Source organism: Marivirga tractuosa DSM 4126, assembly GCF_000183425.1.
Lineage (GTDB): Bacteria > Bacteroidota > Bacteroidia > Cytophagales > Cyclobacteriaceae > Marivirga > Marivirga tractuosa.
In genome coordinates, this window is sequence record NC_014759.1 from 807398 (window position 1) to 865068 (window position 57671).

The 57671-nt window shown below is 34.8% G+C and carries 61 protein-coding genes and 1 tRNA gene (2 of these 62 running past the window's edge); 32 read left to right on the plus strand and 30 right to left on the minus strand.

The genetic code is table 11. From position 1 onward, the window contains the following. Positions 1 to 411: the 3' end of a TonB-dependent receptor domain-containing protein gene (locus FTRAC_RS03200; protein WP_013452790.1), read on the plus strand. It extends 2067 nt beyond the left edge of the window; 411 of the gene's 2478 nt are visible here — the last part of the coding sequence; its start codon lies beyond the left edge, outside the window; it ends in the stop codon at positions 409 to 411. A 349-nt stretch (positions 412 to 760) separates the two neighbouring features. Here the strand turns inward: FTRAC_RS03200 and FTRAC_RS03205 are convergent, their stop codons facing one another. The 7 genes from FTRAC_RS03205 to FTRAC_RS03235 all read right to left on the minus strand — a co-directional run bounded on the left by FTRAC_RS03205 (position 761) and on the right by FTRAC_RS03235 (position 8217). Beyond that, positions 761 to 1375 (minus strand): SanA/YdcF family protein, encoded by a 615-nt coding sequence (locus FTRAC_RS03205; protein WP_013452791.1) that lies wholly within the window; start codon positions 1373 to 1375, stop codon positions 761 to 763. Continuing rightward, positions 1372 to 2067 (minus strand): TrmH family RNA methyltransferase, encoded by a 696-nt coding sequence (locus FTRAC_RS03210; protein ID WP_013452792.1) that lies wholly within the window; start codon positions 2065 to 2067, stop codon positions 1372 to 1374. Before FTRAC_RS03210 ends, FTRAC_RS03205 begins: the two co-directional genes overlap by 4 nt. Positions 2068 to 2073: 6 nt before the next feature. Beyond that, a complete protein-coding gene (locus FTRAC_RS03215; protein WP_013452793.1) occupies positions 2074 to 4677 on the minus strand; it encodes a DNA gyrase/topoisomerase IV subunit A in 2604 nt (867 codons plus the stop codon). A gap of 1 nt (position 4678) precedes the next feature. Continuing rightward, a complete protein-coding gene (locus tag FTRAC_RS03220) occupies positions 4679 to 5008 on the minus strand; it encodes a hypothetical protein (RefSeq protein ID WP_013452794.1) in 330 nt (109 codons plus the stop codon). Beyond that, entirely contained in the window at positions 5005 to 5622 is a 618-nt protein-coding gene (locus tag FTRAC_RS03225) for a SatD family protein (protein ID WP_013452795.1), read from the minus strand. Before FTRAC_RS03225 ends, FTRAC_RS03220 begins: the two co-directional genes overlap by 4 nt. 50 nt (positions 5623 to 5672) lie before the next feature. Beyond that, a complete protein-coding gene (locus FTRAC_RS03230; RefSeq protein ID WP_013452796.1) occupies positions 5673 to 7532 on the minus strand; it encodes a DNA topoisomerase IV subunit B in 1860 nt (619 codons plus the stop codon). Positions 7533 to 7755: 223 nt separating this feature from the next. Continuing rightward, positions 7756 to 8217, minus strand: a complete 462-nt coding sequence (locus tag FTRAC_RS03235; protein ID WP_013452797.1) for a hypothetical protein — start codon at positions 8215 to 8217, stop codon at positions 7756 to 7758. A gap of 131 nt (positions 8218 to 8348) precedes the next feature. Here FTRAC_RS03235 and FTRAC_RS03240 point away from each other — a divergent pair, with 131 nt between their 5' ends. From FTRAC_RS03240 to FTRAC_RS03265, 6 genes are all read left to right on the plus strand, one after another. Further along, a complete protein-coding gene (locus tag FTRAC_RS03240; protein ID WP_013452798.1) occupies positions 8349 to 9593 on the plus strand; it encodes a sterol desaturase family protein in 1245 nt (414 codons plus the stop codon). Next, positions 9590 to 9967 carry a hypothetical protein gene (locus tag FTRAC_RS03245; RefSeq protein ID WP_013452799.1) on the plus strand — a complete coding sequence of 126 codons (378 nt, stop codon included), beginning with the start codon at positions 9590 to 9592 and terminating at the stop codon, positions 9965 to 9967. Before FTRAC_RS03240 ends, FTRAC_RS03245 begins: the two co-directional genes overlap by 4 nt. 37 nt (positions 9968 to 10004) lie before the next feature. Beyond that, positions 10005 to 12326 carry a PAS domain S-box protein gene (locus FTRAC_RS19120; RefSeq protein WP_013452800.1) on the plus strand — a complete coding sequence of 774 codons (2322 nt, stop codon included), beginning with the start codon at positions 10005 to 10007 and terminating at the stop codon, positions 12324 to 12326. 72 nt (positions 12327 to 12398) lie between these two features. After that, positions 12399 to 12614: a hypothetical protein gene (locus FTRAC_RS03255; RefSeq protein WP_013452801.1), complete on the plus strand. Its 216-nt coding sequence runs from the start codon at positions 12399 to 12401 to the stop codon at positions 12612 to 12614. Further along, positions 12611 to 12991, plus strand: a complete 381-nt coding sequence (locus tag FTRAC_RS03260) for a PIN domain-containing protein (protein ID WP_013452802.1) — start codon at positions 12611 to 12613, stop codon at positions 12989 to 12991. Before FTRAC_RS03255 ends, FTRAC_RS03260 begins: the two co-directional genes overlap by 4 nt. Further along, positions 12988 to 14358, plus strand: coding sequence for a transglutaminase-like domain-containing protein (locus tag FTRAC_RS03265; protein ID WP_013452803.1), 1371 nt, complete (start codon positions 12988 to 12990; stop codon positions 14356 to 14358). Before FTRAC_RS03260 ends, FTRAC_RS03265 begins: the two co-directional genes overlap by 4 nt. Before the next feature lie 62 nt (positions 14359 to 14420). Here the strand turns inward: FTRAC_RS03265 and FTRAC_RS03270 are convergent, their stop codons facing one another. The 5 genes from FTRAC_RS03270 to FTRAC_RS03290 form a co-directional block, all read right to left on the minus strand. Further along, the gene (locus tag FTRAC_RS03270) at positions 14421 to 14687 is read right to left on the minus strand and encodes a hypothetical protein (RefSeq protein WP_013452804.1); all 267 of its coding nucleotides are present in this window, start codon (positions 14685 to 14687) and stop codon (positions 14421 to 14423) included. 85 nt (positions 14688 to 14772) lie between these two features. Beyond that, on the minus strand, positions 14773 to 15537 hold the full coding sequence (locus FTRAC_RS03275; RefSeq protein WP_013452805.1) for a hypothetical protein: 765 nt from the start codon (positions 15535 to 15537) through the stop codon (positions 14773 to 14775). Between the two features lie 16 nt (positions 15538 to 15553). After that, complete coding sequence (alr, locus tag FTRAC_RS03280; protein ID WP_013452806.1) at positions 15554 to 16711, minus strand: alanine racemase; 1158 nt, start codon at positions 16709 to 16711, stop codon at positions 15554 to 15556. Continuing rightward, a complete protein-coding gene (locus tag FTRAC_RS03285) occupies positions 16705 to 18699 on the minus strand; it encodes a hypothetical protein (RefSeq protein WP_013452807.1) in 1995 nt (664 codons plus the stop codon). The genes alr and FTRAC_RS03285 overlap by 7 nt, the downstream gene beginning before the upstream one ends. A gap of 190 nt (positions 18700 to 18889) precedes the next feature. Then, the gene (locus FTRAC_RS03290) at positions 18890 to 20110 is read right to left on the minus strand and encodes an ATP-grasp domain-containing protein (protein ID WP_013452808.1); all 1221 of its coding nucleotides are present in this window, start codon (positions 20108 to 20110) and stop codon (positions 18890 to 18892) included. 344 nt (positions 20111 to 20454) lie between these two features. Here FTRAC_RS03290 and FTRAC_RS03295 point away from each other — a divergent pair, with 344 nt between their 5' ends. Further along, a complete protein-coding gene (locus FTRAC_RS03295; protein WP_013452809.1) occupies positions 20455 to 21933 on the plus strand; it encodes a S10 family peptidase in 1479 nt (492 codons plus the stop codon). 78 nt (positions 21934 to 22011) lie between these two features. Here the strand turns inward: FTRAC_RS03295 and FTRAC_RS03300 are convergent, their stop codons facing one another. The 3 genes from FTRAC_RS03300 to FTRAC_RS03310 all read right to left on the minus strand — a co-directional run bounded on the left by FTRAC_RS03300 (position 22012) and on the right by FTRAC_RS03310 (position 25792). Then, positions 22012 to 24258 (minus strand): Tex family protein, encoded by a 2247-nt coding sequence (locus FTRAC_RS03300; protein WP_013452810.1) that lies wholly within the window; start codon positions 24256 to 24258, stop codon positions 22012 to 22014. 177 nt (positions 24259 to 24435) lie between these two features. Beyond that, entirely contained in the window at positions 24436 to 25404 is a 969-nt protein-coding gene (trpS, locus tag FTRAC_RS03305) for a tryptophan--tRNA ligase (RefSeq protein ID WP_013452811.1), read from the minus strand. 1 nt (position 25405) lies between these two features. Beyond that, positions 25406 to 25792 (minus strand): DoxX family protein, encoded by a 387-nt coding sequence (locus FTRAC_RS03310; RefSeq protein WP_013452812.1) that lies wholly within the window; start codon positions 25790 to 25792, stop codon positions 25406 to 25408. A gap of 133 nt (positions 25793 to 25925) precedes the next feature. On the opposite strand from FTRAC_RS03310, the gene FTRAC_RS03315 reads away from it, so the two are divergent. Together FTRAC_RS03315 and FTRAC_RS03320 are read left to right on the plus strand one after the other, a co-directional pair. Then, complete coding sequence (locus FTRAC_RS03315; protein WP_013452813.1) at positions 25926 to 27026, plus strand: DUF1573 domain-containing protein; 1101 nt, start codon at positions 25926 to 25928, stop codon at positions 27024 to 27026. Between the two features lie 385 nt (positions 27027 to 27411). Continuing rightward, on the plus strand, positions 27412 to 29460 hold the full coding sequence (locus FTRAC_RS03320) for an amidohydrolase family protein (protein ID WP_013452814.1): 2049 nt from the start codon (positions 27412 to 27414) through the stop codon (positions 29458 to 29460). A gap of 119 nt (positions 29461 to 29579) precedes the next feature. Here FTRAC_RS03320 and FTRAC_RS03325 read toward each other — a convergent pair whose 3' ends face one another. Further along, positions 29580 to 30968, minus strand: a complete 1389-nt coding sequence (locus tag FTRAC_RS03325; RefSeq protein ID WP_013452815.1) for a sodium-dependent transporter — start codon at positions 30966 to 30968, stop codon at positions 29580 to 29582. Positions 30969 to 31062: 94 nt separating this feature from the next. After that, a complete protein-coding gene (locus tag FTRAC_RS03330; RefSeq protein ID WP_013452816.1) occupies positions 31063 to 31947 on the minus strand; it encodes a bile acid:sodium symporter family protein in 885 nt (294 codons plus the stop codon). 103 nt (positions 31948 to 32050) lie between these two features. On the opposite strand from FTRAC_RS03330, the gene FTRAC_RS19125 reads away from it, so the two are divergent. Beyond that, on the plus strand, positions 32051 to 32863 hold the full coding sequence (locus tag FTRAC_RS19125; protein ID WP_013452817.1) for a thioredoxin family protein: 813 nt from the start codon (positions 32051 to 32053) through the stop codon (positions 32861 to 32863). A gap of 99 nt (positions 32864 to 32962) precedes the next feature. Here the strand turns inward: FTRAC_RS19125 and FTRAC_RS19760 are convergent, their stop codons facing one another. Further along, positions 32963 to 33124, minus strand: coding sequence for a hypothetical protein (locus FTRAC_RS19760; protein WP_013452818.1), 162 nt, complete (start codon positions 33122 to 33124; stop codon positions 32963 to 32965). 390 nt (positions 33125 to 33514) lie between these two features. Between FTRAC_RS19760 and FTRAC_RS03340 the strand changes: the two genes are divergently transcribed. From FTRAC_RS03340 to FTRAC_RS03380, 9 genes are all read left to right on the plus strand, one after another. Further along, positions 33515 to 33853 carry a PadR family transcriptional regulator gene (locus FTRAC_RS03340; protein WP_041649473.1) on the plus strand — a complete coding sequence of 113 codons (339 nt, stop codon included), beginning with the start codon at positions 33515 to 33517 and terminating at the stop codon, positions 33851 to 33853. Further along, positions 33853 to 34521, plus strand: coding sequence for a hypothetical protein (locus FTRAC_RS03345; protein WP_013452820.1), 669 nt, complete (start codon positions 33853 to 33855; stop codon positions 34519 to 34521). The genes FTRAC_RS03340 and FTRAC_RS03345 overlap by 1 nt, the downstream gene beginning before the upstream one ends. Then, a complete protein-coding gene (locus FTRAC_RS19130; protein ID WP_013452821.1) occupies positions 34518 to 35174 on the plus strand; it encodes a hypothetical protein in 657 nt (218 codons plus the stop codon). Before FTRAC_RS03345 ends, FTRAC_RS19130 begins: the two co-directional genes overlap by 4 nt. A gap of 121 nt (positions 35175 to 35295) precedes the next feature. After that, complete coding sequence (locus FTRAC_RS03355; protein ID WP_013452822.1) at positions 35296 to 35706, plus strand: 6-pyruvoyl trahydropterin synthase family protein; 411 nt, start codon at positions 35296 to 35298, stop codon at positions 35704 to 35706. Then, the gene (gene folE, locus FTRAC_RS03360) at positions 35684 to 36385 is read left to right on the plus strand and encodes a GTP cyclohydrolase I FolE (protein WP_013452823.1); all 702 of its coding nucleotides are present in this window, start codon (positions 35684 to 35686) and stop codon (positions 36383 to 36385) included. Before FTRAC_RS03355 ends, folE begins: the two co-directional genes overlap by 23 nt. Positions 36386 to 36609: 224 nt before the next feature. Then, a complete protein-coding gene (locus tag FTRAC_RS03365) occupies positions 36610 to 37320 on the plus strand; it encodes an SDR family NAD(P)-dependent oxidoreductase (RefSeq protein ID WP_013452824.1) in 711 nt (236 codons plus the stop codon). Between the two features lie 94 nt (positions 37321 to 37414). Then, positions 37415 to 37855, plus strand: coding sequence for a hypothetical protein (locus tag FTRAC_RS03370; protein WP_013452825.1), 441 nt, complete (start codon positions 37415 to 37417; stop codon positions 37853 to 37855). Positions 37856 to 37859: 4 nt separating this feature from the next. Further along, the gene (locus FTRAC_RS03375) at positions 37860 to 38108 is read left to right on the plus strand and encodes a hypothetical protein (protein WP_013452826.1); all 249 of its coding nucleotides are present in this window, start codon (positions 37860 to 37862) and stop codon (positions 38106 to 38108) included. 73 nt (positions 38109 to 38181) lie between these two features. Then, the gene (locus FTRAC_RS03380) at positions 38182 to 38427 is read left to right on the plus strand and encodes a hypothetical protein (RefSeq protein WP_013452827.1); all 246 of its coding nucleotides are present in this window, start codon (positions 38182 to 38184) and stop codon (positions 38425 to 38427) included. 439 nt (positions 38428 to 38866) lie between these two features. Here the strand turns inward: FTRAC_RS03380 and hflC are convergent, their stop codons facing one another. The 3 genes from hflC to FTRAC_RS03395 all read right to left on the minus strand — a co-directional run bounded on the left by hflC (position 38867) and on the right by FTRAC_RS03395 (position 42396). Continuing rightward, positions 38867 to 39808: a protease modulator HflC gene (gene hflC, locus FTRAC_RS03385; protein WP_013452828.1), complete on the minus strand. Its 942-nt coding sequence runs from the start codon at positions 39806 to 39808 to the stop codon at positions 38867 to 38869. Between the two features lie 27 nt (positions 39809 to 39835). After that, positions 39836 to 40825: an FtsH protease activity modulator HflK gene (hflK, locus tag FTRAC_RS03390; protein WP_013452829.1), complete on the minus strand. Its 990-nt coding sequence runs from the start codon at positions 40823 to 40825 to the stop codon at positions 39836 to 39838. Between the two features lie 101 nt (positions 40826 to 40926). After that, entirely contained in the window at positions 40927 to 42396 is a 1470-nt protein-coding gene (locus tag FTRAC_RS03395) for a M20/M25/M40 family metallo-hydrolase (protein ID WP_013452830.1), read from the minus strand. Positions 42397 to 42593: 197 nt separating this feature from the next. Between FTRAC_RS03395 and FTRAC_RS03400 the strand changes: the two genes are divergently transcribed. Beyond that, complete coding sequence (locus FTRAC_RS03400) at positions 42594 to 43010, plus strand: nucleoside deaminase (RefSeq protein WP_013452831.1); 417 nt, start codon at positions 42594 to 42596, stop codon at positions 43008 to 43010. A gap of 33 nt (positions 43011 to 43043) precedes the next feature. Here FTRAC_RS03400 and FTRAC_RS03405 read toward each other — a convergent pair whose 3' ends face one another. From FTRAC_RS03405 to FTRAC_RS03425, 5 genes are all read right to left on the minus strand, one after another. Further along, positions 43044 to 43664, minus strand: coding sequence for a hypothetical protein (locus tag FTRAC_RS03405; RefSeq protein ID WP_013452832.1), 621 nt, complete (start codon positions 43662 to 43664; stop codon positions 43044 to 43046). Further along, a complete protein-coding gene (locus FTRAC_RS03410) occupies positions 43664 to 44635 on the minus strand; it encodes a YheT family hydrolase (RefSeq protein WP_013452833.1) in 972 nt (323 codons plus the stop codon). The genes FTRAC_RS03405 and FTRAC_RS03410 overlap by 1 nt, the downstream gene beginning before the upstream one ends. A 119-nt stretch (positions 44636 to 44754) precedes the next feature. Next, positions 44755 to 45147: a hypothetical protein gene (locus tag FTRAC_RS03415; RefSeq protein WP_013452834.1), complete on the minus strand. Its 393-nt coding sequence runs from the start codon at positions 45145 to 45147 to the stop codon at positions 44755 to 44757. Between the two features lie 224 nt (positions 45148 to 45371). Continuing rightward, entirely contained in the window at positions 45372 to 46049 is a 678-nt protein-coding gene (locus FTRAC_RS03420; protein ID WP_013452835.1) for an outer membrane protein assembly factor BamD, read from the minus strand. Between the two features lie 91 nt (positions 46050 to 46140). Then, on the minus strand, positions 46141 to 46530 hold the full coding sequence (locus FTRAC_RS03425) for an START-like domain-containing protein (protein WP_013452836.1): 390 nt from the start codon (positions 46528 to 46530) through the stop codon (positions 46141 to 46143). 287 nt (positions 46531 to 46817) lie between these two features. Between FTRAC_RS03425 and FTRAC_RS03430 the strand changes: the two genes are divergently transcribed. The 3 genes from FTRAC_RS03430 (at position 46818) to FTRAC_RS03440 (ending at position 47629) form a co-directional block, all read left to right on the plus strand. Next, positions 46818 to 46891, plus strand: a tRNA-Met gene (locus FTRAC_RS03430). Positions 46892 to 46943: 52 nt separating this feature from the next. After that, on the plus strand, positions 46944 to 47201 hold the full coding sequence (locus FTRAC_RS03435) for a GIY-YIG nuclease family protein (protein ID WP_013452837.1): 258 nt from the start codon (positions 46944 to 46946) through the stop codon (positions 47199 to 47201). Between the two features lie 170 nt (positions 47202 to 47371). Then, complete coding sequence (locus FTRAC_RS03440) at positions 47372 to 47629, plus strand: GIY-YIG nuclease family protein (RefSeq protein WP_013452838.1); 258 nt, start codon at positions 47372 to 47374, stop codon at positions 47627 to 47629. Positions 47630 to 47824: 195 nt separating this feature from the next. Here FTRAC_RS03440 and FTRAC_RS03445 read toward each other — a convergent pair whose 3' ends face one another. The 3 genes from FTRAC_RS03445 to FTRAC_RS03455 form a co-directional block, all read right to left on the minus strand. Continuing rightward, entirely contained in the window at positions 47825 to 48418 is a 594-nt protein-coding gene (locus FTRAC_RS03445; protein WP_013452839.1) for a tetratricopeptide repeat protein, read from the minus strand. A gap of 80 nt (positions 48419 to 48498) precedes the next feature. Next, entirely contained in the window at positions 48499 to 49353 is an 855-nt protein-coding gene (locus tag FTRAC_RS03450) for a DUF3108 domain-containing protein (RefSeq protein ID WP_013452840.1), read from the minus strand. A 45-nt stretch (positions 49354 to 49398) separates the two neighbouring features. Beyond that, positions 49399 to 50214: a 2,3,4,5-tetrahydropyridine-2,6-dicarboxylate N-succinyltransferase gene (locus FTRAC_RS03455; RefSeq protein WP_013452841.1), complete on the minus strand. Its 816-nt coding sequence runs from the start codon at positions 50212 to 50214 to the stop codon at positions 49399 to 49401. A 22-nt stretch (positions 50215 to 50236) separates the two neighbouring features. On the opposite strand from FTRAC_RS03455, the gene FTRAC_RS03460 reads away from it, so the two are divergent. The 8 genes from FTRAC_RS03460 to FTRAC_RS03495 all read left to right on the plus strand — a co-directional run bounded on the left by FTRAC_RS03460 (position 50237) and on the right by FTRAC_RS03495 (position 57230). Continuing rightward, positions 50237 to 51367 carry a glycosyltransferase gene (locus FTRAC_RS03460; protein ID WP_013452842.1) on the plus strand — a complete coding sequence of 377 codons (1131 nt, stop codon included), beginning with the start codon at positions 50237 to 50239 and terminating at the stop codon, positions 51365 to 51367. A gap of 128 nt (positions 51368 to 51495) precedes the next feature. Beyond that, complete coding sequence (locus FTRAC_RS03465; protein ID WP_013452843.1) at positions 51496 to 52158, plus strand: metal-dependent transcriptional regulator; 663 nt, start codon at positions 51496 to 51498, stop codon at positions 52156 to 52158. Further along, positions 52139 to 53083 (plus strand): metal ABC transporter solute-binding protein, Zn/Mn family, encoded by a 945-nt coding sequence (locus tag FTRAC_RS03470; RefSeq protein ID WP_013452844.1) that lies wholly within the window; start codon positions 52139 to 52141, stop codon positions 53081 to 53083. Before FTRAC_RS03465 ends, FTRAC_RS03470 begins: the two co-directional genes overlap by 20 nt. Next, positions 53080 to 53865 carry a metal ABC transporter ATP-binding protein gene (locus tag FTRAC_RS03475; protein ID WP_013452845.1) on the plus strand — a complete coding sequence of 262 codons (786 nt, stop codon included), beginning with the start codon at positions 53080 to 53082 and terminating at the stop codon, positions 53863 to 53865. The genes FTRAC_RS03470 and FTRAC_RS03475 overlap by 4 nt, the downstream gene beginning before the upstream one ends. Position 53866: 1 nt before the next feature. Then, entirely contained in the window at positions 53867 to 55159 is a 1293-nt protein-coding gene (locus FTRAC_RS03480; RefSeq protein WP_013452846.1) for a metal ABC transporter permease, read from the plus strand. Positions 55160 to 55236: 77 nt separating this feature from the next. Further along, positions 55237 to 55806: an azurin gene (gene azu / locus FTRAC_RS03485; RefSeq protein ID WP_013452847.1), complete on the plus strand. Its 570-nt coding sequence runs from the start codon at positions 55237 to 55239 to the stop codon at positions 55804 to 55806. Between the two features lie 50 nt (positions 55807 to 55856). Then, entirely contained in the window at positions 55857 to 56738 is an 882-nt protein-coding gene (locus FTRAC_RS03490) for a metal ABC transporter permease (protein ID WP_013452848.1), read from the plus strand. 30 nt (positions 56739 to 56768) lie between these two features. Next, the gene (locus FTRAC_RS03495) at positions 56769 to 57230 is read left to right on the plus strand and encodes a thioredoxin family protein (protein ID WP_013452849.1); all 462 of its coding nucleotides are present in this window, start codon (positions 56769 to 56771) and stop codon (positions 57228 to 57230) included. 212 nt (positions 57231 to 57442) lie between these two features. Here the strand turns inward: FTRAC_RS03495 and FTRAC_RS03500 are convergent, their stop codons facing one another. Then, positions 57443 to 57671 carry the 3' end of an NADPH-dependent 2,4-dienoyl-CoA reductase gene (locus tag FTRAC_RS03500; RefSeq protein WP_013452850.1) on the minus strand. Its footprint extends 1796 nt past the window's final position, so 229 of the gene's 2025 nt are visible here — the last part of the coding sequence; its start codon lies beyond the right edge, outside the window; its stop codon occupies positions 57443 to 57445.

The window sequence follows — 57671 nt, forward strand, 5'->3', positions numbered from 1 at the left end:
GAAAATAATGCGTGGTTATTCAGTGGAAATATCAATTCCAATATCAAATTACCAAATGATTGGATGATTGATGCCTTTGGCTTTGCCAGACCTAGAAGACAAACCTTACAAGGATATAATCCAGCGTTCTCCATTTTCGGTTTGGGTGTTAAAAAGCAAATTTGGGATAAAAGAGGAAGTATAGGTTTATCTATAATTGAGCCTTTTAAAGAAAGAAAACCATTTGAAAGCGAATTAGGTAGTGAAGACAGCGATTTCTATCAAAGAAACGTATTTGCTATTCCGTTCCGTTCTTTTGGAATTAATTTCAGTTATAAATTTGGTCAGCTAGATTATAAAGCCAGACAAAAAAGAAGTCGAATTTCCAATGATGACCAAAAATCAGGCGGGGATGATGGGCAGAGTTTTTAAATAGGGCTTGCTTAAAAACAGCTACCTTAAAAAATAAATTGAATATAGTATCCTCGAGAGGATTATTATGAAATAGTTTTTAAGCATGTGCAAGGCTTTTAAGGGAAAATAATCATCTCTTTTGCACTAGAAAATCAAAATTTTGATTTTCTAGTGCTTTAGCCTCAGGCACGTTATCTACTGCCCGGCCGAAGATTGAGGTATAATTATACATCTTCACTTCGCCCGATTGTATCTAACGCACCTGAGACTTTTTAAGCAGACCCTAAATAAATCTTCAAAAATATTTTTAAAGCTTTTTCAAAGATTACTACTTTGGAAAAGCTTTTTTACTGCTTATCATTTTGTTTTACTCTGCTGACCAAGAATTCAGCACATACAAATCCAATAAGGCTTTCGGACGAGCAAAAAATTCACGAATAGTTACTTTTGTGGAAGAATAAACGGGTACTTCTGCTGCCGGAAATGCAATGGCATCCATTTCGTAATACTGGCTAATATACAGAGCCCTAAAAGCATGGAATTCTTGCGTAATAATAGCTACATCTTGATGCTTGAAGATTTCTTTACAACGATAGACGCTTTCGATAGTGCTCAAGCCAGCCGTATCTATTGATATGACATTTTCTGGCACACCTTTCTTCATCAATGCCTTTTTCATGTCACTAGGCTCATTATAATAGCGCGTTCTATTATCGCCACTCAACAAGAGGCCTTTCACTTTGCCTTTATGGAAAAGTTCTGCCGCAGCATCCATTCTATTATCAAAAAAACTGTTGGCTTCCCCTTTCATATTGCGCTTGCTAGTACCTAAAACTAATGCAATCTCTTTTTCAGGAATATTATTTATATTCTCATAGATATAAGAACTAGTTTTAGTGATAATGAAAACATTGGAAAATATTGCAAATACTATGGCGGATATTAAAAGAAATAAGCCAAGACGAATGAAGAACTTAATCATTTTATTTTTTCTAATTCAAATGCCTTAACGAAAAACTTTTCGTAATCGTCAGGTCTAGCCATACATTTTTTATACCACTGCAAACGGTAATCTGCTTTAGTTTGCTCATCAAATTGCCAATTTTCTACGAATGACCGCATTTTGCTGACTAAACTATAAAATGTGATGCCCGATGCAACGGATACATTATAGCTTTCCGTAAACCCATGCATAGGAAGACGAACAAATTCATCCGCCATGGATTTTGCTTCTTCACTAATTCCATCTCTTTCATTTCCCATCACTATAGCAATTGGCTGATCCAAAGCTAACTCTTCTGGTGCACATGCTTCCTTATTTGGACTAGTCACTACAATCTTATAACCTTGTGATTTCAAATCATGTAAAGCATCAGCTGTAGGCGTTTTACTTTCTGGGTATTGATGAACATCCACCCATTTAATAGCACCTCTGCTTACACCTCTTCCTAGTTTAAATACATTTTCATTTTCAATGATATGATAGTGCTGAATTCCTAAACATTCCCCAGATCGTATAATCGCATTGGCATTATGAGGATCTCGGATATCTTCCAAGACCACTCTAATGAAATCAGTTCGGTTTTCTAAAACAGATTCAATAAACTGCTTTCGTTCATCTGATAGAAATTCACCAAATTTTTGGGTAAGAAAATGATTTAAATCAGCCCTCATTTCCTTCTAAAATAAACCTAATTGCTCTTTATCATCATCCACATCAAGCTCTACTGAATCACCAGTCTTGTATTCTTTTGCTTTCTCTTCCTTCTTGCTTTCCAATAATTTCACTTTAGTAACATCATACTGAGAAAGCTTATTTCCGATGGCTTTCCAGCCTTTTACATCAATCAGCATATCGAAATCATAGGTTGCTGACTCTTTTTCTCTGCCTTTTCCTTTACGGAATTCAATCTCCAATTGTGGGTCTTTATCGGTACTCACAACTGTTAAAGTTGATTTTTTATGTTCAGAAATAAACACGAATGGCTTGTTCATAGTGCGTGTTTCAATCTGAAAACGCTTCACAAAATAGTTTTTTGAAGCCCCATCAAAATAAACACACGAGATAATGCTATTTGGATCAAATTTCTCAATTAATTCTACTTTCTCCCCATCAAAGCGATTGGTTAATTCATAATTGCTGAGTTCATAAGAACCATCTTTATAAATCACCAAAATATTATCATCGCCATGGAAAGAACCAATCAACTGACCTCTTTCATCTGTATTCAACTTGCCTACAGATTGGTCATAAAAGATTTTCAATCCACCGAAACTGCTTTCTCCAAGCAATTTAAATTCAATTTTCTTAACAGGATATTTTGTTAAAATATTTCCTCCTGCACCTCTTCCTTTGATCTCCAACTCAGCAAAATCAAAATCAAAAACTTTTACCCTTGCTCGGCAGGAATTTGATAGTTTCACATTAATTACTTCCGACTCGCCATTAGGACGTGCTTCCAGATACGATACTTTTGAACCTTTTGCTCCTTTTGTCAAATCATATTCTCTATCTCGAGTTACAGACAACACCTGAAATCTTTTAACCATTGTTCGACCTGTCTTTCCATCCAAATAAGCCGCATTATATACCCTACGCTCATCATTCTTACGGAAAATATCGACATGAATAATATCTTTTCCTACGAAAACCTTTTCTTCAATTCGAACAACTTTATAAGTTCCATCACGCTTGAAGGCAATCACATCATCCAAATCCGAGCAGTCGGTAACAAACTCATCCTTCTTCATTCCATATCCAATAAAGCCCTCTTGTCTGTTAACAAAAAGCTTTTGATTATTGGCAGCAACGGTATGAGCTTGAATATTGTCAAAGCTCTTGATTTCAGTTTTACGCTCTTTTCCTTTACCGTATTTTTCTAATAAGCCTTTATAATAATCAATGGCATATTCGGTTAAGTTTTTCAAATGATGCTCTACCTGAGCTAGCTCATCTTCCAATTTGCGCATCAATTCATCTGCCTTGAATTTATCAAACTTGGAAATTCGCTTGATTTTGATTTCTGTCAAGCGGATGATGTCATCCTGTGTGATTTCTCTATAGAATTGTGGTTTGAAAGGCTCTAATCCTTTATCAATAGTTTCTAAAACAGCTTCCCAAGTTTCGCATTCTTCAATATTGCGGTAAATTCTATTTTCAATAAATATTTTTTCCAAAGAGGAGAATAAGATTTTCTCCATTAACTCTCCTCTTCTAATCTCCAATTCACGTTCTAATAAACCTAAGGTATCCTCTACATTTTTCTTTAAAATCTCATTTACTGGAAGGAAAATAGGTTTATCCTCTATAATCACACAAGCATTGGGTGAAATGGAAATCTCACAATCTGTAAAGGCATACAAAGCATCAATAGTGATATCAGGAGACTGCCCAGCTGCCAATTGAACTTCAATTTCAACATCTTTAGCCGTATTATCCACCACTTTCTTCACCTTGATTTTCCCCTTATCATTTGCTTTAATGATGGATTCAATCAAGCCTGTGGTGGTAGTTCCAAATGGAATATTCTTGATTAATAGCGTACGCTTCTCCCCTTCTTCAATCTTTGCTCTTACCCTGATTTTTCCGCCTCTTAAGCCTTGATTATATTCAGAAAAATCAGCCATACCACCTGTTGGAAAATCAGGATAGATTTCAATCTTTTTATTCTTTAATACATCAATACATGCTTTGATTAACTCGCAGAAGTTGTGCGGAAGAATCTTCGTGGAAAGTCCTACTGCGATCCCTTCTACACCCTGTGCTAATAGTAATGGGAATTTTACAGGTAAAGTAACTGGTTCCTTTTTACGGCCATCATAAGATAATTGCCATTCCGTTGTTTGTGGATTGAAGACCACGTCCAAAGCAAATTTCGAAAGTCTGGCTTCAATATACCTTGGTGCCGCTGAACTATCACCCGTTCTAATATCTCCCCAGTTTCCCTGCGTTTCAATCAGAATATCTTTTTGCCCCATGTTCACAATGGAATCTCCTATAGAAGCATCACCATGGGGGTGATATTGCATGGTTTGCCCGATAATGTTGGCCACCTTATTGAAACGCCCATCATCCATTTCCTTCATGGCGTGCATGATACGCCTCTGAACAGGCTTAAAACCGTCTTCATTGGCAGGTACTGCTCGCTCAAGGATTACGTAGGAAGCATAATCCAAAAACCAGTTTTCGTACATACCCGAAACCGCAATCACATTATGTAATTTGTCCTTATCCTCTCCGTTTTGGTTGTTATTCGGTTCTTTATTTTCGTTATTTTCTTCCATCTTATCCTGTTAAAAGAATATGTTGTTCAATCAGTAATGTATATAAAATTGCTAAGGAAACTGAAACCAAATTACCAATGAAATAATAATCATTAGAGATTTTGGATTCATCTTTTATCCTCGTTGCAATTTTTAAAGCTGCAAATAAAGTTAAAACATGAGGATAGCCCACCAAAAGTGAAAAACAAATAAAAGCCCTTTCGAGCAATCCTTTCATTATACTTGAAAGGCTTATTTTATCCTTATTGTATTTGGCTAGAAACCAAAAAAACAAAATGCTTCCCAATTCGGAAAGAATGATTAAACTGATGTAAATAAGGCTTAAGTTCACTTTAATAACAATTTAATCAGTTGCTTAGCTATCTTAAATTCCTTTAAATTCAAGCTTTTTTCCTTTCTCCACATAGTTGAATTATCTTTTTGGAAAATCTCAGCTACTTTTTTGTACTCCTTACCCAGAAGAAATTGATAGACTATTGACTTTTCCTTTTCCGACCAACTCATATAGAAAAAATCATAAAGCATAAATGCTTTATCTAGCTTTTCATTTAGTAAATCATCATAACCTGAAACTGAAAACCTTTTATTTTCTTCTTTCCCATATTGCAAATTTTCTCTTGCCATAGTCAGCCCATTTCCCAACATTCCGTAAGCAATGTTTTTATTTATGGGCGTTTCTATTTCACCTAATTGTAGAGCATATCGTAACTGAAATTCAGATTTCAATAATTCCTGGTCTAAATAAAAAACCAACTCTACAGCAGAATTTAAATCCTTAACTACACCTTGAAATTCATCTCCTAGCGTTATAGTCAAGGGTGAAATTATTTGCTTTTCAAATAACTTATTTGCTTTCTCTATTAATTTTTTAAAATCTTTCATCAATGCGCTACCCGAAAAAGTAGAACTATTGATAACATCTGCCATTATAATTTGATAATTCATATTGTAAAAATATTACAATAATTATTATTTTGCAATATTTTTACAATAAATCAGGCCTCCGCTAACTCTTCCTCTAAATCCTTCTCTACCCTCAATTTATCAATGATGAACTGTTGCCTTTCCATGGTATTGGTTCCCATATAAAAAGTCAAGAGATCCTTTATCTTGGTTTGGTTATTTAAAATAATAGGATCCAACTTTATATTTTCATTGATAAATTCACCAAATTCCTCTGGAGAAATCTCCCCTAATCCTTTAAATCGAGTTATTTCTGCCGCCTTTCCAATTTTCTCAATCGCTCTTCTTCTTTCTTCATCTGAATAGCAATAAATAGTTTCCTTTTTATTTCTCACCCTAAATAAAGGTGTATCAAGGATATACAAATGTCCATCACGAACTAAATCGGGGAAAAACTGAAGGAAAAAGGTCATTAAAAGCAATCGGATATGCATACCATCCACATCAGCATCTGTGGCAATAATAACTTTTCTGTAGCGCAAACCTTCTAAACCTTCTTCAATATTCAATGCATGTTGCAGAAGATTGAATTCTTCATTTTCGTAAACCAGCTTTTTAGTCTTACCATAGCAATTCAAAGGTTTACCTCTTAGACTAAATACAGCCTGTGTTTGCACATCACGTGATTTGGTAATAGAACCAGAGGCAGAATCTCCCTCCGTGATGAAAATCATGGTATCATCTTTTCTATCATGCTTATTATCATCATAATGAACACGACAATCCCTTAATTTCTTATTATGAAGATTAGCTTTTTTGGCTCTTTCGTTGGCTAATTTTTTGATTCCTGCCATGTCTTTGCGCTCCCGCTCCGACTGCATGATTCTCTTTTGTATCGCTTCAGCCGTTTTAGGGTTTCTATGCAAGAAATCATCTAATGCTTTCTTCACGAAATCATTGATGAAAGTACGCATTGTGGGGCCATCAGGTGCCACATTCTGTGACCCTAATTTAGTTTTTGTTTGAGATTCAAAAACAGGTTCTTGCACACGGACAGCCACTGCAGCAACAATTGCTTGTCTAATATCAGAAGGATCATAATTCTTGCCATAAAAATCACGAATGGTTTTTACTATGGCTTCCTTAAAAGCAGTCAAATGGGTTCCACCCTGCGTTGTGTTTTGACCGTTTACGAATGAATAATATTCTTCACCATATTGGTTGGCATGCGTCATCGCCATTTCAATATCCTCTCCTTTTAGGTGGATAATGGGATATCGATTTGTTTCTTCATCTGATTTTCTGTCCAATAAATCTGCTAAACCATTAGCAGAATGGAATTTATCACCATTAAAATTAATAGTTAAACCAGAATTCAAGAAAGCATAATTCCACATTTGCTCTTCCAAAAAACCTGGAATAAAATGATAATTCTTGAAAACAGTTTCATCAGGCTCAAAAGCTATTAATGTTCCGTTTCTGCCACTGGATGAAGTCACCTGAGCATCATTCGTTAATACCCCTCTTTGGAATTCAGCAACTTTAGTTTGTCCCTCTCGAAAAGCTTGAACTTTAAAATAGTTAGACAGCGCATTCACCGCTTTGGTACCAACTCCATTTAAACCTACTGATTTTTGGAAAGCGCCTGTATCATACTTACCACCAGTATTGATTTTGGAGACACAATCCACCACTTTTCCAAGCGGGATTCCTCTTCCATAATCTCTAACCTCTACCCTTTGGTCGGTAATTTTTATTTCTATTGTTTTACCAAACCCCATCATATGTTCATCAATGGAGTTATCAATCACTTCTTTTACCAATACGTATATTCCATCATCAGGAGAAGAACCGTCTCCCAATTTACCGATATACATACCAGGTCGCATACGAATATGCTCCCGCCAATCCAGTGATTTTATACTATCCTCGTCATATTGAAATTCTGCCATCGCATTTATTGGATTGAAAGTTTAAACCTACTCAAATTTTAAAATTACAAAGCTTTTTCTAATTGTAAAGCTTTTTGGAATTCACTCTTCTACAAATTAGGCATGGAAAGCCATCTAAACAGATAAAGTCCTACATCAAGCAAAGCCAAGAAAATATTTGAATATGAGACAATTAAAGCAAGCAAAACATCTTACTAATAGCTAAGAAAAATATTTTAAAAAATTATTTATTTCTTCTTAAAATGAATGGTAACCATAATACCCAGAATAATATAATCAACAGGCTTATGATAATTAAAGGAAGATAGCCACTTTGAGTAATGCCTTCTTCATTGTTTACAAAAAGAAAAACAGTCAAAAGACTAGCAAAGAACAAATTGAAGGTTCCAGCTAAACTTCTAGCCCAATTCGCAAGTGTGTTTCTTGCTTTCTCATTTTTAAAATAAAATTTAGAACCAATTGGTTGGCTTTTGATCACTACTGCAAGAGCAACACAGATAAGTACAATTATAATAGGAATTATTAAACCAGTATAGAATAATGTATTATTACTAAACTGAATAACGTTATCTAATACCTTGATTTTCACTACTGATAACTCCGCAAAATATGCATAGGTATAAAATAAAACAGCTAAATAAGCGATGCTCGTAGCAATCAAAAAAGCTCTTGAAATTCTCTCCATAATTTTTATTTGCTGGCAAAATTAATTTTATTCATGAGTATTTCAGCATTTTTTCAAGGAAGTTTTTATTCAAAATGTTATATTTCGAAACGAACATGAGTTTTGAAATGTTAAAAGCTTAAATTGTAGAAATGGATTTTAACCCAATTATATTATCAATTCCGATTTATTTCGCCCTTATCGGTATTGAATTACTCATTCAAGCTGTAAAAAGATATAGAATTTATAGATTGAATGACGCTATTACCAACATCAGTTGCGGAATTACGCAGCAAGTAACCGGTATATTTTTTAAAATTTTAAGTATAGCAGCTTATCAATGGGTATTTGAGAATTTCGCATTATTCTCAATTGCCCCTACCTGGTACAATCTCATTTTACTTTTTGTATTGGCTGATTTTTTCTATTACTGGGCACATAGGAAAAGTCACGAAATCAATTTATTCTGGGGAGGACATGTGGTTCATCACCAAAGCGAGGATTACAATTTTTCAGTAGCCTTACGCCAAGGTTCCTTTCAAATTATTTGGACCTTCTTCTTTTATTTCCCTTTGGCTATCATTGGCTTTGATACTGTAAGCTTTGTATTGATGTCTGGCTTAGTAACCGTCTATCAATTCTGGATTCATACTGAAACAATAGGAAAATTAGGACCAGTTGAATGGATTTTCAACACACCATCTCACCACAGAGTTCACCATGGACGAAATCCTAAATATATCGACAAAAATCATGCGGGTGTTTTTATCATTTGGGATAAAATGTTCGGCACCTTTCAGGAAGAAGAAGAAAGACCGACTTATGGGATTACCAAACAAACGGCAAGTTGGAATCCTGTTTGGGTAAACCTACAGCATTATGTAGAAATGGGTAGAGGAATTAAGCAATTAAACGGCTTTAAAAATAAACTCAAGTACATTTTCTACCCTCCTGGATGGCAGCCAAAAGAGCTAGGGGGACAACTTCCAATTCCGGAAGTTGATCCGGAAAATGATAGAAAGTATGACAAGCAAACTTCGGGGGCTTTTAGTTTGTACGTGTTAATTCAATACATCATCATTTTAGGGGGAACTGCACTCTTCCTTTTCAACGCTGACAACTTTAACATTTGGGAACAGATTTTAGCAGTATCACTTATCATTTTAGGTGTTACGGGTGCAGGTGTTATTTTAGAAGAAAAGAAATATTCATTTGCACTTGAAGTTTTTAGGGTACTCCTTACTCCTATTATTATTGCATTTGTATTAATCCCTAACGCTGGATCATTGATTATATATTCAATTTTAGCATATGGGGTTATTTCTTTTGCATCTTTAATTTTTATTAAAAAATCTTCTTCAACAATAAAACAACCTTCCACAAAATCAATTTCATGAAGATAAACGGAATCATTGCCTTTGCCATTTTTGCACTATGTATTGCCTGTGCAGAAATACCTGAAATAAAAAATATTGATTTGAAGAAATGGAAAGAGGATAAAGATGCTTGTAATGAGTACAGAATTGAAGTTGTAGAAAATCTCCTTTCTCAAAAAGAAAAATTGAAAGGCCTATCGCAAAATGAAATGATAAACATTTTAGGTACAGCAGATAAGCATCAGTTATATGAAAGAAGTCAGAAATTCTTCATTTATTACCTAGAACCAAATGAAAATTGCAGCCAATATACAGAAGGTTATATAAAAGCTTTATATATTCGTTTTAATTCATTAGATCAGGCAGTGGATTTTAATATTCAAAAAGTACAATAGGAATTACATTTTTATAACGCTATACCATCAATTTATTATGGCAAACTGGAGAAGAAGACTTTACGATTGGAAAATTAGAAATTTGGCTTATTCAATGGGCTTTGGAATCTTTCTACTTGCAATTGCTATTTATTTGGTCATTATGCATACGGGTATTAATGAACAAAGCGTACTCAGAACAAAAACCATAGGTAGTCTGGACAATATCAGTACACCCCTTTCACCAAAATATATAGACCTTCACAAAGAGAATATAGGCTCAAATGTTAGAGCCGTAGAAAAAATATTATTCACCTATACCAAAGGAGGAGAACTTGGCGAGGAAAAAATTGAAGTTAAAATTGATAAAAAACTAAAAGCTGAAGTTGAGGATCTAATAGTTTACTGGAATCCTCTAAAAGAAGTTCTCTATAGTATTCAAGATGGGGAAACTTCTATTAGTGATGCAAAGGAGAACCATCAAAAAAAATACAATGCTTTCATTAAACAACTGGGCAATGTTAAAGAATTGGTTAATGAGATAAATCAAGAAGAGGAAGAAGCAGAAACCTTGTACACCATTCTTCTATTTCTATACGTTTTTCTACTTAGTTCTTTCATATATTGGATTGTAAAGTACTTGATACTCAATCCAATTTACAAAATATCACTCTCTGCAAGGGAATTAGCCAAAGGAAACTTAACTGAAAAAATTAATTACAAGAGCAAGAATGAATTGGGTTATATCGCCCAAAACATCAACTCAATGGCAGAGATTCTAGAAAACGCAACTGATTTCACAACTAAAATAGGCGAAGGAAAACTAGATGCTGATTATAAGGGTTTAGATGAAGACCACGATAATTCTTTAGCTTCTTCTTTACTTCAGATGCGTGAAAAAATGCAAGCATCTGCAAAAGCCGATAAAGAGAGAAGCTGGGTCAATGAAGGCTTGGCTAAGTTTGCTGATATTCTAAGAAACAATAATGACAATATTGAAGAATTATCATACCAAATCATTTCTAATTTGGTGAAATTTATGGAGGCTAATCAAGGAGCTTTGTTTGTTTTGACAGAGCCAGATGATGAAAATGAAGAATCAAAAATTATTTTGGAAGCTGCCTATGCCTACGAGCGAAGAAAAAGAATTAAGAAAGAAATTGCAATAGGTGAAGGATTAGTGGGACAGTCTGTTCAAGAAGGTGATAGAATCTATCTGACGGAAGTACCAGAAGACTATATAGAAATAAAATCTGGTTTAGGTGAAACATTGCCAAGGTGCGTACTAATTGTGCCATTGAAAATTAATGAAGAAATAAAGGGAGTGGTAGAAATTGCTTCAATTCAAGATATCCCAGAATATAAAATTGATTTTGTTGAGAAATTAGGTGAAAATATAGCTTCCACTATTTCAAATGCTAAAACCAATGAACGCACCAAAAAACTCCTTATAGAATCTCAAGAAATGACGGAGCAAATGCGTTCCCAAGAAGAGGAAATGCGTCAGAACATGGAGGAAATGGAAGCCACACAGGAAGAAATGGGCAGAGCCCAAACTGAAATGGCTGAAAAGGAGGCAAATCTTAATGCTTTGATTAATAATACTACCGATTCCATTATATTAATCGACACTGACTACAAAATCATTTTGATGAATGATGTAATCAAAAACAGGTATAAAGGTACTCAGTATGAGAAAATGAAAGAAGGAAGTAATGCTCTTGAAATGCTCGGAGATGTTAGAGACGAATGGAAGAGTTACTATGACAGAGTCTTCAAAGGTGAGTTTCTTTCATTTACCATTAAAAGTAGTGTGAAAGGTGAAGATTCTTATCGTCATTATGACATACATCCGATTAAGCAAAAAGATGGTACAATTACTGGTGCTTCTGTATTCTCTCGAGATATTACCAAAGAGAAGCAAGTTGAACTACAACGAGAGGAAAATGCTATAAAACTAGCCCAAAGGGAATTTGTATTACATGGTATGATCAACAATACTGATGATACTTATTTCGCTATAAACACCGACTATGAAATACTCGTTGTTAATGATGTTCTAAAGAAAAGATTCAATGAATCAGGAGTTGATTTAAAGCCTGGCTTAAGCATCTTAAGTATTCTACCAAAAGAGCAATTAGACAAATGGAAAGCACGCTATGACAAAGCTCTTGCTGGCGAAAAACTTAGAATTGAAGAAATTAGAGAATTAAAAACAGGTAACTTAACCATAGAAACTCGCTGTGAACCTATTTTGAATGATAAAAGTGAGGTTATTGGGGTTTCTACCGTTTCTAAAGATATTACTGAGCTTAAAAAGGCTCAAGAAGAAAAAGAAAAACTTCAGAAGGAAGTAGAAAGACTTAAAGGCAAAAAATAGTGAGTTTTGAATTATTTTGAACATACGATACAATATCGTATGTTTGATGTGTAAACCAAAACTAAATGCACTATGAAAGTTACCGCCTTAATACCAGATAAATTAATAGAAAAGGTAAAGGCTAAAAGTGGTGGCAAAAATATCACTGAAAGTTTAATCATCGCGCTTAATGAATACCTTAACGAGAAAAAGGTAGATGACCTTATTGATCAGGTAAATGAAAACCCTTTAGTTTGGAATGATAAATTTACTGCTGACGGAATTCGCAAAATAAACAGGTCCAGATGATTATAGTGGACACTTCTGTTTGGATTGAATATTTCAAGGGTAATGAGCATTATCGAGATGTTCTTCCTAAATATTTAAAAGAGAAACATGTTGTAGCCATTAGTGCTGTTTTTGGCGAATTACTACAAGGAGTAAAGAATAAAAGAGAACATGAAATCATAATAGGTTTCTGGGAGAGTTTACCGAAAATAAATGAAGAAGAGTTGTTTATTGAGGCTGGTAAACTTTTCCATGAATTTAAATTTTATAATTCTGGCGTTGGTTTGATAGACACTTATTTATTGGCAGCAGCCTTAAAACATGATTATGCACTTTGGTCTTTAGATAAAAAATTGAATAAAGCGATTGATATAATCGAAAATAAACAAATTTCATGATAAAGAACACTTCCCTCCTATTACTAATTTCTTTTTTTCTATTTGCTTGTCAACCCGGTGAAAAACAAAACTCGAAAGAAAAGAAGTCCAATAATAATGAAATAAGCAAGCCAGTTCCTACAGTTGATATAGCAGATATTGAAACGGGAATAAAACACTATATCCAAAATAAAACTGAAGAGGCTGATGGCTATTTTCATGTGAAAGATGAGAATAAGGAATTGCGATTAAAACTTGTAAGAGTCCATACGGAATATCTTTCCAATCTAGGACCAAACCGGCATTTTGCTTGCGTTGATTTAGCAGATGAAAAAGGTGATGTCTATGATGTGGATTTTTTCATGGAAGGAAAGCCTGGTGCCATGGATGTTACGGAAACGACAGTTCACAAGTTAAATGGAAAGCCCTATTACAGCTGGAAGCAAAAGAAAGATAAAACCTGGCATAGAGTACCTATTGAATCAGCCTCAAACGAATTGCTAGGAGTAATTGAAGAAAAAGATGAGTTTGAATTTTATTATGAAACTACTTTACCTAACATTAAAAATGAAGCTAAGGTATGGATTCCCATAGCTCAATCTGATAAATTTCAGGACATAGAAATAAAAAGTATGCAAATCCATGGCGAGGATGAAATGCTAAAGGAGACTGAATTCGGAAATAAAGTATTGTTTCTACAATTGAATCAAGAGCACAGCAATAAAAAAGTTCGAATAACTTATCAAGTCATAAGAAGAGAGAAAAGTGCATATTCCGAAGAAAATCCAAATTTAGTTAAATATTTGAATGAGAATGTGTTGATGCCGGTTGGCACAGATCGATTCAAAGAAATAGTTGCGGAAGCTACTGCTGGCATGGAAAATGACAATAAGCTTATTCAGGCACGAGCAATTTACGACTATATTATTGACAATATGCGCTATGCAAAAAATATAAAATATGGAACGGGTGATGCTGTTTATGCATGTGATTCCAAAACTGGAAATTGTACGGAATTTCATTCACTCTTCATTTCCTTAGCTAGAACAGCCAATATTCCAGCGCGTTTTGCCATCGGTGCAGCTATTCCATCTGACCGAGATGAAGGTGGTATCAATGGTTATCATTGCTGGGCAGAGTTCTATGCAGAAGATAAATGGTGGCCTGTAGATATTAGTGAAGGCAACAAGTACACTGCCTTGGCAACCTACTACTTTGGAAGGCACCCAGCCAATAGAATTGAGTTTACTAAAGGGCGTGACTTGAGATTTGAACCTGCCCCTCAATCAAGTCCAGTAAAGTTTATGGCATACCCAATCTTTGAAGTGGATGGTGAAAGCCAGGTAAGTAACGCTAAATTCAGTTTTGAAAGAAGAAACATAAATTAAGCACAAAATAACCCAGAATTAAATATTCTAGGTTATTTATTTGACCGCTTTAACTGTAAAAATTAGTTGCTTGGGTGCTCGCCTCCACCAGAAGGATGTTCTTCCTTCGTTGAATCAGAATCCTCACCATCAGAAGGATGTTCATGATCTCCATCAGTAGGGTGCTCACTTCCTGTTTCTTCTTCCATTTGCATTACCTCCTCTGTTTCTTCCTCCTCAGATGCAGCCTCTTTTTTCTCACCTCCACATGAAATCAATGTAGCTGATAAAAAGAAAATAGTAACTAAAGCAATTCGACTCATTGACTTAAATTTTCCTAATATTTTCATAGTTAGTTAATTGGTTATGATTATTGATAGGGAAAGTTAGGGAAATATGACCTTAACGCAATTAAAAGGTTAAAAAAAATCTAGACTAAATAGAATCTCTTTCCAAAACTTGGATCAATTTTTCAATGTATATAGATTGCCTTCTATTCCAATAATTTATGTTGCTAAGTCTACTATTATGACCCTCTAATAAGGTATTGATTTCGTTAATCTTCTTTTGAAATTTTGTCAAATTCTCCTTTCGTCTCAATTCCTGATTTTGAATTTGCTTGGAAAGCAAACCAATTTTTAGAGTTTGCTTCTCTAAATCATTACCAATTGCTTCTTGTTTAAGTCTTATTCTGTTACTATCAACATATGATTGATAACCAATTGCGCCTATAAAAATGAATAACAGTAATAAAATAATACCAGGAATGAGGAAATTAGCCTTCAACCCTCCTTTAGAAATTTGTTCTGGTTGACCAGCTTTGGGTGCAATCACATATTTCTTACCCGCATATTGAAATAACTGAATCAATAAGTCACTATCTGCAATGGTTTGTTGTTGATAATCTTGAAAATCACGATTACCAATAATAATTAAATTATCTTGTAAAGGAGTATAGGGAATAGAAAAACAAGATCCATTTTCTTCTAACTTTTTTAAAAACACAACCAACTGAAAATATTCTGACAATGCTGATTGCATATTATCACCTAATTGAATGTAGGCAGTTTGTGTATAAGTAGAAATCTGCAGACAACTTTTTGAAATAAAATATGGAGCTATATCTTTCAAGTACAAAACATCCCCAGCTCGTTCTTCAAGCTCTTTTATAACGGTATGTTCGAAAGTTGTATAGTTCATGATTTAAATTATTCAATCATCGTACAATAGTCCTAGGTATTGCCGAAGGCAATCTACTTAACATTTCATTATTTAACAATTGGGTAGAATTAGTAAAGCTACTTACATTAATAACATTATTCTTCTGCCTTCCAATGAGTACCACTTCATCACCCACTTTTGCTTGAGGTATATGAGTTATGTCTACCATAAATAAGTTCATATTAATCAATCCCACTATAGGTGCTTTTTTCCCAGCAATCAAAACATACCCCCTATTAGAAAGTGCTCTGGGATAGCCATTAGAGTAACCCAATGGCATTACTGCTATTTTCATTTTATGGCTGGCCTGAAAGGCTGTTCCATAACCAATGAAATCTCCTTCAGGTACATCTCTAATATCCATAATATCCGTTTTCCAGCTAAAAATACGCTTTAAAGCACCATCGGATTTCTTATCTGTTTCTTGTAAATGATGATAGTATATATCAGGACTAGGCCAAAAACCATATTGAGCAACCCCCACCCTTACCAAATCGTAAACCGTATCTGGCATAGCTAAAGCAGCTGCCGAACATGCAATATGTCTAATTTTGGGCTCATACTTTTTATCCCTGCAGATTTTAAGAAACTCTTTATACTTTGCTTTTTGCTTATCGATTTTGAACTGATTACTCAAACTCTCAGCACCTCCAAAATGTGTACACAATCCTTGAAAAACAACATGTTCCTTATTTTTCTTTAAGAAGCTAATTGCTTTGGGGAATTCTTCGGCAGGCATGCCTGTCCGGTTTGCGCCTGTTTCTACTTCTATATGGACTTTAGCTGATTTCCCAACTTTTTTAGCTGCTTCTAGAGTGATAGGTAATCTGTCATAGTTATAAACAAAAAACTCAATATTATTTTCAATTGCCCACGGGATATCCTCTTCATAGATTATCCCCATGATCATGATCTCGCTTTTCTCGTGGCAAGCATTGAGCACCTCTTCTGCTTCAAAAGACGAAGCTACAGAAAAATGGTGCACGCCAGCTTTTTCAGCCATGGGCACAAAAGACTCAATCCCATGTCCATAGGCATTAGCTTTGACCACCGAAGATAGGATAGCGTTCTTTCCTATCTTCTTTTTTATAAAATTAATATTTGCTTTTAAGGCTGATTGTTTCAGCTCTATTCTCGAAGAGTGTTTTACCATTTTTTCTTTGTTTCCAGCCAGGTATATGATTTCCCCCAGCTATCTTTTGCTAATGTTTTAACTTTTTCTACTTCTGAGGCAGGTATATTATCTACCATATTTTCTGCTTCCAAATCATTGAAATGGAATGCATAAGTTCTTGCAGCAAATTGATGCAATGGAAGAGATGATTCCCCGTGATACTCTCCATTTCCGAATACTGACGGTTTAATATTCTGGCCCCAGTCCTGTCGCCCTTCATTGTTAGGATTAAGAAAATAAGCTCTATATTCTCCTGATGGATCCTTGTCAACTCTCAATAATGAAACTGCATGAAAGCCTAACATCTCACCTTTTGAACTTGTTATAAAAATCCCAACTGGATTTGGATAAATTAATTTATGTCCTCCATTATAATTAGGGTGACACATGGCATAAAAAACTCTTACAAAACCATCAAAATCGACTATTGCATTGGAGAAATAATCATATGCTGAGGCAAATCCAATCTGAATCCATTGTCCATAAAGCGCTGGGTTAACCCATTTATGGGGATCCTCCGCTCTTCCTGAGCCACGCAACATCATCTCATTATAGATTCTGTCTAACATTGGTACAAGCGTGACAGAGACTGCATCCAAATTATAATCAAGATTTTGTACTAAACCTTGCCCGGTCACAGATGCTTTGATTTCCTGTCCTTCGAAGCGGAAAGTAATATCATTTGTAACTGCTGCCGTTTGCACCATGTTGATCAATTTAGCAGGAGCATGTTGACTCCACATGCTAATCCCTCGGGCACTCTGGCAGGTAGGATTGTTTCCTTGACCAACACCTAATGGCTGTCCTAATATTCTAAAGAGCGCTCCAATCAAATATTGTCTAGCACTCACTGCCTGATGTGGGTTTCTAGTAGATTTCAATATCCTTTCCTCTACGTGAGGATGAATCTTGATTCCACTTAGATTAGATAAGCCAGATCTTACAGCTTCCCTTGCAATGGTACCATTTTCAAGCATCTTAGCCAAACCATAGATACATTGTGCATTGTAAATATGGACAGTTTTTAGGATTAGATCAGATAGATATTCTGTAAGCTCATTCCATCTCGTTTCACCTACAGGCGTTAATCCTAATGCGACAGGAACAGTTTGAAAATGCTCATTTTCAATTAAAAACTTTAGTATTACAGCATGATATTGACTGACCAAGCCATATTTCAGCATTGATTCCCCCATTTCTTCTGACTCAATATAAAGCTCTGTGTTATTTAAGCTCTCTAGCACTGCTTGATATTCAGTCACATTTTTACCTTCAGTATTGTTTGTTGGTCTATAAATGCATCGCTGAAAACTTAATAATTTTTGGTCTCCCTCCTTATTAGGATCTAGTTCTATTTTCTCCTTAACTAAAGCAATAATTTTTCTTTGCTTCTCGGTAACTACGGGTCTTTGTTCACAAATCAGCGTAAGTTCTTCTGCCAATGTTTCCTTTACATCATCTAGATGAATATGCTGAGAAAGAAAATTGAAAAGATTGTGAACCTTATGTAATTCATGCTCGCTCATGGTAAGGCGAGTTTCTTCTACAGGATCGTTGAAAACAAATTCTAAATTTGCTACGATTACCTCCTGTATGAAACCTTCAGCATCTTCTGCAGAAATGATATCTGTTTTGTAATCGCCTTTTGCTATTGCGAGTAATCTGAGTTCACTTAAAAGTTCAATTGTGGAGTTAGGATGACCGCTTTTCAAAGTTCCATTTACTAAGCCTGCAACCAATTTAGAAGGATCAGCCCAAGGCGATTCATTAAAAATACCACCTTCAGATATTTCTTCAATCAAATCATATACTAAAGCTAATCCTTCTACAGAATCACTTAAAATATCGATTTGTCCCATTAGACGGTTCGCCTTCTCCGGTCTTGTTAAGGAAGTCGCAGAGGAGAACTCCTCTAATAGTTCTTGTAATTTTTGATTACTATTATCAATTAATGTTTGATTCCCCATGGGATTCTAAAAATTTATAAGATTCATTGCCAAAGATAAAAAATGACAAGCGTTATTAATATTCAATTTCGCATCAAATAATGCTTAGAATATGAAAGTAAAGAAAATTAGCACAAGTTGATGCTTGCGCTAATTTTTGATTTTAAATAAGTGGGACACAGGCAAGATGCTTGCACCACATATTTGTTTCTTAATGATAGAAATCTACGTTTTCATAATGTAATAACAGTTCTGTCATTCTATCAGGATCTTCTCCTTTAAAGTTTACTGTACCAAAATGGTTCCCGAAACCAGCTCTATCACTAATTTTCTGTGTAGTCATTGGAGGTACCAAATTATGGTCTAAGAAGTAAGGCTCCTCTTTCAGCTCTTCTGGAATCTCTAGTTTGGAAATAGAATTTTTATGAGGATAAATCATCACATTTCCGTAGAAATTCTTAGGTCTGGCATCAGGAGCAGGTAATACTTCATTCAATTCTTCTTCTGATAAATTAGGGTCATGGCATAAAACAAATGCTCCTAAAGCATCAAAATCATATGCTTTCCCAGCTAATTCTAGGATATGACCGCCTGGAATTCTGCAGGCCACCTCGCCAAAACTCAATGTATCGTCTTCGGTCAAGAACCATTCCGGATGAATCATACCATATTCTATACCAAATAGATCTACTAATTTCTGCATCTCTTTCATGATTTTTTCGCGCTTGGTATGCAGATAATTCCCTTCTGGAATAAAATTAGAATAGCCTAATTTTACATATTCCGTGATATTTAGGAATCTGATTTTTCCTTTATGCACAAAGGCCTCGCAAGAAAATTCTCTTCCTGGTAAGTGGCTTTCCGCTAAACATGGAAAATCGTCCTCTTCACATTTTTCTTCTATGTCAGCCTGCGAACGCAATAGACGGTGTCCTACAGTACCTGCGGATGCAAATGGTTTAATATGAACCCAGCTATCTTCTTCTCCATCAATTTGGAGATTAGCCTGATTCAATCGTTTCATAAAGGCTTTAACACCTTCTTTATTATAAACCTCTTCAAATAACCCTACACGTAAACCACCAATTAAAGCTTTACGCTTCATCATGGCTTTATTTCTAAATAAAAATGCACGGTTTAATACACGAGGATCATCTCTATAAATAGAGTTTAATGCACCCGCCCATTCCACTGTTTCTTCAAAAAGCGGAACAGCTACGTCCACATTAAAGGGTTTTAATTTCTCATGTAAATCTAAAGAATTGGAGGTATCACTCCATTCATCAAATTGATAAGCAACAAATGGAATATCATGTTCTTTAGCATATTCCTCGAAATCAGGAAATGATACCACTACATAAGGTTTGTTGAGTTTTTGCATACTTTCGATCACGGGTAAACTCCAACCCATTAGTGCAAAACAATTTGCCATAGTTTTTATAGTTTTTAGTTTAGTATTGATTTATAGTAATTAGTTAATATAAACTATAAAATTCCCAAGTCCGATATAATACTATGTTATCTGTAAATATGACAAGCTAGGAAGTCGGGAGATAGAATCGAACTGTTTGGCTACCTGGAGTGCTAAGAAAAGGGTCTTAAGTGTTGAATAGATGCCAAATATGAAGATCGAAACATGGGAAGATCATGCTAAGCCTTGCGTTTAGAGTCTATGTTCTTCTAAACCGTTCATAAACCTATTAGTTCATATAAAATAAAGTACTTCATTGTTTGGAATAAAGGTGCTAATTTGATCTAAATAAAAAAGCTAAATATATGAGAAGAATTATACTATTATTAATGATTGGTTTAATGCTAAGTTACCAGTCCTATTCTCAAGAGAGAAAATTAGAAGCTGAAAAAGAGGTGGTTACCAATCATCAGGTAACTATAAAAGGACAGAAAATATCCTATTCAGCTCGGACAGGAACGCAACCCGTTTGGGACAAGGACGGCAAACCCATTGCAGCTGTTCATTACACTTATTATAAGCGGTCAGATGTTTCAAATATGGGAAAAAGACCTTTGGTTATTTCCTTTAATGGAGGCCCAGGTTCAGCTTCCGTTTGGATGCATTTAGCCTATACTGGTCCTAAAATTCTAAATATAGATGATGAAGGATATCCTATCCAACCCTATGGAATAAAAGACAATCCGCATTCTGTTTTAGATGTAGCAGACATTGTTTATGTAAACCCAGTCAACACGGGTTATTCAAGAATTTTAGATCCCGAAACCAAAAAAGAAACATTTTTCGGTGTTAATCAAGATATTGAATACTTAGCGGAATGGTTGAATACATTTGTAACAAGAGCAAATAGATGGAACTCCCCAAAATATTTAATTGGGGAAAGCTATGGCACAACTAGGGTTTCAGGCTTAGCTTTGGAATTGCAAAATAGTCAGTGGATGTATTTAAATGGAGTGATTTTGGTATCCCCAACTGAATTAGGCATTGAACGGTCAGGTGCTGTTGAAGCAGCAAATAGATTACCTTATTTCACAGCAGCAGCTTGGTATCATGAAAAATTGCCTTCCGAACTACAAAAGAAAGATTTAGATGAAGTACTAGCAGAATCTGAATCTTATACACTTAATCATCTCCTTCCGGCTATAGCCAAGGGAGCATGGGTTTCGGAAGATGAAAAGAAGAAAGCGATTGAAAATTTCAGTAAATATTCAGGTCTGTCAGAAAAAGTAATTGCACAGCATAATTTAGATGTTCCAACTTCTTTCTTTTGGAAAGAACTACTTAGAGAAGAAGGCTATACTATAGGGAGATTAGATTCACGCTACAAAGGTATTGATAGGACTGATGCAGGCACAAGACCCGATTTCAACTCTGAACTAACTTCTTGGCTACATTCATTTACTCCAGCCATAAATTATTACTTTCCCAATGTTCTGAACTACAAAACTGATATAAAATACAATATGTTCGGGCCGGTTAGACCATGGGATAATAGCAATGACAATACAGGCGAAAATTTAAGACAAGCTATGGCTCAGAATCCCTATTTACATACCATGGTGCAAAGTGGATACTACGATGGTGCTACTACTTATTTTGATGCAAAGTATACGATGTGGCACATTGATCCAAGCGGAAAGATGAAAGACCGACTTTCATTTAAAGGATACCGAAGCGGCCATATGATGTATTTAAGAAGTGAAGATTTGGCTACCTCAAATGAGGATATAAGAGAATTTATTAAGAAAAGTTTACCAACTGCAGGAACACCTGCTAAATATTAAATTTGATTCTTCCATATGGCTTATTTTTGAGCCATATGGAAGAAATCTAACCAACATTATTCTATGAATTACACCAAATCAACCAAATTTACCTTTCAATGCTGCTAATTTAGCTTGCAAATCACCTTCTGGAGCTTTTTCTTCAGCTTTCCTTTTAAATTTACCTTTTGGTTTCTCCTCTTTAGATTGTTGCTTGAAAGGATCTTTCTTCATAGAGAAGGAAATTCTCTTTCTGCCCTCATCCACTTCCAAAACGGTTACTTCTACTTTTTGCGCCACATTGACCACTTCAGCTGGATTGCTTACAAATTTATCTGCAATATGGCTTACATGAACCAATCCATCCTGATGAACACCTACATCCACAAATGCACCAAAATTGGTAATATTAGTAATAATACCAGGCAATTTCATCCCTACTTTTAAATCCTTGATTCCATTAATGCCTTCAGTGAAAGAAAAAGCTTCAAATTGTTCACGTGGATCGCGACCTGGTTTAGCTAATTCCTGCATAATATCCTGCAGAGTTGGAAGACCTACAGTTTCTGTTACATATTGCTTCATATCCAACTTCTCACGCAATTCTTTGCTACTCATCAAATCAGTTATGGAAGCCTGGACGTCCTTAGCCATTTTATTAACTAAATCATAACGCTCTGGGTGAACAGCACTGCTATCTAATGGATTTGTAGCGTCACTAATGCGCAAGAAACCAGCAGCCTGCTCGAAGGCTTTATCTCCTAAACGTGGCACTTTCTTCAATTCTTCTTTGCTCTTGAAAGCACCATTTTCATTTCTATATTTCACTATATTTTCTGCTATGGAAGGTCCTAAACCAGAAACATAAGTTAATAATTGCTTACTCGCTGTATTCAATTCAACACCCACATTATTCACACAACTAACAACTGTATCATCCAAGCCCGCTTTTAATAAATTCTGATCAACATCATGTTGGTACTGTCCTACTCCTATAGATTTCGCATCAATTTTAACCAATTCAGCCAAAGGATCCATTAATCTTCTGCCAATAGATACTGCTCCACGAACTGTCAGATCGTAATCTTTAAATTCCTCTCTAGCTACTTCAGATGCCGAATAAACGGAAGCCCCACTTTCGTTTACCATTACAGCGGTCACTGAACTGGGTAAACCTATGGAATTAATAAATTTTTCAGTTTCTCTACCTGCAGTACCGTTTCCTATGGCAATTGCTTCTACATTGTATTTCTCTACTAATTGCAATATCAAAGCTGCTGCCTTGGCGGTTTGTCTTTGCGGCTCATGTGGATAAATGGCTTCATTAAATAATAATTTACCTTGTCTGTCCAGACAAACTAGCTTACATCCTGTCCTAAAACCAGGGTCTACGGCCATTACATTTTTCTGACCCATTGGAGCAGCTAAAAGCAATTGTCTTAAGTTATCAGAGAAAACTTTGATTGCTTCTTCATCCGCTTTTTTCTTAGTGAAAATACGAATTTCAGTTTCCATGCTTGGTTTCAATAACCTTTTGTAAGCATCTGATAATGCGATTTTCACTTGCTGAGCTGCTTCATTATCCGCTTTCACAAAATGTTTCTCCATTATGAAAAGAGCATCTTCCTCTTCCGGACTGATGTCCAACATCAGGATCATTTCCTTCTCTCCTCTTCGCATGGCTAAAATCCTATGAGAAGGAGCAGTTTTAACATTTTCTTCCCATTCGAAATAATCTTTATATTTCTGCCCTTCAGTCTCTTTCCCACTTAAAACTTTTGATCGAAATTTTCCATTTTCCAAGAATAATTCTCTGATGTCTTCTCTTAGCTCTGCATTTTCATTTGCCCATTCTGCAATGATATCCCTTGCTCCGTGCAATGCAGATTCAATATCAGCCACTGCTTTTTCCTCATCAATATACTTTCCAGCTTCAAGCTCTAAGTCAATATTTGCTTGTTCGAAAATAAGCTTAGCTAAAGGTTCCAAACCCTTTTCTCTTGCAATGGTCGCTTTGGTTCTTCTCTTAGGCTTATAGGGAAGATAAATATCCTCCAGCTTAGCCATAGTCTCCGCTGCATTAATTTCCTTTTCCAGCTCAGGAGTTAGTTTTTCCTGTTCTTTTATAGATTTCAAGATAGCTTCCCTCCTTTTGTCCAAATCGCGTAATTGTTGCACACGGTCACGGACATCAGCAACAGCTACTTCATCCAAACTACCAGTCATTTCTTTTCTGTAGCGGGAAATAAAAGGCACCGTAGCACCGCCATCCAATAATTCTACTACTGATTTTACTTGTTGGGGACGCACATTTAATTCCCCTGCAATTTTAATTATGTGATCCATATTTTAGATTTTAGATTCTAGAACCTAGATTCTAGACTGTGGATTTATGATTTTAGGAAGAGTTTAATTGAAAGTTTTTGTTTTTGTACTTAATTAAATTGAAGAACTATCCATATCTTAATAACAGTTTCTAAACTCTAGGTTCTAGACTCTAGACTCTAGACTCTAGGTTCTCCTTTAATATCCCAATACTTTCCGTACTCTACCCAATGTCTTGCTTGCTATTTCGGAAGCTTTTGCTTCGCCTTTTTCCAACTTTTTATGAAGCTCATCTAAATTTTCCATATAGTGATTATAAAGTTCTCTTTCTTTAGCATACTTTTCCACTATCAATTCAAAAAGGGCTTGTTTAGCATGACCATAGCCATAATTACCGCCTTCATAATTTCTTCTCATTTCAGCTATTTGCTCATCTGAAGCCAGTAATTTATAGATATTGAATACATTACATTTATCAGGATTTTTTGGCTCTTCCATTGGTGTACTGTCTGTGATAATCTGCATCACATTTTTCCTTAGCTTTTTATCTGTCTGGAAAATATCGATAGTGTTGCCGTAGGATTTACTCATTTTCTGTCCATCAGTACCAGGGATTGTCATGATTTGCTCATCAATTCTAGCCTCTGGCAGCACAAAAACATCTCCATATCGATGATTGAAAGCACTTGCTATATCACGAGTCATTTCCAAATGCTGCTTCTGATCTTTGCCCACAGGAACTATGTCAGCATCATATAAAATGATATCACAAGCCATTAATACAGGATATGTAAATAAGCCAGCATTCACATCAGCCAAACGATCAGATTTATCTTTGAAGGAATGAGCATTTGCTAACATAGGGAAAGGCGTATAACAACTCATATACCAGTTCAATTCCGTTACCTGAGGTACCTTAGATTGTCTGTAAAATAAATTTTTATCCGTATCAAAGCCAAAAGCCAACCAAGCAGCCGCTACTGCATTGACATTATCCTTCCGTACCTCAGCATCTTTAATGGTGGTTAATGAATGCAAATCAGCTATAAAAAAGAAGCTTTCATTTTTGGGGTCTTGGGATAATTTAATAGCTGGAATAATAGCTCCCAGCAAATTTCCTAAGTGTGGTTTTCCAGAGCTTTGAATACCAGTTAAAATTCTTGACATTTTATATATTTTTCTTTCTAATGATTTTATCTAAACTATAATTACCACCTCCATTTAAAGCTGTAATTGAAAAAATTGCTGCATATAGTAAGCCAAGCTCCTGCTTTCCAAACGGGTCACCACTATGAACCACCAAAGCCGCAATTAGCATTGTAAACAAAATAGGGACACTTGCCAAACGGGTGTAAAGTCCTAAAGCTACTAAAATTGAACAAATAAATTCTGCAAAAACGGTGGCAACTAAACTAAATTCTTCACCTAAACCAATAGGGTCTGCAAAACTAAAATCACCAGAAAGTAATTTTCTGAATTTAGGATAACCATGAGTAAGCATCATGAGTCCACCAGCTAATCGAAGTATCAACAAACTTAAATTCTTAAACGGCATATTGATTATTGTTATAGAAAATTGAGCACTTAACAAACACTTTAATCCCTACTTAATTTGCAATCAAAATAAAATTAAGGGATGAAAAAAAGTGAAGAAATGTGTATCTTCGTTTATATTAAAAAACGAATTTATGAAGAATATTCATTTGCTAAAAAGTTCAATTGCTATTGTTTTTCTATTTTTTATCCACATTTCGGTATATGCACAAAATAATACCGCTAAAATCACATTCTTAGAAGAAAAGTACGACTTTGGAACAATAGAAGAGAGCAATGGTCAAGTAACACATTCATTCAAATTTGTAAATACAGGTACGGATTCTATTAGATTAACATCCGTTAGGGCATCTTGTGGATGTACTACTCCATACTGGTTGAAATCTGCTTTATCTCCAGGAGATACAGGAAAAATCGAAGTAGCCTTCAATCCCTTAAACCGGCCAGGGAAATTTGCCAAAACGGTTACAGTCAGGACGTCAGGGGAGCCAGAAACCAAATTACTAAGAATATCAGGCTATGTGGATCCCAAACCAAAGACGATTAAAGATGAATTCTCCACTGAAATGGGTGGAATTAGACTTAAAAGCAAGTTTATCAACTTTGGAAACATATCTACAGAGAAGCCTGTTTCTCAGAAGGTAGAAGTTTATAACCAGTCGGAAGATACCATCATTGTTTTAGATCGTTTTGTTTCTGGAGATTTTATAAAAGTCACAAAACTGCCCGCTGTAATACCACCAAATAAATCAACTTCAATTGAAGTTAATTATCTACCTAAAATCAAGAACGATTTAGGTTTCATGAATGATCCATTAACCTTATTTACAGATGAGGTGGAAAACAGTAATAAGGCATTGAATATTATTGCAACAATTAATGAGTACTTCCCACCTATGACCGAAAAAGAATTGGCCAATGCTCCCCATATTGAATTCGAATCATTGGAATATGATTTTGGACATATTAACGAAGGAGAACAATTAAGCCACAGTTTTATTTTTAGTAATACAGGCAAAGACACTTTAAACATAAGAAAAACAAATACGACTTGTGGATGCACTGTATCTGAATTAGAAAAAATGGATTATCTTCCAAACGAACAAGGTGAAATCAAAATCACATTCGATTCAAAGGGAAGAAGAGGCACCCAAATTAAAAGAATTACTTTATTTACTAATGATCCCACAGCTCCTACGCAGGATTTGATTATAAAGGCTTATGTGAGAGATTAATATAAAAATCAAAACTACATCTTCTAATCATTGGGAGGCTAACAAAAGCTTGCTAAATAAAACAGATTAAATAATGAAAATTAAACAGAATCTGTCAGTAATCATTGAGTACCATTTTATATTAGGAAAAAATCCTTCGCACTAGACAAGCAATAGCTTTAATTTTCTAGTATTAAATTGTTAAGCCTCTGATCCCCTCAGTCTTTATTAGTATGAGCTTACCAGTAAATGGCTTAAAAGCATTTTTTTTCAACTCTAATATTCTGACTATAAACAATTTATTACTATCTTCATCGGACAAATTTCAAGGTTTTATGTTGCTATTCAATTAGGAATTATCAGATTTTGAATTTTAAAACATCTACAATACATAAAACCAATCATTATGAAAACACACTCCATTTTTTATTTTGTATTGATGATCTCGATGATCTCATTCATTTCTTGCACGACCGAAGAACAGAAAAGTAAAGAAACTAATCTTCCAGCAAAAGAAGCTTACAGCGTTCTCATCGGAGGAACAGAAGTAGGTTATTTAAAAGTATCTCGCCACGCAGATAGTCTATTTACGGATTACGATTATAAAGATAATGGTCGAGGCCCAAGCATAAAAGACACCATTATCTTAAATGAAAAGGGTTTTCCAGTAAATTGGACAATTTCAGGCAATACCACTTTTGGAAATACCATTGATGAGCATTTTCAATTTAAAGGCAAAAAAGCTACTTGGACTGATGCCACTGGAAGTAGTGAGGCCAGCGTTAGCGCAGATGCCCTTTATATTGCCGAAGGCGGCAGCCCATATATGGCATTTTTGGGAGCAAGAGTTTTATTAAATGCAAAAGATAGCACCATTAAAGCCTTACCGGCAGGCGAATTAAAAATTACTGCTATGGAAAGCTTTAAAGCAAAAGCGGATAGTATTGAAGTTAGTTTAACAAGTTATGCCATCTCTGGCAGTGACCTCAATCCTACCTATATCATTTTAGACGATCAGCAACTATTCTTCGCTCTTATTAGTCCCCGCTTTATTTTAATCAGGGAGGGATTTGAACAGGAAGAAAAGCGAATGCGCGGTCTGGCGGAGAAATATGGAGCCGAGCGCTTTCAATCTTTACAAGCCCAATTTGCTCATAATTATGACGGTCAAGTAAGAATTAAAAATGTAAGAATTTTTAATCCTAAAACACTTTCATTAAGTGAACCATCCTCTGTGGTAATTTTAGATGATAAAATTCTAAGCATAGAAGCAGCTGATGCTGAGCCTCAGGAAAATGAAACTGTAATTGAAGGGAACGGTGGCACCTTAGTGCCAGGCTTATACGATATGCATTCACATATGGGTGAAAATGCGGCTTTACTTAATGTTTTGGCAGGAGTCACTAGCGTTAGGGATATGGGTAATAACAATGAAGTTTTAGATGAACTCATCAAAAAGATTGAAAGTGGTGTATTAGCGGGTCCACGTATTACCAGATTAGGATTTATTGAAGGGAAAAGTCCTTTTAACAGCAATAATGGGATTTTGGTAACTAGTGAGGAAGAAGCCTTAGCAGCGGTACAAACTTATGCTGATAAAGGTTTTTATGGTATCAAACTCTACAACAGTATGAACGGTGACTGGGCACCTAACATTATCAAAAAAGCACACGAACTAGACTTATTTGTGACAGGACACGTACCTGCCTTTTCTAATGCTAATAACATGATTAGGGCCGGCTATGATGAAATGACCCATATCAACCAAGTAATGCTAGGTTGGGTATTAGATGCAGAAGAAGATACACGAACCTTATTAAGACTTACTGCCTTAAAGCGCCTACCTGCCTTGGAAATCCAAGATCCAAAAATCAAGGAGACAATAGAACTTATGGTGAAAAACAAAGTAGCGATGGATCCTACACTTGGAATTCATGAAGCCTTAATGCTGGGACGAAATGGTGAGATAAGAGCAGGAGTTGTAGACTACATCGATCATATGCCAGCTAATGTACAGAGAAGTTTCAAAGTGGCCTTAGCTAACGTAGCGGACTCAGTAGAAGACCAAGAATACAGAGAAGCTTATGATAAAATTGTTTCAACCTTGAAGGTAATGAAAGAAAAGGACATTCTAATTGTTCCGGGAACAGATATGGGCGGTGCATTTACACTACACCGAGAGTTGGAATTGTATCAGCAGCTTGGTTATAGCCCTGCCGAATTGGTTAAACTTGGTAGTTTTGATATGGCGCAGTATCTGAGTCATAATGATAGAGGAATTATAGAGGAAGGTAAACTGGCTGATTTTTTCTTAGTCCCAGGGAATCCAATTGAAGATATAAAGGCAATTAAAACAATCTCAATGGTTTCACGCGGTGGCACTATATATTATCCTACTGAAATATATCCTGCCTTTGGTATTGAACCTTTTACTAAGTTACCAGCTGTAAAATAGCTTAATTAAAACTCGCAAAACATTACTTATTGTGTAATCTTATTTTAGGACGAGACAACTAAATAAAAAAGGCCTGCAAACTGCAAGCCTTTTTTATTAGACAATATTATTGATAAATATTAAAACAAAGAGATATTAAAGAAGATTTGCAAGACACTAATAATGAAAATTGCTCCTACTACAAAAGGTGACACAAATCTTACCATAAATAAAATCATCTTCTCTAAGAAAGTACCTTCTAGTGCAGCATTTCCAAAGTAAAGCTCTTTTTGGAAGCCTTTATTTTTCCAAGACCACCCAGCAAAAATTGCTATCAAAAATCCGCCTAATGGCAATGCCAAATCTGAGAACACATTTTCAATCAATGTAAAGAAATCTTTGCTCTCCCCTCCGTAATAAGTGAAATTGGTAAAGAAATCAGAAGCCCCTTGTGAGAGCATTGTTGGTAAGCCAACGAAGAAGATAAAGGTCGCAACAAAATAAACTGTTTTCTTCCGGTTGGTTTTGAATTGATCCGTTACGAAAGCAACCGGAACTTCCAATAAAGAAACTGTAGATGTTAAGGCCGCAAAACACAATAACAAAAAGAAAGATGCTCCTATAAAAGGACCAATACTACCCATTGTTTCAAATATTCCCGGTAAGGCAAAGAAAACCAATCCAGGGCCAGCATTTGCTTCAATAGTAGGCTGACTGAACACTAAAGGAAAAATCATTAAGCCTGCTAAGAAAGCGATCGAGATATCTGCAATGGTAATTAAAGCTGCAGCTCCTACTATACTGTCATCTTTTCCAACGTATGAGCCATATGTGATTAGCGCTCCCATACCCAAAGATAAAGAGAAGAAAGCCTGAGCAAGTGCAGTATAGAAGGTATTAGCTGTAATTTCACTGAAATCAGGAACTAAATAAAAGGACAATCCATCCATGGCTCCATCCAATGTTAATCCATAAGATATCAAGCCTACAATCATAATCACCAATAAAGGCATTAATATCTTAGTCCATCTTTCAATTCCTTTTTGGACTCCACCTGCTACTATTAGAGCAGTGATTACCATGAAACCTATCGAATAGAATAGATTGTCGGTTATATTAGAAACAAAGCCGCCAAAGTAATCACCGTAGTGAACACCTTCACTTAGAAGTCCTCCAAAACCGATTTGGATAAAATATCCGAAAGCCCAACCTGCCACTACATTGTAGAAACTAAGGATCATAATGCCAGACAAAACACCCAATAAACCAACTAATCCCCACCTTCGGTTTCCTATTTTATTAAAAGCTCCGAATGGATTTAGTCTTGTATTTCGACCAATAGCTGTTTCAGCCAACATAATGGGTAAACATATTAAAAATGCACAAGCCAAATAAATAACTAAAAATGCAGCCCCCCCATTTTCTCCTACTTCGTAAGGGAACTTCCAAATGTTACCTAAACCTACTGCAGAACCTGCTGCTGCTGCTATAAAACCTAAACGGTTAGAAAAACCTCCTCTTGATGCCATGTATTAAATTTTAGGTCGTAAATATATAGGATTAATCCAATAGCGCAATATGAAATCTGTCCGGATGTGAAGAAATTGTTATGAAAGGGTCAAATCAAACTCTAAAACCGGGAATTAGTTGCCTTTGAATTAAGAATGCAAGACCAAAAGTTGTGATGAATGAAAAACTGCTATACAAAATTGCCATGGTGCTTATTGCAGAATCTCCGACTACTTGATTAGCAATAAAGAGTGCCAACACACTATTCTGTAAGCCCATTTCAATGGCAATGGTATAGTTAGATTCATGTTTCAACCCTAACAGCTTCCCGACTCTATATCCGGAAAGCATGGTAATGATATTGAAAATAATCAAGGGGATGAATAAATTCAGATGATCTAAATAATTCACTTCCCTATTATCTTCATCCAAGAAAACAACAGCTAAAAGCGCAACAATTAAAATAATAGGTAAAACATATTTCATAGGCTTTTTAAGCGGGGTGGTAAAGCTATCAGAAGTAAATTCATTTACTAAAATCCCAATGGATACGGGTATAATTACGGTATAGAAGACTTGAGCAGTGGTTTGCCAAAAACTCAAATCAATGGTTTGCTCTTTACCTATAAATAGACTAAAGCTTAATTGTAGAATGGCTGGAATTGTAAAAAGGATAATAAAACTATTAAATGCAGTCATTGAAATGGATAGAGCCACTCTCCCACCCAATAGTTTGGTCACCAAATTGGAAGCCGTTCCCCCTGGGCAAGCCGCCAATAACATCAATCCCACTTTATAAATAGGATCAATTGGCCAAAAATATATGAGTGCAAGTGCTATGATTGGCATCAAGACCATTTGACTTAAAACACCTGTAAAAACTGCCTTTGGCTGAATGAAAACCCTATAAAAATCTTTAAACTTTAGTTCCAAGCCAATACCGAACATAATAAACGAAATGGCAAATGGCATGATAAAGTCTACAAAGGATTGTTGCATGTAAAAAACTATTTAAACCTAAAGAAATAGTAATAATGTGTGAATATGCTTGGAAAAAAAATAAGCAATCCTTTAATTTAAAATTTAACGAAAATATAGAACCATGAAAAGAATTTTACCCTTATTATTTACGCTGATTTTAGTTTTAAGTTCCTCTGGGAACGCTCAAGTTAGTTGGCTAACATCTGAAAAGTTGGCCAAGGCCATCGCTGCCGAAAAAGATCAATTAATTTTAATGGATTTCTGGGCTACTTGGTGTGGACCATGCAAGAAAATGGACAGTGATATGTGGGATACTGAAGAATTTAAAGTATTATCTGAAAATTTTGTAGCTTTCAAAATAGACATTGATCTAGAAAGAGGACTAGCGGCTACTTATAACATCAGATCAATTCCACATGTTGTACTAGCAACCGCTTCTGGAGATATAATATGGGAACGCACTGGATATAGTCATTCTTCTCCTTATAAAAAGGTTTTAGAAAACTTGCCGAAAAGTTTAAATGGGCTAAATCTAAAACTATTGGAATTAGGTGAAGAATATGAAGATGATGAATACTTTTCGATTGCAGAAGAATATTTCAAATTGGCTTTAGGAAGTATTGATGATTTGAAAAACGGATTTTTGACACAAAGTGATAAGTATTTAAAGGAAATAACAAAGAACAGCGAGAATGAAGAAAAAATAGCTTTGGCTGAAATGAAAATGTTACTTAATGACGCTTATCAAGGCAGATATAAAAGGGCAATCAGAAAAGTTGATAAGATGGAGGCAGGTAAGAATAAAGAATTAGCTGATATGAAGCAGTTCATAAAAGCCTATTGCTTTAAATGTGAAGGAAATGTTGATTCTTTCGAAAAAGCTAAAGCAAAAATAAAATCAGCAGAATATTTATCGCATTTAGAAAAAAATTAACCGTACTATCTACTACTAAAATAGAAAAATGGAATCTCAGAAATTTAAAAATCAGAGATTCCATTTTTTTAAAGTAAAGGATGCTAATTGACCAAAATCTTAATAGAAAAAGCCATTTAACTTTTGGAATCTCAATTTAATAAGCCAATGTCCGTGAGTATGGTGACCTGCATCAAATGACTGTACTAAAAACTTATATGATTCTATCAAAGCTTTGTCGTCTTGTTCAAAAATAGCTTCCTCAAGCTTCTCAAAAGCCATATTTTTCATAATTATCACTAAACGAGAAATAGCCTATATTTCAACTACTAATTAAGCTTACTCAATCTCCTCTGTTTCTTGTGAATAAAACCCTGATAGCTCTCAATTTTCATTCTTAGTAGCTAAATAAAGTTCATGTTTGCAGCTATCTGATAGCGCTCATTATTTATAAAGATTTTGGCACATACTCCTTGCAGACTTGTTTGTAGATTCTCTATTCTTTGATTCTCTGTAATGCTCTTTAGCTCTAGACTTCTTAGCACTTCATAATTTTAATCTTCCAGTTAATAATGTTGGATACAGAATTGTTTTATAACCAATGGCAAAAAAAATATAAATTAATTAATACCTAATTTCCTTATGCATAAGAAAATTTTGTATACTTGCATCATGGCAAATCAGCAATTGATAAAAGGAAGTCTGACCACTATTGTACTGCATCTGTTGCAAACCACTGGAGAAATGTACGGTTATGAAATTACGCAGAAAGTAAAACAACTAACTTCTGATGAAATCAAGTTGACTGAGGGTGCCCTCTATCCTACTTTGCATAAATTAGAAGCTGAAGGCACACTCACCACCGAAAGTAGAAAAGTAGATGGCAGGATCCGGAAATATTACCGTCTGACAGAAGATGGAAAGAAAGCCACAGCTGAGAAAATGCAGGAACTGGAGGCTTTCCTCTTGAATATGCAAAGAGTTTTAGGACTTAATTTAAAATTACGCTGATGAGAACTTTAACAGGCAAACAAAAAGAGCAGTTAGCTAATCATATTGCTAAAAAGCCTATTGAATACATTGAACTTTACAATGAATTGTATGATCATTATGCTTCTGCTTATGAAACAGGAGAAAATGATTTTGAAGCAACATTGGAAGCTTTAGATCAAGAATTTGATTACTATAAGCTTGTGAGTATAAATAGAAATTTAGTAGGTAAAACCATGAAAATGGCTAATACAATCTATCTTACAGAATTTAAAAAGTTTTGGCGGTGGCCACAAATTATTTCAACACTGGCTATAATTTTTTTAGGGTATACAATTATAGAATTTCTTCCTATGGATTTTATTTTTTGGGGTATCCTAATTCCACTTTCAGTATTGACAATCGGAATTCCTGCTTACGGATATATCTTATCTAGATTCAAAAAATATGGCAATAAAAGACTAAATTCAGCTCATTTGAGTGCCACTACTCATTTTATAATTTTGCCAACATCACTTTTTAATTTATCAGCATCTTTACCAGCATTTTTCTTAGAGCCTTATCAATCTAGAGAAGAATTTTACGTGCAACATCCTGTTGTGCCTTTATTTATGATTTTGTTATTCCTTTCACTGGCCTTCATTGGCTTAAAAGTTTTCAGAACTAAAATTAAAGTACAGTATTTATGACATTATCAACCGAACAAATAGCCCAAATCAAATCCTGGATCTCGAAGCGAGGATTTACTCACACGGATGTTCAATATGAAATAATTGACCATGTAGCTTCTGCCATTGAAGAAAAAATGGAACAACAACCTGAATTAGATTTAGAACAAGCTTTTTCTGAGGTCCATAAATCATTTGGGGTATTTGGATTTAGTACCATAGAAGATTCTATTAATGGAAGAATTCGTAAGCAACTATTTAAGGCATACCTAAAATCAGGGAAAGAGCTTTTGACTGGCTACAAAGTCCTAATTCCTCTATTAACTATTTTATGTTTAATCACATTTTATCAGCAGTTACCTAAATTCTTTGATATAGCTTCCTTAGTCATATTCTATACTTTTTGCTTCTTTAGTTTACTATATTCTATTACATATTATCTTCGGAAAAAACATATCAAAAGATATCTTAGCTTTAAAATGGCAATCAGTTTTATTTTTCTTATCACCATTCAACTATTTAACGTTCAAGCTAACATTTTAATGAAACTTGATCCAGGGTATAAAATAGCATGCTATGGTATACTTATAATAATAGCATTTTCAATTTATGGGGGTACGGAGAAAATGATTCAAAAAACTGAAAAGTTACACGAACTTTACCAATCAAATTGAACTTGAAAAGGATATAAAGTTCTTGACATGTAAAAATGTTTAATATTTTTACTTATTTATTAAACACTTCGAACTCTTCCGTGTTATTGCCGTATATTTGACCTTCAGTAAATAAATATTAATGAAAGTAGCAGTTTTCAGGAAAGAACATTTTAATGCCGCCCATAGGTTAAACAATCCAAACTGGTCGGAAGAAAAAAACCAGAAGGTTTTTGGTAAATGTAACAATCCCAATTTTCATGGTCATAATTACGAACTTATCGTTAAAGTAACAGGAGAAGTGGATCCTGATACCGGTTATGTTATGGATATGAAAGTGTTGAGTGATTTGATTAAAGAGAGGGTATTGGACAGATTTGATCACAAAAATTTGAATCTTGATACAAAGGAATTCTTAGATCTCAATCCCACCGCTGAAAACATTGCAGTTGTAATTTTTAATTTGTTGAGGGAAAAAATTGACCCTAAAAAAGAATTAAAAATCAAGTTATACGAAACGGAAAGAAACTATGTCGAATACCCCACAGAATAAAAATAGAGATTTGGAAAATATTAATGAGCTTGAAGAATTCGGTGATGATCATGTAGCATCAAATTTTGAAACTCCATTAAGAGCCGATGCCTTTGAAATGGATGATGACTTGAAAATGGAAATGATTGCTAAGCATTTTAAGGAAATCATGCACATTCTGGGTATGGATTTAAGCGATGATAGCTTGAAAGGAACTCCAAACAGAGTGGCTAAAATGTATGTAAAAGAAGTATTCAGTGGATTGAACCCAAAAAACAAACCACAACCGAAGCTTTTTGAGAATAAATATAAGTACAGTCAAATGTTAGTAGAAAAGGATATCACCTTCTACTCGCATTGTGAGCATCACTTTGTTCCAATTTATGGAAAAGCGCATGTGGCATATATTTCAAGTGGGAAGGTTATTGGTTTATCAAAAATCAATAGAATTGTTCAGTACTATTCGAAAAGACCACAAGTGCAGGAAAGACTAACAGTTCAAATTGCTGAGGAATTGAAAGAAGTAATGCAAACGGAAGATGTAGCAGTTGTTATGGATGCGAATCACATGTGTGTTTCTTCCCGTGGCGTAGGGGATACCAATAGCCGCACAGGAACTTCTTATTTTGGTGGTAAATTTAATGATGAAGCTACAAGAAGAGAATTTTTGGATTACATTAATTCTCCTAATAATAGCTAAAATCATTTATGAATTAAATAGTGTAAAGCCAGTTTCGATTTTGAAGCTGGCTTTTTTAGTTTAAAATCAAGTATAATCACTTAACAGCATACCTGCAATTACAGAATTACTTTGAATCTCTAATCTTTAAAAAGTTAATCATATCCAATATCTAAAAATCAGCTGAAATTTGTAAACAATAGCTCTTGTTTAATGTTATAACTTATAAAATTAAACAAGATAATATGTCATTTAAGGATAAAAATATTTTAATAGTTGGAGCAAGCTCAGGAATTGGCTTAAGTCTTGCCAAAAAATTGAAAAAAGAAGGTGCCAATTTAATTTTGGCATCTCGAAATAAACCAGATTTATCAGGTGATTTCCACTACATTCAATTAGATGTTTTGGATATGAAGGATGAACTCAAACAGTTACCAGATACACTGCATGGATTGGCTTACTGTCCCGGTAGCATTAATCTTAAGCCTTTTCAGAGCATCAAAGAGAATGATTATATCAACGACTTCAGATTGAACACAGTAGGTGCCGCCATGGTCATTCAGCAATCATTAAAGGCTTTAAAGAATGCTAAAGGGGCTAGCGTTGTACTGTTCAGTACCGTAGCCGCCAATACAGGATTATCATTTCACGCTTCCATTGCCTCAGCAAAAGGTGCTTTACAAGGTTTTGGCTTGAGCATTGCAGCTGAGCTGGCCTCTAAACAAATCAGAGTAAATATGGTAGCTCCCAGCCTAACTGATACCCCGCTAGCTGAAAATCTATTATCTAATGATGAGAAAAAAGAAGCTTCTAACAAAAGGCATCCAATTGGCCGATTTGGTAAACCCGAAGATATTTCAAATGCTGCTTGCTTCTTACTAGATAGTGAGAACAGTTGGATTACTGGGCAAATCATTGGAGTAGATGGTGGAATGGAACGAATCAGAAATATTTAAGAGAACATCAAACATTTCAGCTAAGTGAATGTTACAACACCAAATAAATTTTTATTAAAAACAAATATTTTTTAAACCAATATTAAATAAGATTATGAGCAACGAAACAGAAACTTTGAAAGACAAGCTTGTCTCCCATCATGAAGGAACACATGCGAAAATTTCTTTTGTTGAGGGTAAACCTATTGCGGTTGTGGAAGCAAATAGTACATACATTCCAATTGAAGAGTTCAAGAAAACTTTTGAAGAGATTGGTAAATTAGTAGAGTCCAAAAAGATATCGAAATTAATCTTTGACAAAAGAAAATTAACTGTTTTCCATCAACCTTCAATGGAGTGGTATTTTACAGAATGGAAAGAGCAAATGTGGCACAAAGGCCTGAAAACACACAGAAAAATTTTGCCTGATAATAAAGTCTTTCAGCAAAGTGTTAAAATTGGAAGAGAAAAAATCAAAGAAGAAAATCCCAATTTGAAATTCAATGAGATGGATATTCAATATAAAGATTCTCTCCAAGACGCAATTGATAATTGAGTTTATGGCCGTTGATACTGTAGAAAAGTTAAAATTAGAGCTAGAGAAATCCAATAATGAAATTAAGATTCTTAAATCGAAATATGAGAATCAAGTTGGAGAGCTCAAGAAAGAAGTTTCGTATTTGAAAGAGCAACTAATGGCTCAACAAGATATGCTTAAAATGGCAGTGGATTATGCGAATAAATTAGGGAAAGAATTAAAAGGATTAAAAAAGAGAATAGATTCAGGTAATTTTCAAAGCATACATTAAAAGTAAGAGAATAACGCTAAAAAAAAGGTTACGTTTTTTTAAACAATTTTGATAAACGGCTTATTATTATTGCATGAGTAGAATTCCAGAATCGTACTATTTCTATAAAGATCAGCTTCGAAGAGCAAAAGAAGAAAAAGCTAAGCTTCAAAAAGAGTATGAATCAAAAATAAATGGATTAAATGATGAAATATCATTTTTAAAGGAGCAAATTCAAGCGCAACATACTATGATTGAGCAATCGATTGATTATGTAATGAAACTAGAACAGCAGATCAAGACTTTTGATTTAGAACTCTCTACTGATAAGGAGAAATAATCAAAAAAAAACAGAAGACAAAGTACGGTTTACTAAAAGGCACATGTTATGCGGCATGTGCCTTTATATTTTTAAATACAGCCAACAAAAAAACATCCGCACTTTAAACGGATGTTTTGCTATTTCTATAAAAACAAATAACCTGAATTCCACATTAATTTGGTAATTCAGATTATTCACCCAAGGGGTTACCAGCTTATGGCTGGCATCCAAGAATATACTGCGTGGTCTTTTTTAAGATATAGCGAGCTATATAGAGTAAAGACAACGCAATATATTGGATTTACGTAGAAAAGCTTTTTTGATTCCGCTTGTAAATAGCGATTTTCTTCCTAAAATTTTCCTACAAAAGCTCGCTATTGCTACAATATTTTTAGTTGAATCTCACTACTTACAAACGGTCTGAATCGTGAATTAATAATCGAATTCAGGTAAATACTTAGTCCATAGATTTTAAATACTTATAGAGATCACTATCTGTAGATAAAATCACAGTAGTTTCGCTATTAAAAGTCCTCTGAAATGTTTCCATGGATTTTAAAAAGGAGTACAATTCTCTTGAGGCATTATTTTTATTATATGCATTAGCATAAATAGCAGCGGCCTCTGCATCCGCTTTACCTTTTATCTGCTCAGCAATTTTAAAGGCTTCTGATTGAATACTTTTCAATTCGCGCTCTTTCTCCCCGTTAATTCTAGAAGCTTCCCCCTGACCTTCTGAACGGAATTTATCAGCTATTCTGAAACGCTCAGATTTCATTCTTTCATATACCTGGGTTCTAACTTCCTCAACATAATTGATTCTTTTAAAACGGAAATCGAGAATTTCAATTCCTAAGTCTTGAGTCTGCAAATTAGCTGACTTTTGAATGTATTCTTGAATGCTATCACGACCAACATTTATCTGTACCAAGCTATCCTCTACGATTTCACTTATTGCACCACTAGAGATTGGTGTTCTATTACTTGTTCTTACTGCTTCTTCAAGATAGTTGTTGGCAATAAAATCACGCGTTTCCCCATCCAAAATATCATCTAAACGAGACTGTGCCCCACGTTCATTAGTCAAACGTTTGAAAAACTGAAGTGGGTCTGTAATTTGCCAACGGGCATAAGTATCCACAAAAATAAATTTCTTATCTTTTGTCGGTACTTGATTTGGATCACCATCCCACTCTAAATATCGCTTATCGAAGAAATTTGCTGTTTGCACAAAGGGAACTTTGAAATGAATTCCAGCATCTTTTACTGCATCACCTACAGGCTTTCCGAACTGGGTGATGATCACCTGTTCCGATTCGCGAACTATATATGCACTCTGAGCAATTACTATTAAAGCAACTACTACTATGACTAATATGGTTATTAATGATTTTTTCATATTTCCTATTTCAATTTTTTAAAATAATTACTGATTAATTTTCTTACCTGATTGCGTAGCCATATTTAACAATGGCAATACATTTCCTCCTTTTTCATCAGTAATAATTTTATCTCCTAATTTAGGTACTACTTCCTGCATGGTTTCTAGATAAATCCTAGTTTTAGTAACACCTGGTGCTTTAATGTACTCAGTATAAAGTTCATTAAACCTAGCTACCTCACCTTCAGAATTGTTCACTCTTTCTGTTGCATAACCTTCAGCTTTTTGAATAGTCTCCTCAGCCTGACCTCTTGCTTTAGGAATAACCTTATTATACTCAGATTTAGCCTGGTTAATCAAAGTCTCTTTTTCCTGTTGCGCTTCATTAACCGCATTAAATGCTCCTCTAACAGGCTCAGGTGGTGTCACATCTTGTAAAACCACTTGCTCAACCCTAATCCCTAATTCATAATCATTAGAAATCTCTTGAATTAAAACTTTCAATTTCCCAGCAATTTCTGCTCTACCAACTGTAAGCACTTCATTCACGGTTCTGTCACCAACTATTTGTCTCATCCCAGATTCTGAAATATCCCTTAAAGTTTCTTCTGGGTTTCTTACTTTGAATAGGAAATTATAGGGGTTATCAATTCGATATTGGACTACCCATTCTACATCTGCTAAATTTAAATCTCCAGTCAGCATTAAAGATTCACCTTCTGCACCTCTTTTAGAAAATGTAGATTGAACACCTGCACTGGTCGTTCTAAAACCAAATTCCTGCTTTTGTTGACGTTCAACCGGAACTTTAGTCACTGATTCCACAAATGGAATTTTAAAGTTCAACCCAGACTCAAGCGTTCTATTGTAAGCTCCCAACCGGGTTACAACCCCGACTTCTTCTGCTCCTACTTGAAAGAAAGTACTGATAACAGCTGCTAGAACTACTACCACCACTACTATCAAGCGTATGTTTTTTACTATTTTTTGAAAGGACTCTTTTGCTTTGTCCCCATCAAATTCAAATTCTGCCATAAATATGCTTTTTATTGGTTAATTGTTTTTACTATATAAACTCGTTTTTACTAAATTTTTAATTCGTAACTATTAATTAATCCATTACTAATTATTAATTATTACTCACCCCACTTCCATTCGTTCCCTAACTCCAATTCTTCTTTTAAACCTTGTTCAATTAAAAAATCTTTGGTTTGCTCAAAATCTAATTTCTTGGTAGGGATTTCCTCTAAATTAGCCAACTCCCATAAGAACATGCCTGCAAAACGTACGGTATTCTTAAGATGTTCCTCATTTACCAATGAAAAATCATCTCCATTAGAATGATAATAGCTATAAACTTTTCTTTCTAAGTTCCCAACTAAGCCGACTACGGGAACACCTTCCATCATAAATGACTGATGATCGCTATGTAGGCCTGCTTTATTGGCATTTGTATTTTCATAACTTGAATCAACCGCCTGTATTTTTGCACCAATCTCATCAAACAAAGGTAGCATCTCTGTTCTTCCAGCAGCATTAAACCCTTTCGGGTTGCCACTCATGTCAATATTCATCATATAAGAAACATTGCCTAGCTCACCTTGATCAGCCAACATTTTCACCATTTCCTTTGAGCCTAACAAGCCTTGCTCCTCTCCCATAAACATCACAAATTTTATATTTCTTTTAGGTTGTAAATCAAGTGCTTTATAAGTTCTGGCAATATCCAAAATTGCAGCTATCCCTATTCCATTATCAATGGCGCCAGTGGACAAATCCCAACTATCTAAATGACCTCCAAGAATGATATTTTCATTCGTTTTCTCTTTGGCTGGTAAAGTAGCAATCACATTTCTTGACTTGATCATTTCACTTTTATTACTCATTTGAATATGAGCGGAAATTTCCTCTCCGTTTTTTAGTTGCTTCTTCAAATCCATCCCTTTTTCATAGCTTATACAAATAGCAGGAATATCAATCAAGCTCCCAGTTACGGATGCCGTTCCCGTCAATAACACTCCACCTGGAACTTGATTTATAATTATGATCCCTTCAGCTCCGTATTCAATTGCCAATGCAGTTTTTTCAGATCGATGGATATTTTTCAGACCTTCAGGACTGTCCTCTAAAATTCCTATATAAACCAAAGCAATTTTACCTTTTACTTCATTCTTTAAGCTGTCAAAATCAGCTCTCAAACCATTATTCACATCAATTACTTGATGCTCAACATCAGCTGACACTGGAGAATGGCCCAAGGATACAACTTCTTCTACTTCTTGTTTATTAATTTCAAGTCTTACCGAATCACGAGCCCAAGCCTCTACTTCAAACTCATGATATTGAACATCTTCATATCCATAAGATTTGAATAACTCATAAGTGTATTCCTCTGCTTCAGCACCATTATCAGAACCTGTCAAACGGTGACCTATTTCTGAAGTCATTTTCTCTAAGTTTGTGTAAGCTTTACTGTTGCTTTGAACTTCCTTATTTATTGCATTTAAAACATTTTGCTCTTCTTTTTGATCGGTAACACAGGATACAAGAAGAAAAAGTGGTAGGCTGAAAATTAGTAGTTTAATGGTTTTCTGTTTATTTTTCATTGTTATAAATTTTCAAAATTGAAGTTAAGCAAATCTAAGCACAATATTGAAATTCCAATGCACCATAAATAAAAAAGCCAGTGAAATGACTTGAAATCAATCTATCCAAATCAAAACACAAAACAAGTATGGATTGACGATAACCTCAACAAGAGGATTAGGTGAAAATTTTGATCAATGAAAATAGACATAAAGAAATGAATATTGAATTTTGGATGAAACTGGCTATTGATTTAGCCAAGGAGCGCAAAACACCATTCGGAGCAGTATTGGTAGATCCTGAAGGACAGCATGTGAGTGGCTACAACACTACTATTTTGGATGGTGCTGTAGCACATGCTGAAATTAACGCAATCAGCAAAATCAAGCAACTTGATTATGACAGAGCTGAAGAATTGACACTATTCACTACTGTAGAACCTTGTCCCATGTGTATGTCTGCCATTATTTGGGCAGGCATTGGAGAAGTGATTTATGGGTGTGATATTTCAACTGCTTCAAAATATGGCAATCAAATAAACATAAGAGCTAAAAAAATCGCTTCTGAATCATGGTATGCGCCCATTATTAAGGGTGGCCTTTTAGCAATAGAATGTGAGGGATTATTTAAATAGAATTACTTAAAAATGACCAGTATTTGAACTACATTAGTATTTAGTTGAACTTAGAAAACTTTTGAATTCTAAAAATTCCTCTAATTGATGTTCTGGAATTTTATGGAGCTGCAACTGCTCGTAATATTCATAAAAAACCGCATCAGTGATTTTCTCCCCCAATAAGATTTGCAATAAATAACTCCTTTGACAGAGTTTAAACAAATTGGGCTTTCTTTTAACACTTGAAAATATCACCTCTTTCAAATGCTCCGATAAATTATTCAAGTTTGATAAGTCATCCAACCATTTAAACCCTTCTTTGACAAAGGCATTTTCTATTTCTGAGAGGATTTTTGAAAGCTCAATTTCATTCTGAATTAAATTTCTTTTTGAGATCCCTAGTGAAATTTGGGAATGATTCTCCCAATAGCTTAAACTGAGTTTTTCTGTTTCCTGTTGTTTGTAAAAGCGAAAAATATTTGCTTCAATCTCATCGACTCTAATCGCCAATTGAACTTCAAGCATCAATCCATCTTCATAGGCAGTAGCATTCAACACCACTATTTTACTGCCCCTCTTGAACAATTGTTGGAAGGCATTATGTCCTTCAATTTTATAATAGTGAAAGTCATTTAAAAAATTTTCTAATTTCCGTATGACCTCCTGTTTCATTACAATTCATTTAATGTTTTAGTAAAAAAAGAAAGAGCCCTTTCTTCTGCATAGGTGTAAGGTTTCCCCTTCTGAAGAAAGCCTACATGACCGCCATGCTTAGTTAATTCCAATTCAATATTACCATTCCTCTCTGCTTCCGATTCAGGATAACAATCGCCTGTTAACATTGGGTCGTTTAACGAATTTAAAATTAAGGTGGGGATAGCAATCTTTTTCAAATGAGGAAAACATTGCACATTATCGTAGAAATCTTGAGCATCCTTGTAACCAAATATTTTCGCACTATAATGTGTATCAAATTCATGAAAATCTGCAAAGGATTGCCAAGGTTTAATATGAATGAGATTTGGATATTGTTCATTCTTTTCTCTCAACTTTACATCTAATTTTCGCATAAAGCGATTCTGATAAAATTTGTTTTTCTTGAGTGCCAACATTCGAGAACTGCTTGACAAATTGCATGGGACACTAACAGCCATTGCTCCTTTTATTTCTGGATATAAATCCTTACCATTTTCTCCCACATATTTTAAAGTTAGACTCCCTCCCATACTAAAGCCGATCATTACAATTTCCTTGTAACCTTCTTTTAAAGCTTTTTGAACTACCTCTTCTACATCCTGTGTAAATCCATGATGGTAAAGAAATTCTCTACGATTCATTTCACCACTGCAGCTTCTACAGTTCCATGCCAATACATCCCATTTATTTTGACTAAACAATTTGGCAATACCCATTATATAAGGTCTATCAGAACTACCTTCCAATCCATGGGAAGCTATTATGAGGCGGGAATTACCATTTTTCACCCAATCGATATCCAAAAAGTCATCATCTCTGGTCTCAATTCTTTCACGTTCATACTGAACACCTTTCACTTTTCTTAAAGCACTAGGAAAAATAGTTTCCATATGCTGATTAAATAAATAAAATGGTGGTTTATATTGACTATTTTTAATTACTGGCATGCTTTACTTTTTAAACAAAGCCGAAGATAATAAACACTTTCCTCTGCTTCATTAAAAAGCATAAAAAAACCCAATTGTTTCCAATTGGGTAAATAATAATTTCTACAAAGATAATTACCTTATGCAGTTGCAGATTGTTTTGAGGTACTCATTTCATATTCATACAACCATTTTTGTCCTTCTTCCACAGAATCAAATAATTTCATCTTTCTACCTGTGGCAGCAATTATTGAATTCAAAATTAATGTAGATAGTTTACTTAAACCACAAACCACAGTTGCTTTGGACTTTGGGTTATTCTTTTTAACGGTCTCTTTAATTTTAGATAAGAGTTCTTTGTTAAATCTTGCATTAGTAGCATTAACACAAGATAAAACAGATTTATCTGGAAATTCAGCCACTAATTTTTGAACTGCATCAAAAGTAGGAATTGCTTCTCCACCATTTGTATTTTCAATATCGGTATAAACCATTTTCACTCCTTTATAATCGATAACTTTACAATATGACATAATGAAATTTATTTAATATTTTTTATCACTTATTTAATTTTTATCTAATTAAGTAATTTTTTTACTTATAAGAAAAAAACTTCATTAAATGATTTTATAAAAACCTATATTTTAGACAAAGCGACCGAAAATTACGATAAAGTATAGCTGAAAAGTTTAATTATCATGAATTATCGTTACTACAGAATTTCAAAAAGCAACTAAAGAAAGTAAGCCGGATTATTTTAATTATTTTCAGTGTGATTGCAGATTACCTCAGTACTAGTACTTCCGCTTCCAAGACAATTTGGGCAGTAAGTATACAATTCCATATCTCCTTCACAAACTGGACATTCGTTGATGCCTTCTCCTTTGCACTGATGACATGTTTTATAACTTCTATTACCCATAGCCCCCAATTGAATCAGAACACCATCCCCACTGCATGCTGTGCACCCTACTTTTCCTTTGGCTTCACAATAATCACATTTTTTAAGCAATTGTTTTTCGCCATGGCAAGTAGCGCATGTTTCCAACCTGTAGCCACTTAAATCACAATATTGGCAAGACAAGCTCTTATTAAGTTGAAGTTCCAATAATTCTTTCAACTCTTGGGCATTTTCATAATAGGTTCCCGCCTTACCCATTATTTCAAAATATTTATTCAAAAAACTTTGGCTATTTTGATATTGCCCAATTTCGTACAGTGTTTTTGAAAATAGGTAGGGCATCTCAGATGGCAATTTAACTCCTAATCTCAGGATTTTACGGAATTGGGTGTTGGCACTTTCGTAATCGCCCTTTTGCATTGCTGTTTGTGCATTTTCATAATGGAAATTAAGTGTTTCTTTCTGATTTTGGGCAAATGAGTATTCACATGTAAATACAGAAAGGGAAAATAGAATTAGAAAACAATATTTCATTTCAAAATCAACAATAAATTAACAGGATTGGTAAATAATCTCTTATCGTAAACGCACAAAACTAATAAAGATTCCTTAAAAGTTAGATAAATTAACCTCCCACTATTTCCTTTAAATTATTGATTAGACCTTCCCACACCTCATATTGTTCCTGTTCATCTTCGAAATCAGAATAATCAACTACTTTCATATACATGGATTGAGTCAGTTCATTCTCATCCAAATGAATTTCTACATAAGCAGGATCATCTTCCTCCCCTTCCTCTGGAAATTCAAATTTCACAAATTGATTAACCCGATGCCCAGCCATAATTGCAGGATGGTCTTCCTCGTCATATATAAAATTATATTCCTTATCTTCATTTATATTTACATCATCTGCAAACCATTGTGACAAGCCACTAGCTGTACTGATATAAGGATACAGCATTTTTTTGGAAGCGTTAATTTCGAAATCACCTGTGAATTTTTTCAAGCCCATAATCAGTTCATTTTTTGTAGTGGATAAGTTAGGATTAAATATCATATATCACAATAAATTCTTTTTCATTTTTATTTGGAATTTGAAATCATAATTCATTATGTTTGCACTCCAATTTCGGATATGCTATTAAATCAAACGGATTTATAGTAGTAAAAATTGTTATTTTGGCGAGGTAGCTCAGTTGGTTAGAGCGCAGGATTCATATCCGCTAGCTAGCGGACTGCAGTTTCAAATCTGCTTCTCGCTTTAAAATTATTTGAGTATTTGATGTAATGATCTTATTTGGCGAGGTAGCTCAGTTGGTTAGAGCGCAGGATTCATAACCCTGAGGTCGGCAGTTCAAATCTGCTTCTCGCTACTATTTAAAGGCAGCTTCGGCTGCCTTTTTTGTTTCAACCAAAGTAAAGAAAATGTTTAAGGTTTACGTACTTTATAGCCCAAACCATCATAAGATTTATATCGGATATACTTCTGACCTGCCTAATCGAATGGAAAGCCATAATATTTATTCCAAAAAAGGATATACTGTAAAATACAGACCTTGGGAAATCCTATTCACTGAAGTTTATGATTCCAAAAAAGAGGCTATCATTAGAGAAAAACAACTCAAATCTGCAAAGGGTAGAGAATATATTTGGGAAGTGGTCTATGAAAAATACAAACTGTAATTTACCTTCTAACCTGATTTTCTTACTCACTTGATTATCCCCATAGGAATCCCTTCGAGGAGCGAAGGATTCATATCCGCTAGCTAGCGGACGGCAGTTCAAATCTGCTTCTCGCTACTATTTAAAGGCAGCTTCGGCTGCCTTTTTTGTTTCAACCAAAAGTAGAGAAAATGTTTAAGGTTTACGTACTTTATAACCCAAACCATCATAAGATTTATATCGGATATACTTCTGACCTGCCTAATCGAATGGAAAGCCATAATATTTATTCCAAAAAAGGATATACTGTAAAATACAGACCTTGGGAAATCCTATTCACTGAAGTTTATGATTCCAAAAAAGAGGCTATCATTAGAGAAAAACAACTCAATTCTGCAAAGGGTAGAGAATATATTTGGGAAGGGGTCTATGAAAAATACAAACTGTAATTAATCTGCTAGCTCCGTTGCTTAACTCAAATCAATCACTTCGAAGGAGCTCAACATTCATACCCGCTCAGTATGCTTAGAAGAAAACTGTTTTCCCTTGTTACATGATGGAAACTTTGATTTTATTTTTTTACCATTGACCAAAAAAAAGGGATGAATAAACATCCCTTCATCAGGTCCATACAAAGCTGATTTCTATTTACAATATTGACCATATAAATCAGCGGCCCCCTCGTAGCCAATATTTTTAGCCATTTGAATATCATTACATCCGCCCGGTTGATTTAAATGTAATTTTAATGCACCTCTATATAAAAAGGCTTCAGCATTCTCTCCGTCATTATTGATAGCAATATCGTAATATTCCATCGCCTCATTGACTTTTCCTGATTTATGAAAAGCTCTAGCTAATAGGGTCGCTGCTTGAGAAGAGTTTGTATTGAGTTTATAAGCCTTTTCAAATTGAAATGCTGCATTTTCATAATCCTTCTCTCTATAAAAATGCTTACCATAACTTAGATAAGCACCCATATTTCGAGGGTTGATATCAATTACTTTCAGAAAATCATCTACTGCTTTTTCATATTGACCAAGTTCTTCATAAGCCCGCCCTCGGTTATAAATTGCAATTTCATGTGACGGCTTCATTTCCAAATGTTTATTATAAAATTGAACAGCCTTATTATAATCACCTGAATTATAGTATTGATTTGCTTTTTCCAATTCATCCTTGTCCTCACACGATATCAAACAAATTGAAAAAAATAATAGAATAGATAAATACTTCATTTTTGACTAATAAAATTTAAAATGCAAAAATAATTGAATTGATATGGAATTACTAAATAATGAAGGAATTGTTAGCTAGACTAATTACTCATATCAAAGTTGATTGGATACTTAATATTTCGGAAAGATGTTATTTCCAAACCTCCAGAACCCACATAAAGATCAGCATTAATCTTTAAAGGTATTTTATTCTTATCTGCAGAAAACCATCCCATAACTGAATTTTCACCATCAAATATTTTCGTCTTAGGCATTACTGGAGATACTTTATGTGCCCTTACCTTCCCTATCGCTAAATCCAAAGTTTCATCACCCAAATACACTATTTCCAAATTATAAAAAGTATCTTCAAAAAATGCTGGGATTTTAATGGTATCATTAGGCATTAAAGTATCAAAATCAATTGCTCGGAAATAAGCAAAGCCACTAATAAGATCCCTTATTTGAGGGGGGAATTCATAATACATATGATTACCATACTCATCCTCATTTTTACCTCTAGTTTTAACTTCTAGCATTTGAGAATTATGATCGTAAGAAACAATTTCATTTTTCCGATAATTCCCTTCTTTTATAAATCTGTAAGCTTGATGTGGCACTAACGATGCAGTATCAATGTAGCCACCCCAATGATCATCTATTTTAGCCACCCAATCAACCATTCCAGTAGTTTTTGCTCTTACATCTACTTTATAGGCCGCTCTATTGTTAATTTTATATGGGTTTTTGTGAACTTTTAGTTGTCCTCTACCTACAGTAATAAAACTATAATAAATTTTATATTCTATTTCCTCACCAGCTTCAAAGGGCACATATTCAATTTCCGGAAAATCTTCCTGTGGAATCTCAGAATACAAGTCCTCATAATTTTTCTGCGCTGAAACAGAAAAAACTGATAAACAAAAAAGGATAACTAAGATCAAATTTTTCTTCATAGATAGGCTTATTCTCAAATTAAATGCCAAACATTTTGCTAACGACTAAACCGCTACATTATTCTCTCTTAGCGCAGCATTTAAAGAGGTCTTTTTATCAGTGCTTTCTTTACGTTTTCCGATTATTAAAGCGCAAGGAACATTATATTCTCCTGCTGGGAATTTTTTGGTAAATGAACCTGGAATTACTACAGACCTTTCTGGAACATAACCAATATGCTCAACTGGCTTTTCTCCTGTTACATCTATAATTTTTGAGCTGGCAGTTAAGGTGACATTAGCTCCCAAAACAGCTTCCTTTCCTATTCGTACTCCCTCAACTATGATACAACGGGAACCTATAAAAGCATTGTCTTCAACAATCACTGGAGCAGCTTGCACCGGCTCCAAAACTCCACCTATTCCAACGCCCCCACTTAGGTGAACATTCTTTCCAATCTGTGCGCAACTACCGACCGTTGCCCAAGTATCAACCATGGTTCCGCTATCAACATAGGCTCCAATATTTACATATGAAGGCATCATAACTACACCTGAATTTACGAAAGAACCGTAGCGAGCTATTGCATGTGGAACGACTCTAACACCTAATTTTTCGTAACCTTTTTTTAGCTTAATTTTATCATGGAATTCAAAAGGGCCAACATTAATAGATTGCATTTTTTGAAGAGGGAAGTATAAAATTACCGCCTTTTTTATCCACTCATTCACTTTCCAATTTCCCTCACCATCAGGCTCCGCAACTCTGATTTTACCATGATCTAATTCTTCCACTACAGTCTTCACTGCAATCTGAGTATCTTTATCTTTTAACAATTCTCTATTGTCCCAAGCCTTTTCAATAAATTCTTTAAATTCCATTTTCTGTTTATATCTTTAATCTGTGGATGATAAAATTAAAATCTTAATCGCTTCGGTTCTTAAACCTGCTGATGATGTTCGTTCTTATTCTAAGATTGGACAATCATTAGCGCAAACAAATAAATATGAGGTAAATATCATAGGCTTTGATTCAAAAAAGAAAGATGAGACCAAAAATATTTTCCTATATCCCATCTTTAAATTCAAAAGAAATTCAATTAAGCGGCTCTTCGCACCTCTATATGTCATAAAAAAATACCTTCAACTAAAACCTGAACTTATAATCGTCAATACACCTGAATTACTGTGGGTTATATACTTGATCAAAATTTTATTTGGTACTAAAATCATCTATGATATACCTGAAAATTATCAATTTAATGTAAAACAAAATCACATTTACAGAGGAGTTATTAAATCAATAACTCTACTCTATTTACATGTAACTGAATACTTAACTAAATACTTTACGGAAGGATTTTTTGTTGCTGAAGAGATATATGTCACACAGCTCAAATTCATTCATAAAAGACCATTTATCATGCTTTTGAATAAATCGGTCATTCCTCATGAGGAAAAATTCAACTCAATAAATTTTACATCGAAACAATCTTTAAAATTCATTTACAGCGGAACTATAGGTGAAGAATATGGTACAATAGAAGCAATAGATTTTTGTAAAAAACTACACAGTTCGAATCCCAACATCACTTTAACTATTATTGGATACTCTTCTGATAATCAATATCTTGAATCAATACAAAATAAAATTAATCAAATAGAATTTATTCAATTAATAACAGAAGACAAACCAATTCCACAAGCACAAATAATAAATGAAATCAAAAATTCAGATATAGCATTACTGCCCTATCAGTTAAATCCCAACATATCAGGACGATTTCCCACAAAAATATACGATTATCTAGCTTTAGGTATACCTATGATAATCCCGCCTCACACTCACTGGAAGGCCTATTTGGATCAATATCATGCTGGATTATGCTTAAACTACATTAATCCTGACATCGAAAAGTTCATTAGGGAATTACCAACCGTAACATTCTATAAAACATATCCCAAAGAGGAAATCCGATGGAAAAGCCAAGAACAAACCATGTTAACATTTGTAGAAAATATAGTATCTAAATAAATTTTTAGACATGTCTTACAATCTATAGAAAAGCATATCAGAACTAATTTAAGAGGCTTTTAATAAATAATGAAAAATATTTTTAGATTAACCTAATTTTATTTTACCTTGCATTAAATTTAGAATAAATGAAGAGACTTAGTTTTGCGGAGGAGAATTATTTGAAAGCGGTTTATCATCTCTCCAATGCTGGGGAACTGGATGTGACCACTAACTCTATTGCCGAAGAAATGGACACCAAAGCTGCCTCTGTTTCGGATATGTTGAGAAGACTTTCGGAAAAAGAAATGGTGGTTTATAGAAAATATCAGGGAGTTAAAATTTCAGAAAAAGGAAAAACAGCTGCCTTACAAGTCATCCGAAAACATAGACTTTGGGAAGTCTTTTTAGTAGAAAAGTTAAAGTTCAATTGGGATCAAGTTCATGAAATCGCTGAGCAATTAGAACATATTAAGTCCCCCCTACTAATTCAAAGATTAGATGATTTTTTAGGGCATCCAAAGTTCGATCCTCATGGAGATCCTATTCCAGACGAAAATGGATTATTCAAAGAAAAGCCTCAAGTACCTTTAGCGGAAGTCGAAGTTTCTGGAGACGGAATTGTAGTAGCGGTAAAGGATACAAATTCTATGTTTTTACAACACTTAGATCGGATAGGAATTTACCTCGGAGCTAAAACTAAAGTCACCGAAAAAGTTGAGTTTGATGGTTCGATGGAAATTCTAGTAGACGGTAAAAATAAATTATTCATTAGTAAAGAAGTTGCAGAAAATGTACTGGTCACACACTAAAAAATTACTCTTCACTTCGCTTGTTTTTTTAGCATTTTCATGTGCTCCTCTAGATAAAAATGAAGGTCAAACTTACATAGTTTGCACCACTGGTATGATCAAGGATGCAGTGGAAAATATTGTAGGAGATAAAGCTAAAATTGTAGCCTTGATGGGGCCGGGTGTAGATCCCCATTTATACAAAGCAACTCAGGGCGATTTGAAGAAATTACAACAAGCAGATATCATTGTATACAACGGTCTTTTTTTAGAAGGTAAAATGGGGGATGTACTACAAAAATTAGATCGTAAAAAAACGGTGATTGCCATGGCGGAATTACTCCCCAAAAAAGCCTTCATAAATAACACGGAATTTCAAGGAGCTTTCGATCCGCATATCTGGTTTGATGTAGATTTATGGAAAGATGCAGTTCAATTATTAAATCACGAATTAGTGAAAACAGATAGCGCCAACAAAACCTTTTATACTAAAAATACTGATCAATATTCACTTCAACTGGATAGTCTCGATAAAGCAGTGAAATCTCAAATTAATGTAATACCTAAATCAAAAAGAGTTTTGGTCACCGCACACGATGCATTTGCTTACTTCGGAAGAGCTTATGGGGTGGATGTTAGAGGTCTTCAAGGTATTTCAACGCTTTCAGAGTTTGGCTTAAGAGATGTTAGCAATTTGGTGGATTATATTGTGGAAAATGAAATACCGGCCATATACACGGAGACCTCTGTATCTGAAAAAGCAATCAAGGCAGTGCTAGAAGGATCTAAAAGTAAGGGGCACGATGTAGTAATTGGAGGCAGTTTATATTCTGACGCCATGGGTGAATACGGCACATTTGAAGGCACTTACATTGGAATGGTACACTCCAATGTAGAAAAAATAGTAAGTGGATTAACACTGGATTTAAAAGAAGAGAAAAAATGATCAGACAAGTTGATAATCCCATTTTAGAAATCCATGATTTATCTGTTGCATATGAACGCAAGCCTGTCCTTTGGGACGTTGATTTAAGTTTGCCTGAAGGTCAATTAATTGGCATAATAGGACCGAATGGCGCTGGAAAATCCACTTTATTAAAAGCAATAATGGGGCTATTACCTCTCAATAGCGGCTATATACAAATAAACGGAAAGCCTTTGGAAGATATGCGCCACAAGATCAGTTATGTCCCGCAAAGAGAGAGTGTCGATTGGGACTTCCCGACCTCTGTTTATGAAGTTGTCATGATGGGCAGATATGGACAACTTGGTTTATTCAATAGACCAAAAAAAGCAGATAAAGAGATCGTGATGGATAGCTTGAGGAAAGTGGGGATGGATAATTACAAAGATCGACAGATCTCTCAGCTTTCTGGAGGTCAGCAACAGAGAGTATTCTTAGCACGTGCATTAGCGCAACAAGCAGATATCTACTTTATGGATGAACCCTTCGCTGGCGTTGATGCTGCAACTGAAAAAGCTATCATCAAATTACTTGGAGAGATGTCTGCACAAAATAAAACCGTGATTGTTGTACATCATGATTTGCAATCCGTTGCCAAATATTTTGATTGGATTATTCTACTGAATATGAGATTAGTAGCATCTGGACCTATTAACGAAGCATTTACACCTGAACTACTGCAGGAAACCTATGGTGGTAAATTGACTTTATTAACAGAAATAAGCGATCTAATTCAAAAACATAGATTTCCAAACCGAGAATAATATGTGGGAAAACGCACTAAGTTTTTTTGATTTTGATGATACAAATGTAATCTATGTGTCACTAGGCACTGTTATTTTGGGAGCAGGTGCTGCAGTGGTAGGCGCCTTTACATTCTTCAGAAAAAAAGCTTTAATTGGAGATGCAATAGCCCATGCAATTTTACCTGGGGTTTGCCTTGCCTTCATATTAAGTGGGACTAAAAATTACTTTTTACTCATACTAGGAGCATTTTTCACTGGCTGGCTTTCCATTATAGCGGTTGATTACATTGTTAAAAAATCAAAAATCAAAGAAGATACTGCGATAGGGCTTATTCTATCGGTGTTTTTTGGTGTAGGTATAATGCTCCTGACCTACATCCAACAAACAGGCAATGCTGCTCAAACTGGTTTAGATTCATTTCTATTTGGTAAAGCGGCAAGTATGCTAGCTCAAGATGTTATCATTTTTTCAGCAATAAGTATCATGCTGATGATTATGATTTTCCTTTTCTATAAAGAATTAAAACTCATTACTTATGATAAAGATTTTGCCCAATCCGTTGGCTTACCTGTCAAATGGATTGAGTTTCTATTAAGCTCCTTGACTGTTTTGGCTGTAGTAACTGGTATTCAAGCAGTAGGAGTTGTTTTGATGGCTGCGCTACTAATAACTCCTACTGCAGCTGCAAAGTATTGGTCTGGCAGTTTATCAATTATTTTAGTTTTAGCAGCTTTCATAGGCGGCTTCTCAGGTGTTTCAGGAGCCTTCATCAGTTATATTGCACCCAATATGCCCACAGGGCCTTGGGTGGTGATGGTGCTTTCTTTATTTGCTATTTTTTCAATTCTTTTCGCACCTAGGAAAGGCTATTTTTCGAGATTATGGCAACAATTAAAAAATAGAAGACAAATCCAAGATGAAAATATATTAAAAGCATTCCATCAAATTGCTGAATCCGAAAATAGTTTCGGAGCGGCTAAGACAATAGAGAAATTGAGAGAAAAGCGGTATTATTCCTTACCGTTAATGAAAAGAATTCTTCAAAGACTAAAAAGGCAAGGTTATTTAAAAAAGACTGTCGAAGGATACTTTCTTTCTGACTATGGACAAAGAAAAGCAGCTCGTTTAGTCAAATTACACAGGTTGTGGGAGTTATACCTAACTGAATATTTAAGAATTGCTCCTGATCACGTTCATGAAGATGCCGATACAATAGAGCACATAATAACTCCAGAGTTAGAGAAAAAATTAGAAGAAAAATTGGGATATCCTGAAGTGGGCCCCCATAACTCAAAAATACCTTACAATTAACTGATTTGACAAAACATATGTGCTAATCATACGATTGTATAGTAAAAGTATTAGTTAAAATTTTAAATATAATGACCATGAGATTACTAAAATTAACACTCAGCATTTTAAGTATTAGTTTATTTATTGCGTGCGGAGGAAGTGAATCTAAAGAAGATTCTGGTTCAGATGAAAAAACTATGACTTCCAAAGAAATCATGCAGCAAAAAGCTAAAGAAAAAGAAAATTTGCCTAAAGAAGAGGCCGTAAAAGAAAAGAAAAGTGAGTCAGATGTGGTAGAAGTTACCATCGAAGGAAATGACCAAATGCAATTCAATTTAGATGAGATAAAAGTAAAAGCAGGAAGTACTGTGAAACTTACTTTGAAGCACGTTGGTGAAATGTCTATTGCACAAATGGGACATAATTGGGTCTTGCTAAAACAAGGGACAGATATAATGGAATTCGGTCAAAAAGCAGCTACTGCTAAAGAAAGAGGTTATATTCCTGAATCTGAAGAAGATAAAGTGATCGTCTCAACCAGTTTATTAGGTGGAGGTGAAGAAGATACAATTGAATTTGAAGCACCAGCCAAAGGCACTTACGATTTCATTTGCTCCTTCCCTGGTCACGTAGCTTTAATGAAAGGAAAATTTATAGTTGAATAATTCTTAGTAAGGCGTCATTTTCAAAAATGGCGCCTTTTATATAACATTCCATGTCAGATTTTTACATTATTCTTACAGGTTCATTGGTAGCCATAGCTTGTGGCATTTTAGGCTGTTTTTTGATTTTGAGAAAAATGGCGATGGTAGGGGATGCCATTTCCCATGCTATTTTGCCAGGTATAGTAATGGCTTTTTTATGGTCTGGCAGCAGAGACTCACTCACCATGCTCTTAGGTGCTGGGACATTAGGAGTATTAACCACTATCATAATAGAATTTTTACACAAAAAGGGTAAACTTCAAACAGATGCCTCAATAGGTGTAACTTTCACCTGGCTATTTGCTTTAGGTGTGATTTTGATTTCCGCCTACACTGGCCAGGTAGATTTAGATCAAGAATGTGTGCTTTACGGGGAAATAGCTTATGTCCCATTGGATACTATAATCCTTTCATCGGGAACTGACATAGGTCCAAAAGCACTTTACTTGATCGGAAGCGTCCTATTTTTTGTTATTCTATTCGTAACAATAGGATTTAAGCAATTGAAAATCACTTCTTTTGATCCAGAATATGCGGTGGCTTTAGGTATTTCTGCCACACTTTGGAATTACCTTTTAATGGCTTTTGTATCCTTCACTACAGTAGCCTCTTTTGAATCAGTTGGGGCAATATTGGTGGTTGCATTCCTAATTGCACCTGCCGCCACAGCTTATTTGATAAGCAAAAAACTGAAAACCATGATTCTGTTAACTTGCTTGATTGGATTTTTAAGTGCTTTTTTAGGTTATTATTTAGCAGTAGCATTAAATGCATCCATTGCAGGCGCAATGGCAACCGTTTGTGGATTAATATTTGCTTTAGTTTTTACGTACGTAAGAATAATCAGTAAAAAAGTCACAAAGGTTACAAATTTTGAATCTGCAAAGGCTTAAATTTGTTACATCTATAAATATGGAACATATATGAAAACCATTTTAACAAGCATAGGGATTTTAATAACTATTACATTCTTCTCTTTTATTAGCAAACCTGAAAAAAAAGAACAAAAAGAAATTAATTGGTTAACTATTACTGAAGCCTACAAAAAGAACCAAAAAGAGCCCAGAAAGATATTTGTAGATGTTTACACAAATTGGTGTGGCTGGTGCAAAAAAATGGATAAAGAGACCTTTTCAGACCCAGAAGTAGTCGATATGGTGAATGAAAAATTCTATGCCGTAAAACTGAATGCTGAGAATACTGAGCCTATTACCATGGCAGGCGATACAACCACAGCACAAATGATTGCAAGGTCAATGGGCGTTACTGGCTACCCTACAATAGTTTATATCAAAGAAGATTTTAAAACCATTCAACCCGTTCCCGGCTATCAAAATGCGAAAAAATTTAAGGATACTCTAGAGAAGATTTTAGAGTGGGAATAAATAAGTTGGAATGTCTTCAGGTTGTCGAGTTGACAGGTTTAATTTGCTAATGAATTGATTATTTGATATGCTGATAATTTTAAATCTCATTATGGTAACTTCATTACTAGATTGCAATAATCAATTGAATTCATCGAAACGCATTTCATATACCTACACTAACAGATTATCAGAAATCTAGAATCTTGATTCTTATATCCTTATTCTTTCTATCAAATTTCCAAAGCCAACTCAGTAGCTTGCTTTATCGCTTTCTTAGCATCTAACTCAGCGGCTTCAAATGCGCCTCCTATCAGATGTGTTTTAATTCCTTTTTCAGTTAACTCATTAAAAAGACTTTTTTCTGGTAATTGACCAGCACAAAGGATAATATTATCTACCTCTAATAATTCTTGTTTTCCGTCTTTGGTGATGTATAAACCTTTATCATCAATTTTATCA

Excerpts from the sequence above, each read along its gene's own strand:
- FTRAC_RS03365 (WP_013452824.1), top strand. The coding sequence starts at position 36,610 with ATGTCATTTAAGGATAAAAATATTTTAATAGTTGGAGCAAGCTCAGGA.
- FTRAC_RS19120 (WP_013452800.1), top strand. The coding sequence starts at position 10,005 with ATGGCAAACTGGAGAAGAAGACTTTACGATTGGAAAATTAGAAATTTG.
- alr (WP_013452806.1), bottom strand. The coding sequence starts at position 16,711 with ATGGTAAAACACTCTTCGAGAATAGAGCTGAAACAATCAGCCTTAAAA.
- FTRAC_RS03275 (WP_013452805.1), bottom strand. The coding sequence starts at position 15,537 with ATGAACTATACAACTTTCGAACATACCGTTATAAAAGAGCTTGAAGAA.
- FTRAC_RS03410 (WP_013452833.1), bottom strand. The coding sequence starts at position 44,635 with ATGCCAGTAATTAAAAATAGTCAATATAAACCACCATTTTATTTATTT.
- FTRAC_RS03295 (WP_013452809.1), top strand. The coding sequence starts at position 20,455 with ATGAGAAGAATTATACTATTATTAATGATTGGTTTAATGCTAAGTTAC.
- FTRAC_RS03210 (WP_013452792.1), bottom strand. The coding sequence starts at position 2,067 with ATGAGGGCTGATTTAAATCATTTTCTTACCCAAAAATTTGGTGAATTT.
- FTRAC_RS03395 (WP_013452830.1), bottom strand. The coding sequence starts at position 42,396 with ATGAAAAATAAACAGAAAACCATTAAACTACTAATTTTCAGCCTACCA.
- FTRAC_RS03330 (WP_013452816.1), bottom strand. The coding sequence starts at position 31,947 with ATGCAACAATCCTTTGTAGACTTTATCATGCCATTTGCCATTTCGTTT.
- FTRAC_RS03415 (WP_013452834.1), bottom strand. The coding sequence starts at position 45,147 with ATGTCATATTGTAAAGTTATCGATTATAAAGGAGTGAAAATGGTTTAT.
- FTRAC_RS03270 (WP_013452804.1), bottom strand. The coding sequence starts at position 14,687 with ATGAAAATATTAGGAAAATTTAAGTCAATGAGTCGAATTGCTTTAGTT.
- FTRAC_RS03475 (WP_013452845.1), top strand. The coding sequence starts at position 53,080 with ATGATCAGACAAGTTGATAATCCCATTTTAGAAATCCATGATTTATCT.
- FTRAC_RS03255 (WP_013452801.1), top strand. The coding sequence starts at position 12,399 with ATGAAAGTTACCGCCTTAATACCAGATAAATTAATAGAAAAGGTAAAG.
- FTRAC_RS03240 (WP_013452798.1), top strand. The coding sequence starts at position 8,349 with ATGGATTTTAACCCAATTATATTATCAATTCCGATTTATTTCGCCCTT.
- FTRAC_RS03425 (WP_013452836.1), bottom strand. The coding sequence starts at position 46,530 with ATGGGCTTGAAAAAATTCACAGGTGATTTCGAAATTAACGCTTCCAAA.
- FTRAC_RS03420 (WP_013452835.1), bottom strand. The coding sequence starts at position 46,049 with ATGAAATATTGTTTTCTAATTCTATTTTCCCTTTCTGTATTTACATGT.
- FTRAC_RS03235 (WP_013452797.1), bottom strand. The coding sequence starts at position 8,217 with ATGGAGAGAATTTCAAGAGCTTTTTTGATTGCTACGAGCATCGCTTAT.
- trpS (WP_013452811.1), bottom strand. The coding sequence starts at position 25,404 with ATGTCAAGAATTTTAACTGGTATTCAAAGCTCTGGAAAACCACACTTA.
- FTRAC_RS03435 (WP_013452837.1), top strand. The coding sequence starts at position 46,944 with ATGTTTAAGGTTTACGTACTTTATAGCCCAAACCATCATAAGATTTAT.
- FTRAC_RS03310 (WP_013452812.1), bottom strand. The coding sequence starts at position 25,792 with ATGCCGTTTAAGAATTTAAGTTTGTTGATACTTCGATTAGCTGGTGGA.
- FTRAC_RS19130 (WP_013452821.1), top strand. The coding sequence starts at position 34,518 with ATGACATTATCAACCGAACAAATAGCCCAAATCAAATCCTGGATCTCG.
- FTRAC_RS03225 (WP_013452795.1), bottom strand. The coding sequence starts at position 5,622 with ATGAATTATCAAATTATAATGGCAGATGTTATCAATAGTTCTACTTTT.
- FTRAC_RS03245 (WP_013452799.1), top strand. The coding sequence starts at position 9,590 with ATGAAGATAAACGGAATCATTGCCTTTGCCATTTTTGCACTATGTATT.
- FTRAC_RS03300 (WP_013452810.1), bottom strand. The coding sequence starts at position 24,258 with ATGGATCACATAATTAAAATTGCAGGGGAATTAAATGTGCGTCCCCAA.
- FTRAC_RS03215 (WP_013452793.1), bottom strand. The coding sequence starts at position 4,677 with ATGGAAGAAAATAACGAAAATAAAGAACCGAATAACAACCAAAACGGA.
- FTRAC_RS03285 (WP_013452807.1), bottom strand. The coding sequence starts at position 18,699 with ATGGGGAATCAAACATTAATTGATAATAGTAATCAAAAATTACAAGAA.
- hflC (WP_013452828.1), bottom strand. The coding sequence starts at position 39,808 with ATGAAAAAATCATTAATAACCATATTAGTCATAGTAGTAGTTGCTTTA.
- FTRAC_RS03450 (WP_013452840.1), bottom strand. The coding sequence starts at position 49,353 with ATGAAGAAAAATTTGATCTTAGTTATCCTTTTTTGTTTATCAGTTTTT.
- hflK (WP_013452829.1), bottom strand. The coding sequence starts at position 40,825 with ATGGCAGAATTTGAATTTGATGGGGACAAAGCAAAAGAGTCCTTTCAA.
- FTRAC_RS03290 (WP_013452808.1), bottom strand. The coding sequence starts at position 20,110 with ATGGCAAATTGTTTTGCACTAATGGGTTGGAGTTTACCCGTGATCGAA.
- FTRAC_RS03470 (WP_013452844.1), top strand. The coding sequence starts at position 52,139 with ATGTACTGGTCACACACTAAAAAATTACTCTTCACTTCGCTTGTTTTT.
- FTRAC_RS03340 (WP_041649473.1), top strand. The coding sequence starts at position 33,515 with ATGGCAAATCAGCAATTGATAAAAGGAAGTCTGACCACTATTGTACTG.
- azu (WP_013452847.1), top strand. The coding sequence starts at position 55,237 with ATGAGATTACTAAAATTAACACTCAGCATTTTAAGTATTAGTTTATTT.
- FTRAC_RS03345 (WP_013452820.1), top strand. The coding sequence starts at position 33,853 with ATGAGAACTTTAACAGGCAAACAAAAAGAGCAGTTAGCTAATCATATT.
- FTRAC_RS19760 (WP_013452818.1), bottom strand. The coding sequence starts at position 33,124 with ATGGCTTTTGAGAAGCTTGAGGAAGCTATTTTTGAACAAGACGACAAA.
- folE (WP_013452823.1), top strand. The coding sequence starts at position 35,684 with ATGTCGAATACCCCACAGAATAAAAATAGAGATTTGGAAAATATTAAT.
- FTRAC_RS03400 (WP_013452831.1), top strand. The coding sequence starts at position 42,594 with ATGAATATTGAATTTTGGATGAAACTGGCTATTGATTTAGCCAAGGAG.
- FTRAC_RS03465 (WP_013452843.1), top strand. The coding sequence starts at position 51,496 with ATGAAGAGACTTAGTTTTGCGGAGGAGAATTATTTGAAAGCGGTTTAT.
- FTRAC_RS03260 (WP_013452802.1), top strand. The coding sequence starts at position 12,611 with ATGATTATAGTGGACACTTCTGTTTGGATTGAATATTTCAAGGGTAAT.
- FTRAC_RS03495 (WP_013452849.1), top strand. The coding sequence starts at position 56,769 with ATGAAAACCATTTTAACAAGCATAGGGATTTTAATAACTATTACATTC.
- FTRAC_RS03205 (WP_013452791.1), bottom strand. The coding sequence starts at position 1,375 with ATGATTAAGTTCTTCATTCGTCTTGGCTTATTTCTTTTAATATCCGCC.
- FTRAC_RS03455 (WP_013452841.1), bottom strand. The coding sequence starts at position 50,214 with ATGGAATTTAAAGAATTTATTGAAAAGGCTTGGGACAATAGAGAATTG.
- FTRAC_RS03480 (WP_013452846.1), top strand. The coding sequence starts at position 53,867 with ATGTGGGAAAACGCACTAAGTTTTTTTGATTTTGATGATACAAATGTA.
- FTRAC_RS03375 (WP_013452826.1), top strand. The coding sequence starts at position 37,860 with ATGGCCGTTGATACTGTAGAAAAGTTAAAATTAGAGCTAGAGAAATCC.
- FTRAC_RS03380 (WP_013452827.1), top strand. The coding sequence starts at position 38,182 with ATGAGTAGAATTCCAGAATCGTACTATTTCTATAAAGATCAGCTTCGA.
- FTRAC_RS03325 (WP_013452815.1), bottom strand. The coding sequence starts at position 30,968 with ATGGCATCAAGAGGAGGTTTTTCTAACCGTTTAGGTTTTATAGCAGCA.
- FTRAC_RS03230 (WP_013452796.1), bottom strand. The coding sequence starts at position 7,532 with ATGGCAGAATTTCAATATGACGAGGATAGTATAAAATCACTGGATTGG.
- FTRAC_RS03445 (WP_013452839.1), bottom strand. The coding sequence starts at position 48,418 with ATGAAGTATTTATCTATTCTATTATTTTTTTCAATTTGTTTGATATCG.
- FTRAC_RS03490 (WP_013452848.1), top strand. The coding sequence starts at position 55,857 with ATGTCAGATTTTTACATTATTCTTACAGGTTCATTGGTAGCCATAGCT.
- FTRAC_RS03440 (WP_013452838.1), top strand. The coding sequence starts at position 47,372 with ATGTTTAAGGTTTACGTACTTTATAACCCAAACCATCATAAGATTTAT.
- FTRAC_RS03265 (WP_013452803.1), top strand. The coding sequence starts at position 12,988 with ATGATAAAGAACACTTCCCTCCTATTACTAATTTCTTTTTTTCTATTT.
- FTRAC_RS03315 (WP_013452813.1), top strand. The coding sequence starts at position 25,926 with ATGAAGAATATTCATTTGCTAAAAAGTTCAATTGCTATTGTTTTTCTA.
- FTRAC_RS19125 (WP_013452817.1), top strand. The coding sequence starts at position 32,051 with ATGAAAAGAATTTTACCCTTATTATTTACGCTGATTTTAGTTTTAAGT.
- FTRAC_RS03405 (WP_013452832.1), bottom strand. The coding sequence starts at position 43,664 with ATGAAACAGGAGGTCATACGGAAATTAGAAAATTTTTTAAATGACTTT.
- FTRAC_RS03370 (WP_013452825.1), top strand. The coding sequence starts at position 37,415 with ATGAGCAACGAAACAGAAACTTTGAAAGACAAGCTTGTCTCCCATCAT.
- FTRAC_RS03320 (WP_013452814.1), top strand. The coding sequence starts at position 27,412 with ATGAAAACACACTCCATTTTTTATTTTGTATTGATGATCTCGATGATC.
- FTRAC_RS03355 (WP_013452822.1), top strand. The coding sequence starts at position 35,296 with ATGAAAGTAGCAGTTTTCAGGAAAGAACATTTTAATGCCGCCCATAGG.